50 protein-coding genes, 6 pseudogenes and 1 CRISPR repeat array (1 of these 57 cut by a window edge) are annotated in these 55,900 nt (G+C 69.8%); of the genes and pseudogenes, 18 read left to right on the forward strand and 38 right to left on the reverse strand.

The genetic code is table 11. The annotated features are described in order from the left end of the window. Positions 1–608 (reverse strand): annotated as a pseudogene (locus ABT354_RS30445) (phosphotransferase family protein); the annotation flags it as partial. 135 nt (positions 609–743) lie between these two features. Beyond that, a complete protein-coding gene (locus ABT354_RS30450) occupies positions 744–1,904 on the reverse strand; it encodes a hypothetical protein (RefSeq protein ID WP_351499711.1) in 1,161 nt (386 codons plus the stop codon). Positions 1,905–3,294: 1,390 nt separating this feature from the next. Between ABT354_RS30450 and ABT354_RS30455 the strand changes: the two genes are divergently transcribed. The 3 genes from ABT354_RS30455 (at position 3,295) to ABT354_RS30465 (ending at position 4,230) form a co-directional block, all read left to right on the forward strand. Next, positions 3,295–3,609 (forward strand): hypothetical protein, encoded by a 315-nt coding sequence (locus ABT354_RS30455; RefSeq protein WP_351499713.1) that lies wholly within the window; start codon positions 3,295–3,297, stop codon positions 3,607–3,609. Between the two features lie 8 nt (positions 3,610–3,617). Then, entirely contained in the window at positions 3,618–3,905 is a 288-nt protein-coding gene (locus ABT354_RS30460) for a hypothetical protein (RefSeq protein WP_351499715.1), read from the forward strand. A gap of 157 nt (positions 3,906–4,062) precedes the next feature. Beyond that, positions 4,063–4,230, forward strand: a complete 168-nt coding sequence (locus ABT354_RS30465) for a hypothetical protein (RefSeq protein ID WP_351499717.1) — start codon at positions 4,063–4,065, stop codon at positions 4,228–4,230. 236 nt (positions 4,231–4,466) lie between these two features. Here the strand turns inward: ABT354_RS30465 and ABT354_RS30470 are convergent, their stop codons facing one another. Together ABT354_RS30470 and ABT354_RS30475 are read right to left on the reverse strand one after the other, a co-directional pair. Then, positions 4,467–4,748 (reverse strand): hypothetical protein, encoded by a 282-nt coding sequence (locus ABT354_RS30470; RefSeq protein ID WP_351499719.1) that lies wholly within the window; start codon positions 4,746–4,748, stop codon positions 4,467–4,469. 97 nt (positions 4,749–4,845) lie between these two features. Continuing rightward, complete coding sequence (locus ABT354_RS30475) at positions 4,846–8,061, reverse strand: GDSL-type esterase/lipase family protein (RefSeq protein ID WP_351499721.1); 3,216 nt, start codon at positions 8,059–8,061, stop codon at positions 4,846–4,848. A gap of 575 nt (positions 8,062–8,636) precedes the next feature. On the opposite strand from ABT354_RS30475, the gene ABT354_RS30480 reads away from it, so the two are divergent. Next, positions 8,637–8,873: a hypothetical protein gene (locus ABT354_RS30480; RefSeq protein WP_351499723.1), complete on the forward strand. Its 237-nt coding sequence runs from the start codon at positions 8,637–8,639 to the stop codon at positions 8,871–8,873. 253 nt (positions 8,874–9,126) lie between these two features. Here the strand turns inward: ABT354_RS30480 and ABT354_RS30485 are convergent, their stop codons facing one another. The 7 genes and pseudogenes from ABT354_RS30485 to ABT354_RS30515 all read right to left on the reverse strand — a co-directional run bounded on the left by ABT354_RS30485 (position 9,127) and on the right by ABT354_RS30515 (position 18,227). After that, complete coding sequence (locus ABT354_RS30485; protein ID WP_351499725.1) at positions 9,127–9,381, reverse strand: type II toxin-antitoxin system RelE family toxin; 255 nt, start codon at positions 9,379–9,381, stop codon at positions 9,127–9,129. Then, positions 9,378–9,725 (reverse strand): hypothetical protein, encoded by a 348-nt coding sequence (locus tag ABT354_RS30490; RefSeq protein ID WP_351499727.1) that lies wholly within the window; start codon positions 9,723–9,725, stop codon positions 9,378–9,380. The genes ABT354_RS30485 and ABT354_RS30490 overlap by 4 nt, the downstream gene beginning before the upstream one ends. Before the next feature lie 273 nt (positions 9,726–9,998). After that, entirely contained in the window at positions 9,999–10,283 is a 285-nt protein-coding gene (locus ABT354_RS30495; protein ID WP_351499729.1) for a hypothetical protein, read from the reverse strand. 73 nt (positions 10,284–10,356) lie between these two features. After that, positions 10,357–13,746 carry a S8 family peptidase gene (locus ABT354_RS30500; protein WP_351499731.1) on the reverse strand — a complete coding sequence of 1,130 codons (3,390 nt, stop codon included), beginning with the start codon at positions 13,744–13,746 and terminating at the stop codon, positions 10,357–10,359. A gap of 311 nt (positions 13,747–14,057) precedes the next feature. Next, complete coding sequence (locus ABT354_RS30505) at positions 14,058–17,387, reverse strand: S8 family peptidase (protein ID WP_351499733.1); 3,330 nt, start codon at positions 17,385–17,387, stop codon at positions 14,058–14,060. A gap of 200 nt (positions 17,388–17,587) precedes the next feature. Continuing rightward, positions 17,588–17,773 (reverse strand): annotated as a pseudogene (locus ABT354_RS30510) (ABC transporter permease); the annotation flags it as partial. A gap of 190 nt (positions 17,774–17,963) precedes the next feature. Next, positions 17,964–18,227, reverse strand: a complete 264-nt coding sequence (locus ABT354_RS30515; protein WP_351499735.1) for a hypothetical protein — start codon at positions 18,225–18,227, stop codon at positions 17,964–17,966. On the opposite strand from ABT354_RS30515, the gene ABT354_RS30520 reads away from it, so the two are divergent. Beyond that, the gene (locus ABT354_RS30520) at positions 18,207–18,455 is read left to right on the forward strand and encodes a hypothetical protein (RefSeq protein ID WP_351499738.1); all 249 of its coding nucleotides are present in this window, start codon (positions 18,207–18,209) and stop codon (positions 18,453–18,455) included. The two genes, ABT354_RS30515 and ABT354_RS30520, sit on opposite strands and share 21 nt — an antisense overlap. Continuing rightward, the gene (locus ABT354_RS30525; RefSeq protein ID WP_351499739.1) at positions 18,452–18,748 is read left to right on the forward strand and encodes an HTH domain-containing protein; all 297 of its coding nucleotides are present in this window, start codon (positions 18,452–18,454) and stop codon (positions 18,746–18,748) included. The genes ABT354_RS30520 and ABT354_RS30525 overlap by 4 nt, the downstream gene beginning before the upstream one ends. Positions 18,749–18,924: 176 nt before the next feature. Here ABT354_RS30525 and ABT354_RS30530 read toward each other — a convergent pair whose 3' ends face one another. Then, positions 18,925–19,446 carry a hypothetical protein gene (locus tag ABT354_RS30530; RefSeq protein WP_351499741.1) on the reverse strand — a complete coding sequence of 174 codons (522 nt, stop codon included), beginning with the start codon at positions 19,444–19,446 and terminating at the stop codon, positions 18,925–18,927. Between the two features lie 146 nt (positions 19,447–19,592). On the opposite strand from ABT354_RS30530, the gene ABT354_RS30535 reads away from it, so the two are divergent. Continuing rightward, positions 19,593–19,775 carry a hypothetical protein gene (locus ABT354_RS30535; protein ID WP_351499743.1) on the forward strand — a complete coding sequence of 61 codons (183 nt, stop codon included), beginning with the start codon at positions 19,593–19,595 and terminating at the stop codon, positions 19,773–19,775. Between the two features lie 316 nt (positions 19,776–20,091). Here the strand turns inward: ABT354_RS30535 and ABT354_RS30540 are convergent, their stop codons facing one another. The 3 genes from ABT354_RS30540 to ABT354_RS30550 all read right to left on the reverse strand — a co-directional run bounded on the left by ABT354_RS30540 (position 20,092) and on the right by ABT354_RS30550 (position 23,730). Further along, entirely contained in the window at positions 20,092–22,563 is a 2,472-nt protein-coding gene (locus ABT354_RS30540; RefSeq protein WP_351499745.1) for an NACHT domain-containing protein, read from the reverse strand. A gap of 12 nt (positions 22,564–22,575) precedes the next feature. Next, positions 22,576–22,911: a hypothetical protein gene (locus ABT354_RS30545; RefSeq protein WP_351499747.1), complete on the reverse strand. Its 336-nt coding sequence runs from the start codon at positions 22,909–22,911 to the stop codon at positions 22,576–22,578. 339 nt (positions 22,912–23,250) lie between these two features. Continuing rightward, the gene (locus tag ABT354_RS30550; protein ID WP_351499749.1) at positions 23,251–23,730 is read right to left on the reverse strand and encodes a hypothetical protein; all 480 of its coding nucleotides are present in this window, start codon (positions 23,728–23,730) and stop codon (positions 23,251–23,253) included. A gap of 322 nt (positions 23,731–24,052) precedes the next feature. On the opposite strand from ABT354_RS30550, the gene ABT354_RS30555 reads away from it, so the two are divergent. Beyond that, positions 24,053–24,478, forward strand: coding sequence for a DUF4259 domain-containing protein (locus ABT354_RS30555; RefSeq protein ID WP_351499751.1), 426 nt, complete (start codon positions 24,053–24,055; stop codon positions 24,476–24,478). 40 nt (positions 24,479–24,518) lie between these two features. Beyond that, the gene (locus ABT354_RS30560; RefSeq protein WP_351499753.1) at positions 24,519–24,923 is read left to right on the forward strand and encodes a hypothetical protein; all 405 of its coding nucleotides are present in this window, start codon (positions 24,519–24,521) and stop codon (positions 24,921–24,923) included. A 126-nt stretch (positions 24,924–25,049) separates the two neighbouring features. On the opposite strand, the gene ABT354_RS30565 is transcribed toward ABT354_RS30560, so the two are convergent. Together ABT354_RS30565 and ABT354_RS30570 are read right to left on the reverse strand one after the other, a co-directional pair. Further along, positions 25,050–25,214, reverse strand: coding sequence for a DUF6207 family protein (locus ABT354_RS30565; protein WP_351499755.1), 165 nt, complete (start codon positions 25,212–25,214; stop codon positions 25,050–25,052). Between the two features lie 578 nt (positions 25,215–25,792). After that, positions 25,793–26,653 carry a hypothetical protein gene (locus ABT354_RS30570; RefSeq protein ID WP_351499758.1) on the reverse strand — a complete coding sequence of 287 codons (861 nt, stop codon included), beginning with the start codon at positions 26,651–26,653 and terminating at the stop codon, positions 25,793–25,795. Between the two features lie 554 nt (positions 26,654–27,207). Here ABT354_RS30570 and ABT354_RS30575 point away from each other — a divergent pair. Continuing rightward, on the forward strand, positions 27,208–27,786 hold the full coding sequence (locus ABT354_RS30575; RefSeq protein WP_351499760.1) for a suppressor of fused domain protein: 579 nt from the start codon (positions 27,208–27,210) through the stop codon (positions 27,784–27,786). A 39-nt stretch (positions 27,787–27,825) separates the two neighbouring features. Here ABT354_RS30575 and ABT354_RS38125 read toward each other — a convergent pair. The 3 genes and pseudogenes from ABT354_RS38125 to ABT354_RS30595 all read right to left on the reverse strand — a co-directional run. Next, a protein-coding gene (locus ABT354_RS38125; protein WP_502983530.1) for an IS630 family transposase occupies positions 27,826–28,910 on the reverse strand; the annotation gives its coding sequence in 2 pieces (ribosomal slippage) (positions 27,826–28,385 and positions 28,385–28,910; 1,086 coding nt in all). A 296-nt stretch (positions 28,911–29,206) separates the two neighbouring features. Further along, a complete protein-coding gene (locus ABT354_RS30590) occupies positions 29,207–29,983 on the reverse strand; it encodes an IS30 family transposase (RefSeq protein WP_351499764.1) in 777 nt (258 codons plus the stop codon). Positions 29,984–30,137: 154 nt separating this feature from the next. Beyond that, positions 30,138–30,416: pseudogene (locus ABT354_RS30595) on the reverse strand (helix-turn-helix domain-containing protein); the annotation flags it as partial. 507 nt (positions 30,417–30,923) lie between these two features. Here ABT354_RS30595 and ABT354_RS30600 point away from each other — a divergent pair. Beyond that, entirely contained in the window at positions 30,924–33,062 is a 2,139-nt protein-coding gene (locus tag ABT354_RS30600; RefSeq protein WP_351499766.1) for an NHL domain-containing protein, read from the forward strand. A 185-nt stretch (positions 33,063–33,247) separates the two neighbouring features. Here the strand turns inward: ABT354_RS30600 and ABT354_RS30605 are convergent. Together ABT354_RS30605 and ABT354_RS30610 are read right to left on the reverse strand one after the other, a co-directional pair. Further along, positions 33,248–34,092, reverse strand: a pseudogene (locus tag ABT354_RS30605) (IS5 family transposase). A gap of 550 nt (positions 34,093–34,642) precedes the next feature. Further along, complete coding sequence (locus ABT354_RS30610) at positions 34,643–35,626, reverse strand: helix-turn-helix transcriptional regulator (protein ID WP_351499768.1); 984 nt, start codon at positions 35,624–35,626, stop codon at positions 34,643–34,645. Between the two features lie 63 nt (positions 35,627–35,689). Here ABT354_RS30610 and ABT354_RS30615 point away from each other — a divergent pair, with 63 nt between their 5' ends. Continuing rightward, positions 35,690–36,076 (forward strand): VOC family protein, encoded by a 387-nt coding sequence (locus tag ABT354_RS30615; protein ID WP_351499770.1) that lies wholly within the window; start codon positions 35,690–35,692, stop codon positions 36,074–36,076. A 199-nt stretch (positions 36,077–36,275) separates the two neighbouring features. On the opposite strand, the gene ABT354_RS30620 is transcribed toward ABT354_RS30615, so the two are convergent. The 4 genes from ABT354_RS30620 to ABT354_RS30635 all read right to left on the reverse strand — a co-directional run bounded on the left by ABT354_RS30620 (position 36,276) and on the right by ABT354_RS30635 (position 38,614). After that, a complete protein-coding gene (locus ABT354_RS30620; protein ID WP_351499772.1) occupies positions 36,276–36,596 on the reverse strand; it encodes a DciA family protein in 321 nt (106 codons plus the stop codon). Then, positions 36,593–36,766, reverse strand: a complete 174-nt coding sequence (locus ABT354_RS30625) for a hypothetical protein (protein ID WP_351499774.1) — start codon at positions 36,764–36,766, stop codon at positions 36,593–36,595. The genes ABT354_RS30620 and ABT354_RS30625 overlap by 4 nt, the downstream gene beginning before the upstream one ends. A gap of 238 nt (positions 36,767–37,004) precedes the next feature. Then, positions 37,005–37,526, reverse strand: coding sequence for a hypothetical protein (locus ABT354_RS30630; RefSeq protein ID WP_351499776.1), 522 nt, complete (start codon positions 37,524–37,526; stop codon positions 37,005–37,007). A gap of 92 nt (positions 37,527–37,618) precedes the next feature. Further along, the gene (locus tag ABT354_RS30635; RefSeq protein WP_351499778.1) at positions 37,619–38,614 is read right to left on the reverse strand and encodes a NucA/NucB deoxyribonuclease domain-containing protein; all 996 of its coding nucleotides are present in this window, start codon (positions 38,612–38,614) and stop codon (positions 37,619–37,621) included. A 1,482-nt stretch (positions 38,615–40,096) separates the two neighbouring features. Between ABT354_RS30635 and ABT354_RS30640 the strand changes: the two genes are divergently transcribed. The 3 genes and pseudogenes from ABT354_RS30640 (at position 40,097) to ABT354_RS30650 (ending at position 42,556) form a co-directional block, all read left to right on the forward strand. Then, positions 40,097–41,629 (forward strand): FG-GAP-like repeat-containing protein, encoded by a 1,533-nt coding sequence (locus ABT354_RS30640; RefSeq protein ID WP_351499780.1) that lies wholly within the window; start codon positions 40,097–40,099, stop codon positions 41,627–41,629. Positions 41,630–41,739: 110 nt separating this feature from the next. Then, positions 41,740–41,968 (forward strand): annotated as a pseudogene (locus ABT354_RS30645) (IS5 family transposase); the annotation flags it as partial. Positions 41,969–42,259: 291 nt separating this feature from the next. After that, on the forward strand, positions 42,260–42,556 hold the full coding sequence (locus ABT354_RS30650) for a hypothetical protein (RefSeq protein WP_351499782.1): 297 nt from the start codon (positions 42,260–42,262) through the stop codon (positions 42,554–42,556). 350 nt (positions 42,557–42,906) lie between these two features. Here the strand turns inward: ABT354_RS30650 and ABT354_RS30655 are convergent, their stop codons facing one another. Next, entirely contained in the window at positions 42,907–43,449 is a 543-nt protein-coding gene (locus ABT354_RS30655; protein ID WP_351499784.1) for an RICIN domain-containing protein, read from the reverse strand. 944 nt (positions 43,450–44,393) lie between these two features. On the opposite strand from ABT354_RS30655, the gene ABT354_RS30660 reads away from it, so the two are divergent. Then, positions 44,394–44,591, forward strand: a complete 198-nt coding sequence (locus ABT354_RS30660) for a hypothetical protein (protein WP_351499786.1) — start codon at positions 44,394–44,396, stop codon at positions 44,589–44,591. A 234-nt stretch (positions 44,592–44,825) separates the two neighbouring features. On the opposite strand, the gene ABT354_RS30665 is transcribed toward ABT354_RS30660, so the two are convergent. The 4 genes and pseudogenes from ABT354_RS30665 to ABT354_RS30680 all read right to left on the reverse strand — a co-directional run bounded on the left by ABT354_RS30665 (position 44,826) and on the right by ABT354_RS30680 (position 47,965). Next, on the reverse strand, positions 44,826–45,542 hold the full coding sequence (locus ABT354_RS30665; protein ID WP_351499788.1) for a lipoprotein: 717 nt from the start codon (positions 45,540–45,542) through the stop codon (positions 44,826–44,828). A 113-nt stretch (positions 45,543–45,655) separates the two neighbouring features. Continuing rightward, positions 45,656–45,769 (reverse strand): annotated as a pseudogene (locus tag ABT354_RS30670) (methyltransferase); the annotation flags it as partial. Between the two features lie 55 nt (positions 45,770–45,824). After that, positions 45,825–46,184 carry a hypothetical protein gene (locus ABT354_RS30675; protein ID WP_351499790.1) on the reverse strand — a complete coding sequence of 120 codons (360 nt, stop codon included), beginning with the start codon at positions 46,182–46,184 and terminating at the stop codon, positions 45,825–45,827. A 1,040-nt stretch (positions 46,185–47,224) separates the two neighbouring features. Beyond that, positions 47,225–47,965, reverse strand: a complete 741-nt coding sequence (locus ABT354_RS30680) for a Type 1 glutamine amidotransferase-like domain-containing protein (protein ID WP_351499792.1) — start codon at positions 47,963–47,965, stop codon at positions 47,225–47,227. A 438-nt stretch (positions 47,966–48,403) separates the two neighbouring features. Between ABT354_RS30680 and ABT354_RS30685 the strand changes: the two genes are divergently transcribed. Further along, on the forward strand, positions 48,404–48,907 hold the full coding sequence (locus tag ABT354_RS30685) for a hypothetical protein (protein WP_351499794.1): 504 nt from the start codon (positions 48,404–48,406) through the stop codon (positions 48,905–48,907). Positions 48,908–49,248: 341 nt separating this feature from the next. On the opposite strand, the gene ABT354_RS30690 is transcribed toward ABT354_RS30685, so the two are convergent. Further along, positions 49,249–49,617 carry an iron chaperone gene (locus ABT354_RS30690; RefSeq protein ID WP_351499796.1) on the reverse strand — a complete coding sequence of 123 codons (369 nt, stop codon included), beginning with the start codon at positions 49,615–49,617 and terminating at the stop codon, positions 49,249–49,251. Positions 49,618–50,100: 483 nt separating this feature from the next. Here ABT354_RS30690 and ABT354_RS30695 point away from each other — a divergent pair, with 483 nt between their 5' ends. Further along, positions 50,101–50,862, forward strand: a complete 762-nt coding sequence (locus ABT354_RS30695; protein ID WP_351499798.1) for a hypothetical protein — start codon at positions 50,101–50,103, stop codon at positions 50,860–50,862. Between the two features lie 15 nt (positions 50,863–50,877). Next, a CRISPR array of direct repeats spans positions 50,878–51,270; the repeat unit is 28 nt; unit sequence GAGCTACCCCTGCGCGGGCGGGGCGGAT. A gap of 126 nt (positions 51,271–51,396) precedes the next feature. Here ABT354_RS30695 and cas2e read toward each other — a convergent pair. The 6 genes from cas2e to casB all read right to left on the reverse strand — a co-directional run. Next, positions 51,397–51,714: a type I-E CRISPR-associated endoribonuclease Cas2e gene (cas2e, locus tag ABT354_RS30700; protein WP_351499800.1), complete on the reverse strand. Its 318-nt coding sequence runs from the start codon at positions 51,712–51,714 to the stop codon at positions 51,397–51,399. Next, positions 51,711–52,766 (reverse strand): type I-E CRISPR-associated endonuclease Cas1e, encoded by a 1,056-nt coding sequence (gene cas1e, locus ABT354_RS30705; protein ID WP_351499802.1) that lies wholly within the window; start codon positions 52,764–52,766, stop codon positions 51,711–51,713. Before cas1e ends, cas2e begins: the two co-directional genes overlap by 4 nt. Next, a complete protein-coding gene (cas6e, locus tag ABT354_RS30710; RefSeq protein ID WP_351499804.1) occupies positions 52,759–53,553 on the reverse strand; it encodes a type I-E CRISPR-associated protein Cas6/Cse3/CasE in 795 nt (264 codons plus the stop codon). Before cas6e ends, cas1e begins: the two co-directional genes overlap by 8 nt. A gap of 5 nt (positions 53,554–53,558) precedes the next feature. Next, positions 53,559–54,347, reverse strand: a complete 789-nt coding sequence (gene cas5e, locus ABT354_RS30715; protein WP_351499806.1) for a type I-E CRISPR-associated protein Cas5/CasD — start codon at positions 54,345–54,347, stop codon at positions 53,559–53,561. Beyond that, complete coding sequence (gene cas7e, locus ABT354_RS30720; RefSeq protein ID WP_351499808.1) at positions 54,344–55,576, reverse strand: type I-E CRISPR-associated protein Cas7/Cse4/CasC; 1,233 nt, start codon at positions 55,574–55,576, stop codon at positions 54,344–54,346. Before cas7e ends, cas5e begins: the two co-directional genes overlap by 4 nt. A 221-nt stretch (positions 55,577–55,797) precedes the next feature. After that, positions 55,798–55,900: the 3' portion of a type I-E CRISPR-associated protein Cse2/CasB gene (gene casB / locus ABT354_RS30725; RefSeq protein ID WP_351499810.1), read on the reverse strand. The gene runs 1,025 nt beyond the window's last position; 103 of the gene's 1,128 nt are visible here — the last part of the coding sequence; its start codon lies beyond the right edge, outside the window; the stop codon is at positions 55,798–55,800.

Below are 55,900 nucleotides of genomic sequence, written 5' to 3' on the forward strand. Positions count from 1 at the left end.
GCACGTCTCGAAGTCGATGAACAGCGGGCCGTTCTCGGTGGTGAGCACATTGCCCGGATGCGGCTCACCGTGCAGCAGCTGTTCCGCGGCGCCCCGGTCCTCGACCGCTCGTCGCAGGCTTCCCAGTCTGCCGCCGAGGAACACGCGGTCGGCGTCGGTCAGCTCCGGCGAGCGATCCGGGTCGGCGACGACGTCCTGCGCCTCCGCGACGCGTTCCGTGAACCGGGGGCTCGGTACGTCGACCTCCCGCATACCGGCGTGCAGCCGCTCCAGCGCGTGGGCGTAGTCGGCCGGTGGGATGCGCGGTGTCACGGGTGCGTAGTACGTCCACAGCGTCACGCCGAAGCCGTCGCGCGTTACACACGGGGTTCCGCCCGGGGATCCAGCAGGCCCGTCGTGCAGCCGGCCCGGGCGAGCCGCTGGGCCAGCTCGACTTCGAACCGCGCGGCCCCGTGCCCGGCGGGCGTGACCCGGGCGAGGACATCGCACGGCGTCAGCCGCAGCGCCCCCCTGTTGGATTCGTGGAGGACGGCCGCGCCGTCGGCTGGTAGTCCGAGCGATGCAGCGACCGACGTCGCGGCAGTGATTGCGCGGGTGATGTCGGTCATGTCCACCGTCCGATCCCGGCACGGACGGGTGAGGGCGGCAGCGATCGAACCGGCCAAATCCGCCCCATGCGCCCCTTTCTCATCGCCCGTCCCTCATTCCCCGACGATCGTCCCCAGACTCTGGTTCCCCGGCTCTCACTCCCCGACCCGGATGCCCTTCGGTCCGAACCCGGCGAGGATCCTGGCGACTTCCTCGTCTTCGACGCCTTCGACATGGAGGAGATCCACGTACAGGTCGAGATGGGCGTACCGCGACGCGAGGCCGGCCAGTGCGGCCGACGGGTCGCCCCCGCACTCCTCGCCCTCGATCACCAGCTCGCCGACGCGCACCTCCGTGAGCCGGGCGAGGACCGAGGAGTCCGCGAGGACCGACAGCACCTCGTGCACAGGGGCGTCGAACTCCGCTCCGCTGAGGTCCAGCCGCCTGAGACCGGGGTACTGGTCCGCCGTCAGCTCGTCGAGCTGCTCGATCGAGGGGCAGCAGCCGAAGACGTCGCTGCCGATCTCCACCTCCAGCGACTCCACGCCGGATGTCCATCCCAGACCGAAGAGAGAGCCGTCGGAGATCACCGAACCCCGGATCCGCAGCCGGGCCGGGCCGTCGAGACGGACGAAGTGGAAGAGGAACGCGCCTTCGATCTCCACGCTGCGCAGAGCCGGAAGCGAACCCCATATGTCGGTCTGGACAAGACCCCGGTCGTGGTGGTTCAGTGGCTGGATCCTGCTGCCCGCCGACCCCTCGCTGTGCTCGAACAGATACGTGAAGTCGTAGCCGAAGTACAGGTGCTCCAGACGGGGGCGTTCCCGGGCGGCCAGCGAGAGAGCCGCCCGCTCGGCGGAGTGGTGGTAGTCGGTGAGGTGGAGTTCGAGGGAGCGCAGCCGCCGGGCGGCCGGGTGGGAGAGAAGGGCGTCGATCAGCGCGCCCTCCCACCGCTCGGGGTCCGCAGGATCGGTCGTTGCGGTGTGCGCGTGGTCCGCAGGCAGCCGTCCCACCAGCTCGCCCCTGTCCGACCGGGTGTCGGCGGCCAGCCGGAACCGGGCCTCGTCGATGAAGCCCCGGCTCCAAGTGAACTCCCAGGAACCGTCCGCCCGCAGCCCGTCAAGACCCAGCCGCCGTTCGACCTCCCGGTACGCCTCGGCCGCCCGGGCCGGATCCCCGCCCCGGGTCTCGCCGTGGTGCTCCAGCCGGATTGCCTCACCCCGCAGGTCGCCCGCCTTGGTCAGCTGATCGGCGTAGGCGAGCCACGCTTTCCAGCCGTTCGTCCCTGGTACGGCAGCGGTGTCGTGAAAGTCCATGTCTTCCCCCGGGTGTTGGCGAAAAAGGTCGGGACGGACGCAGGCGATCACCGTCGCCGTCGTCGGCAGCGGCATCGTAGACCGGACCGGTGACAGTGCCTCGTCCCCCGCCTGAACCTCAGCCTTCGCCGACCCGACCCGACCCGACCCGAGCTGGCCCGGCACCGGGCCACATACCGGGTGACAGCGTCGAGCTGCCGGGTGGCAACGGACAGGGTATCCACCGGCCCCTGCCGGACAAGGCCATCGAACTCTGCTGGATCCATACCGCGATCGCAGGCGCACACCATCCAAACCACGCCCCACCGACCCCGGCGCGTAACGGCCCACCAAAGGCACACACAGAACAAGCGCCCCCATGCCCACATCATCGCGCTCTACGCCCAGCCACACCCACCCGCTTGCCCAGTCCCAAGGCCTTTCTGATGACGGACGGTTGACTGTTACATCCGGTCACACTCCATCGCAGCTGGCCTCGAATGAAGAGCCACCCCTGCGTGGGCGGGGCGGATGCGTGGAAGTGGACCGCCCCGCGCTTCTGGAACAGCCACCCCCTGCGTGGGCGGGGCGGATACTTCGTGACCTGGGTTGTTGTCACGTGATCATGCTGTTTTCCTTTACCTGCAGTCGTGTGAGCGCTTCACCGTGAGTGTCAGCTGAGCGGCAGCGTATCTGTCGGCACTGGGCCGGCGCCCCTCGTTCGCCGGAACCAACTGGAGCAGTTGGCTCCGGAGCCTCGTACTCGATCACGCATCGCGACCCTGCCCTCGCGGACGAGGTTCACAGCACCCAGCCTGGATATGCGATCACCGCCTCGGTGGAGTCGCCGTCCAGCGGACGCGCGGCGAGCTTGGACAGCCACTCCGTCCACGACGCGGACCCGGTCCACTCAGTCCGGACGGCGGCCTGCCCGCGAAGCTGCTCCAGCCGTATACCCAGGAGGTGCTGCGCAGTGCGCTCCCGGGCCGCCTCAGCGGCCTTGGTCACCGCCGCAACGGCGACCGCACCGGTCGGACTGTGCCAGTTCTGCTCGGGTCGGTATGCCCGACGCGCCTCGTCTTCGGTATTCCGCGGTGTGGCCCAGCCACCCGAGCGCGCTGTGCGGCACTCCGGGAGTCTGGAACACGGCGAGGTCGACGCCGCTCGGCTCCGACTTGGTGGTCATGTGATCACCGCCCCGGTGGCGTTGCCTTCCAGAGGACGTACGGCGGGGCCGCGGAGCCGGGTCCGCCCACGAAGCGGACTCTGCCTGCTCGGTCGGGGCGGTGGCCTGTTCGCGCAGCTGCTGCAGTCGCGTCGCGAGCAGGTACTCGGGCAGCGCGCCCCGGGCGGTTTCGGCGGCCTTCGTCGCGGCGGCGACGGCGTCCGCGCCGGTCGGGTTGGGTGGGGCATGGGCGGGCGTTCGGCCGTGGTGACGGCGGCGGTGCTGGCGGGGGTGCTGGTGCTCGCGGGGTGTGGTGACGGGTCCAGGACTGACCCGGAGACGAAGAAGATGACCGCGTCCTCCGTGCCTGCCGCGAAGAAGGCGTCCGGAAAGCCGGCAGGGAAGGGCCTGAGGACCAGCGAGGAGGTCGCGGAGGACTTCCGTACCGCCTCGATCGGGGTCGGCGTCGGCTACACCGCCATGGACGCTCCCCCGGCCTGGAGCACTGTCAGGTGGCCGGGATTGTCCCGGACCAGAAGGCCGCAGGGCAGGGCCAGGTGAGGCGCGTCATGGACGGGCTCGGGGAACTGGGCTGGGTACCGGCGGGCAAGGGCGGCGTCAGGGAGGGCGACGGGATCACCTGGGCCGAACTGCGCATGGGTCCCTGGAAGGTCGAGGTGGCAGGGGGCGAGTACTCCGAGGAGGTCGGCAGGGAGTACTCCGCCAACTCCGGGCTGGCGTTCGACGCGGTCGGCGACTGTGATGCGAAGCCGAAGCCCTCGCCCGGCGGCACGGGAGCGGAGAAGCCGGGCGAGAAGCCCCGGGAGCAGATGACACGGGATCCCGCGCGGCGCTGAAGGGCCTCGGCATGGACTTCATGCTCCAGGGCCCTCCGTTCGGATCCGACTGCGAGGTGAGCGTGGTGGTTCCCGTCGTGGCGCTCCCCGGCCGAAGGCGGAACTGCGGGAGATCGTCGTCCGGCTGGGGGAACGCGGCTGGAAGGACGACACCGAAGTGGGGATCGAAGCTGGCGAAGACGGCACGCTGGCGATGGTGCTCGACCACGGGGACTGGGCCGTCGTCATCGGCACCGGACCGCTTCCCGAGGGCACGGACGCCGGTGGCCTGAAGCTCGCCATCCGCGTCGGCGCCCTGGACCATTGCGTCGACGGAGTGCTCTGAGACGGCGGGCGGTCCGGACCCGTTCCGCCACGAGATGACGCCCGGCCGGTGCGAGCGGCGGCCGACGGGGCCCCGGGCCGATCGGCGCCGCTCCCCGGCCCGGGGCCGTGTCCCGGGTGTCCGGTACGACACCACCGGCCGCGGCGGACTCCGGGCCGTGATCTCACCTCCGTACCCGCACATCCGGACTCCCCGGAGGGCTCAGCGGGCGGTCGTGCAGCTGGTGTGGGTGCGGTTCATCCTCTGCCGCCCGGCCGCGATCGGGGCGAGCAGCCGGTCCGGGATCCCGTAGCCATTGCGGATCCGACAGAAGAGCTGCTTGGGATGCAGAGGATGTCCTCGACCTGCCAGGCGGGCAGATCGAGGAAGGCGGATGGCAGCTCGTCGACGGCGACGGTGGCCCTGCTGTGGTCCGCGGGAGGGCCGAGTTTCGGATAGCCCCGCGCGGCGCCGGAGTGCAGCCAGACCTCGGCAGGCTCGATGCCGCGGTGCCGGGCCAGCGTCAGCGCGGCGTCCACGCGCCCCAGGGCGGCGGGCCCCGGTGGCGTTCCGGGGCCCGCCGGGGTAGGGCGCGGGCCGGTCGCCCCAGCGGCGGCGGCAGCGGCCGGTGGACGGTCAGATACGGACGCGGGAGGCGGGGTGGCCGGTGCCGGTGGCGATGACGCCCCGGTTGGTCCACCGCACGGATTCCTCGGGGCCGGTGGTCCTCTCGTAGGCGGTCAGGGCGCCGTCGGGGGCGAGGGTGAGATAGTCGGCCTTGGTGTCGCCGATGACATCCGCGAAGCGGACCTGGGCCCCGGTCCACTGGGTGGAGCCGGTGGCCACGTAGCCCTGGTAGTACCACTTGAGGGTGCCATTGGCCGTGGTGGTGTTGGTGTAGCCCTGGACGGCGCCGTTGTCGGAGACGATGAGGTAGTCGGCCTTGGCGTCGCCGGCGATGTCGGCGAAGCGGACGTCCTCGGCGGTCCACCGCGCGGAGCCGGTGGCCACGGTGCCCTGGTCGTTCCACTTGACCGTGCCGTCGGCCGCGGTCGTGTGGATGAACGCGCGTACCCCGCCGCGTTCGGAGACGATGAGGTAGTCGGCCTTCGCGTCGCCGCCGATGTCGGCGAAACGGACCTGACCGCTGTTCCAGGCGGCGGAGCCGGCCGCGATAGTGCCGATGTCGCGCCAGCCGCCCCGCCCGTCGCCGCCCGTGTTCACGAACGCGCGCACCGAGCCGTTGGCGCCCAGGACGAGGTAGTCGGCCCGGCTGTCGCCGCCGATGTCGGCGAAACGGACCTGGTCACCGCTCCAGGCGGACGAGCCCGCCGCGATGGTGCCGTGGTCGGCCCACTTCACCGTACCGTCGGCGGCCGTGGAGCTGGTCCAGGCGCGGACGGCACCGTTGTCCTGGACGACGAGGTAGTCCGAGCGGCCGTCGCCGTTGATGTCGGTGTGGTGATCACCGGCCACAGTCGGGGAGCCGGTGCCGGGCGGTGCCGGCTTGACGGTGACGTTGTCGTCGATCCACTTCTTGCCCGCTGCATCGGCGATCCCGCCGTGGAAGGCGCCCGCCATCTTCCGGTAACCGTTGTCGTTGGGGTGCAGATGGTCGTCGAGGTCCGCCACGGTCAGCGTGCCCATGCTGACCTGGGTGATGCGGTAGCCGCGCTGGGCGCGGTCGGCGACGATGCCGGGGATGGCCCGGTTGTAGGCGTTCACCCTCGCCTGCACCGTACGGTCGGCCGCCGGTACGAGGGAGGCGACCACGATCGCCGTCCGGGGCGAGGAGGTGTGGATCTGGTCGATCAGCCCCGCCAGCCGCTGCGGGGCCGTGTCCACCTGGTGGTTGCGGTTCATGTCGTTGGTGCCGATGTGCAGCAGGACCAGATTCGGCTTCGAATCGGCCATCCAGCGTTCGACGTTCGCGGAGATCTGGTCGATGCGCCACCCGGAGTGGCCCTCGTGGCGGGTACCGTCCGCGTCCCGCATCGAGCCGACGAACTGCACATCGGGGGCATCCTGGGCCAGCATCCGCGCCAGCGCGGGCCGGTATCCGGTACGAGCGCCGCTGCCCACTCCCAGGGTGATGGAGTCGCCCAGCGGCATCACCGCCAGCCTCCTCAATTCGGTTTTGTCAGGTGCGTTCGCCACATCGAAGCGGGTGGTGTGGCCCCGGGCGACGGTGAAACCGGTCCCCTGGACGGGAGAGGTGTCGGTCGCATGTCCCAGGTGTCTGCCCGAGACGACGTTCCGGATGTGCTCTCCCACGTACTGCCACGACATCAACCGCACCTCCGAGTCGGGAGTGGCGGCGGTCGGACAGGGCTTGGTCAGGGCCGACAGGGGGAAGAGTGAAACCGGCTGCGCGGTCAGGCACGCCTCTGTCGACCGGTTCACCAGATACATGCTGCCCGGGGATCTGGACGGGCGGAGGACCCATTTCTCGTTCTGGTTGGATTCATACTGGTTCGAGCGGCCTTCGGTGGCAGCGAACCGGTCGTCCTGCAGAAAACGATGGGTGTCGTCATTGCTGAGCGCGATCGACTTTTCCGTACCCACCGGGAATCCGGCGGTGCTCCGGTGCTCCGGACTCACCTTGTATATCGACCAGGAGTCGTTCTCGGGCTCCGTGGGCTCGGGCTTGTGCATCCACAGACCGCCGCTCTTCGCCACGGTGAGGCGCTGGCCATGCACATTGCGCAGGGTGTTGCCGTCGACGCGCCACAGAAAGGTCTCCGACTGCGCGCCGGCGGATGAACTCGCGCCGGTCCCCGCTCGGGCCGGTCCTGCACAGGGGGTGACTCCCACCATCTGGTTCCCCGACCCCAGGCACCCCGGGATGCCCATGCTCTCCAGTTCGAAGTAGCGCATTCCCCCGATCCACCTGTGGTTGCGCTGGTTGAAGATCTGGGCCGGCTCATGAGTGAAGTCCGTCAGGATGGGATTGCGGGTCAATCCGTTCTCGGTGAGCGCCGTCCCGTTCTGGTTGTTCTGGATGACAACAGGCTGCTCGACCGGCTCCGCGCCGCCCTGTGCGTTACCGAAGTAGACCGTCGCGTGATCGGCGGAGCTTCCCCAGCTCGTCCGGACACGACTCCAGTTGTCATTGGGGTCGTTCGTGACCATGTAGTCCAGGGTGCGCCCCGAGATCTGCGTGGGCAGCTGGCGGCCATCCGCGTCGACCGGTTCGAAGACAGCGGCCCCGAGGTCACGGATCTGCCGGTTGTTCCGCATGCCGTCCGGCTCCCGGTTGAAGTCGCCGATGACGGCCCACCTCCACCCCGGCCCCTCATTCCCGACCGCCTGCGCTATCGCGTCGACCATCGCCGGAGCGGGGTTGTTGTCGTACGCGGACGCATGGAAGGACGCGTAGGCCATCTCGTGGTCCCGGTCGAGGACGACAAGGGCGTTGCGACTGCTTCCGGCGGACTGCACGTTCAGGGCACCCCAGGCACGGGTACGGGTGATCACCGCGACGGGATGGTTCGTGGTCCGCAGCGCGTAGACATAGACATCGATCCCCCTGAAGGCCGTTCCCGTGCGCCAGTGATACTCACCGACTCCGGCGGGCAGAGCGGGAAGCCCCGAGCCGACGCTGCGGCTGAGCTGTGTGAAGGCTCCGGGAGCGGCAGCCGGCGGGCGTGGGATCCACCCCTGGACGGGATCCACATCGTGCGGCACCTCTTGCAGGGCCACCACATGGTTGTTCTCCGCCAGGGCCCTGATGGTCGAACTCCAGACCTCACCCCGGCCCTGCATGTTCTGCGTGGCCACCCAGGTGTTCTCCGGCTGCGGTAGCGCCGAGGCGGGTGCGGGAAGCGCGATGACGGTGGCCAGACCGCCCAACAGGGCCAGTACACAGCCGAGGGCAGACGACCGGCGGCGCGCCTTCGCTCCAGGCGACGGCGCGGGGCGACGGGACGGCACACCCCGCTCCCGCCGGAGCCGAAAGCGCCCGGGGCCGGTCACCCGGGCAGGAGACGATATACGTCTGAATCTTGGACAGAATCGCAACGAAGCACCTTCACTCGGGCCCACGGCATGGAAGGGCGGCGCCCTTGAGCGACGGGCGGGCCCGCCGGAGGCACACGTTTTCCGCACCGAGTCAACCAGCGATACCCCGCTGGGCCCAGGCAGAACGACCGGCAGAAGTATGCCGCAGGACGCCCATGCATCCCGGCCGCACTCCGGGGCCGTCCCGGGCGGAGACTATCCTCTATACATAGTCGGATTCACGAAATGTTACGACTGGAGGTCCGGCTTTCCGGTCGCCTCGTCTCAGGACCGGTGCTGGACCGGCCGCGCGAAGCCCACTTCCCTGTCGGCCCGCTGCCCCAGCCGGTGCTGTCGAGGCCTCGGGGCTGGTAGACGTGGCCGCGCCGGGTGACACTCGCAGACACCGCAGCGGGGAAGGGGCGGGCATGGGCCCTGGCACCTCCCCGGAACGGGTCCACCCGCCGCGCGTCCTGTCCTGGCTCGACCACCGCCTCAACCGCTGGCCGAACACAGCAAACCCCCACCTGCCGATCACCCAGAAGACCGCCGTCGAACTCGGCCCGGCCAGAAAACTCTGGACCACCCGCGCGACCCGCAACCTCACCGCCACCCTCGAACGACTCCGCGTCGACCGCCAGCTCGAAGAGGCGTTTTACGCTTGACCTGTGGAGTCCCGTGCGGAGGAACCGGGCGACCGCCTGGGCCGGCTGGGCCAGCACGTACCCGGTGATCACCCGCAGTGACCGTCGGGAACGGCTCGGTCAGCGCCTCACACCACCGATGCCCGGAAAGGATCAGTGGGAACGATCTCCGTGTCGTCGAAGAGCTGCTCCATTGCCTCGTGACCCTCGCGCCTGCGGAACTCGACCGAGGTGGTGTGGAGGAGACGACCTCTGGGCGGGGTGGGGTGGGTGTTCAGGCTGGTGTGGAACCGACGGTGAGTACCTTGATCGCGATGCGGGTGCCGTCGATCTCGTAGGTGGCTCGGAAGTCGCCGATACGCAATCGGCGAAGGCTGGTCCCGCCGAGTTTGGTGCTGGTGGGCGGTTCGGGGTCGTCGCCGAGGGCATTCACCGCGCGGATGAACGGCTTCACCGTGTCCCCGTACTTGGCGCGAAGTCGTTTGAGGCCCTCGGAGGCGGCGTGTTCCCAGATGACCGTGTGACTCACGAAGCCGCCCCTGTGATCATCCGTTCGATCTCGGCCGGTGTGTAGGCCGGGCCGCCCTGGCCGCGGACGTGCAGGGCGACAGCGAGGTCCGCGAACTCGAGGGCGAGTTCCTGGCTGTCCTCGTCGAGCGCGCTGTCGGCCAGTGCCTGGGTCCACCAGTGGTCGAGGAACACGTCGAAAGCGGCGCCCCGGTCCAGGGCGCCGAGCTCCCGGTCGAACTCGGCATGCCGGCCGGGGCGCACCGCCGAGCGCACGGCCCCGACGGTACGGGGAATGATCTCACCGCTGTAGCCGGTGGCCTCCCTCGCTTCCTCCAGTGCGCCCGCCCAGTCGAGTTCCGCCATGTCCGTACTCCTCTCACACCAGCACCACGCTATCGCCCCGCCCGGCACCTGGTGGGAAGTACACAGCACGGACAGAACCATCCAGATAGACCACCAGACCAACCGAACGAAAGACCGAAAGCCGCACTGCCCCGCACGGGCAGGGAAGACTACCGCCCGGTCATCGTCGATCCGGACGGGCCCGGACGACCCCTGCGCGGGCGGGGCAGATCGTGACCGTGGCGGCCACGTCGGCCTGGAGCAGGGACGACCCCTGCGCGGGCGGGGCGGATCTCAGTCCCAGTCCTGGGCTGTGCGGGGGTGTGCCCCGACCCGCTCGGAGGCCTCCCGCCTGGAGACGCCTCGGGCCCGCAGCTTCAGGTACTCCTCGCGCCCGGGTTGGCCCAGGTGTCCGTAGGTGACACCGGCCTTGCGGGCCAGCGTGAACGCCGTGTTCAGGTTCAGCCCCAGCTCACGTGCTACGGGGGAGACGCTTCCCACGGCATCAAGCCGTTCGAAGAACGGCCTCTTCAACTCCGGATCGAGCCTCTTGCCGCCCACGGTCCTCGCAACTCCCATGATCATGAGTGTTGCGAGGACCGCTAGAACCTACTCCCGGAGCGGTGGGGCCTCCCTCTTTTTCCTGGGGTGGTTACTTGCCGAGGTAGGCGTCGTAGACGGTCACGCTCGCCTTTCCGCCCTGCCGGTCGGTGACCTCGCCGCGCAGCGCGAGGGACTTCCCCTTGGCCGGGTTCTTGATCGTGATCTTGCCCTTGGTGACGGTGACCTTCTTCCAGGTCTTGCCGCCGTCGTAGGAGACGGAGACCGTGAGGGACTTCAGCCCCTTACCGGATGCCGGGCCCTGGACGGTCACCGGGAAGGTGACCTTCCGGCCCGCCGGGGCGGTGCCGTCGAGGGCGACCTCCGCGCCGAACCGGACGGTGGAGAGCGCCGTACGGGACATCTCGTCCGTCGTCGGCTTCTTGCTGCGGAAGGTCCACGAGCCGTCTATCCGGGTGCCGACGACGGACACCTTCGGGCTCCGCTTCACCGAGGTGGCGAGGGTGTACACGGCCTCTTCCGGGCCCACCGTGAAGACCTCCGTGCCCGCCAGCGGGTCCTTGTTCTCCCCGATGAGGGTGGTGCCCCGGTGGAGGGTGGTCTTCGCCGAGGTGTGGGGGGAGTCCACGTCGTTGCCCCGGCCGTCGGAGAAGAGCGCCATATCGGCCCCGAGGGTGTTCTTCTGGCGGAAGACCCCGGTCGACTGGTGCGGGAAGGCGCCGCTCTCCCCGTACGACAGCGGGGAATGGACGGCGGTGCCGAGGGTCACCCGGTGCTTGCCGCCCTTGCGGAAGTCCCGTACCGGGCTGGTGTGCTGGATCTCCCACTCGCCCTTGGCGCCCCGCTGCCATGCTCCCACCGACCAGGCGTTGACCTTGGTCCTGTCCGTGGTGGCCAGGTAGTGGGTCCGGCTGCCGGGGAGGGCGTAGGTGTGCCGGGAGGCGGCGAGGCTGAGTTCCAGGGGGCTCATCACCGAGGAGCTGCCCCGCTTGTTCTTGGCGGAGGCGCCCATGTCCACGGTGACCTCGGCGAAGTCGCCCTTGGCGAACTTCTTGGCGAAGCCGGTGGCGAGCCGGTCGACCCGGCCGCCGGCGATGGCGTTGTACTGGGCGGCGGCGCCGCGCTCCCACTGGCCGGAGAAGGTCTCCTTGAGGGTGACGCCGGTGGGCCGCTTCGGGCCGAGCTGGGCGACGCGGAAGCCGTCGAGATCGCCGAGGAAGTAGCCGAAGGAGATGGGCCGTTCACCGTTGTCGGCGCTGGTCTCCCCCCCGGCGGCGGTCAGCTTGGCCCGGGTGTCCGGAATGCTCAGGGTGACGGGCTTGGTGGTCCGGGAGTCGACGGTGAGGGTGGTGTTCTTCGTCAGCGCCAGCCGGGGGTTGATCAGCCGGTCGTACCCGTCGTCCCCCGTCTCGGTCGAGCGGCTGGATTCAAGGAAGTAGTCGCCCTTCGGCAGCCGCAGGGTGGCGGTGGACCGGCCCGAGACCTCGTCGAAGAAGCCCCTGCCGCCGGAGGTCTGGAAGAGGAAGGAGCCGAAGTCCTTGCTGGGCTTTCCGTCCCGGCCCAGGTAGTTGAAGGTGAGGTCGTAGGACTCGACCTCGCGGTCCACGGCGGCGGTGGTCCGCACGGTCCCGCCGTCCCCGGACGCGGTGACGGTGGCGGTGTAGAGGCCGTTGACGGAGCCGCCGAGGGTGGTGTCCACGGTGAGCGGGACGGTGGCGGTGCCGCCCGCGGGGACGGTGACCTGGTCGGCGCCGAGGGCGAAGAAGCCCCCGGGGGCGGCCTTGCCCTTCGGGTTGAGGCCCTTGACCGCCAGATCGAGGGTGACGTCCCGGTCGCCGAGGTTGCGGTAGGTGATCTCCTTGGTGATCTTCTGGTCGTCGGCGTGCGGCCACTGCTGGAGACCGAAGGAGAGCGTGTTCTGGTCCGAGACCACCGTCTGCTCCAGGGCGCGGTCGACGGCGATCCGGCCGGTGCCCTGCTGGAAGACGGTGTAGCCGCCGTCCTTCGCGGAGGCGGCCAGGACCGCCTTGATCCGCTCACCGTTCCAGTCCGGGTTGCGCTGCTTCAGCAGGGCGGCGGCCCCGGCCGCGTGCGGGGCGGCCATGGAGGTGCCGGAGACCGTGACATACCCGGCGGGCTTCTCGCCGACCTCCCGGGCGATGGTGCTGCCGGGCGCGGAGGCCGCGGTGATGTCCACGCCGGGGGCGGTGACATCGGGCTTGATCCCGCCGTCGCCGGTCCTCGGGCCGATGCTGGAGAAGTCGGCGATCTTGTCGGCGTCGTCGACGGCGCCGACGGTCAGGGCGGCGTCCGCGCTGCCCGGGGAGCCGACGGTACGGGCGCCGGGACCCTGATTGCCCGCGGAGACGGCGAAGAGGACGCCCTTCTCCTCGGAGACCTTGTTGATCTGGGACTCCAGCGGGTCCAGACCGGGTTCATCACGGCCGCCGAGGCTCATATTGATGACATCGGCGCCCTGGGCGACCGCCCATTCGATGCCCGCGAGCACGCTGGATTCGGTGCCGCCGCCTCTGTCGCTCAGCACCTTGCCGTTGAGGATCTTGGCGCCGGGGGCGACACCGCGGTAGGTGCCGCCGTTCTTGGCGCCGGTGCCCGCGGCGGTGGCGGCCACATGGGTGCCATGGCCCCGCCGGTCGGCGGTGCCGGACGAGGCGGAGAAGTTCTTCGCCCCGATGACCTGGCCCTTGAGATCGGGGTGGTTGGCGTCGACGCCGGTGTCGAGGACGGCGATGGTGACGCCCTTGCCGTCGTAACCGGCCTCCCAGGCCTTGGGGGCGCCGATCTGGCCGGTGCTCTTGTCGAGGTCGGCGGTGCGGACCCCGTCCAGCCAGATCCGTTCGATCCCGGGAACGGCGGTACGGGTGGCCCGTGCGTCGGCGGTACGGGTGAGAGCGGCCCACAGCGCGCCCGGATCCCGCTCCGGAACGGTCACCGCGTCCGCGTTCAGCGACGGCAGGGAACGCTCCACGGCCGTGTCGGCACGGACACCCTTGCGGGCGGCGGGCCCGGCCGAACCCTCGTACGCGACGATGACCTTCAGGCCCTTGCGATAGGCACGGCGGCTCTCCGCCGAGCTCAGCCCGGTGACATCGAAAAGCCGCCGGTCCAGCGTGCCCCGGCCGATCAACTCCTGGGCATCCGCAGGAATGACGTAGGAGCGGCCCCCGTCGGTGAAGGACCGCACGGGTATCTTCTCGCGGCCCTTGGCCCGGTCGACGGAGACGGCCCGGCCCCGGGCGTTCACCCCGACCCGGTCCCCGGTGATCAGGGTGACCCAGCGCAGCCCGGCGGCGGCGGAGGGGACGGAGTCGGAAAGGTGGTCGGTGGCGGACGGGCCCGACGTGGTCGCGCCGGTGTCCGCGAAGGAGGTGGATCCGGTCAGTCCGGCGACGAGCGCCGCCGTCGCGAGGGCCGTGGTGACGGTCACGGCGCCACGGCCCTGCCGTGTGATGGAGAACAAGGTGACTCCCTGCTCGGCGGGGCTCAGGGGGCTCAGCACCGGGAGCGGCCCCGCTTCCCGCTCCCTGAAAAGAGATGGTCCGCCGCGAACCATCGTTACCGGCCGCCCCGTTGAAGTCCGGAAACAAGCGGGAACCCGCACCACCCCGGCGGACGCCGGGCCCCTCGCCCACCCCCGGATCAGCGGCCGGGCCTCCGCGGTGCCGTACGCCCGGCGGCGGAGCGATCACCGCCGACCCGGTCGAGCGGCCGGAAAGAGAGGGAGGCCCCACCGCCCGGAGCGGTGGGGCCTCCCCTGGCCTCAGGCTGGGATCACTTGCCGAGGTAGGCGTCGTACGCGGTCACGCTCGCCTTTCCGCCCCGCTGGTCGGTGACCTCGCCGCGCAGCGCGAGGGACTTCCCCTTCGCCGGGTTCTTGATCGTGATCTTGCCCTTGGTGACGGTGGCCTTCTTCCAGGTCTTGCCGCCGTCATAGGAGACGGAGACCGTGAGGGACTTCAGGTTCTTGCCCGCCGCCGGGCCCTGGACCGTCACCGGGAAGGTGACCTTCCGGCCCGCCGGAGCGGTGCCGTCGAGCGCGACCTCCGCGCCGAACCGGACGGTGGAGAGCGCCGTACGGGAGACCTCGCCCGGCTTCGGCCCCTTGCTGCGGAAGGTCCACGAGCCGTCGATCCGGGTGCCCACGGCGGACACCTTCGGGCTCCGCTTCACCGAGGTGGCCAGGGTGTACACGGCCTCCTCCGGGCCCACCCTGAAGACCTCCGTGGCGTCCGGGGCCACGGCGTTCTCGCCGATCTTCGTGGTGCCCCGGTGGAGGGTGGTCTTCGCGGAGGTGTACAAGGACGTTCCGGCGTTGCCCCGGCTGTCGGAGAAGAGCGGCACCTCGGCGGCGAGGATGTCGTCCGCGCGGATGATGCCGGTTCCCTCGGGCGTCTGCGGCGCGTGGACGGCGGTGCCGAGGGTCAGCCGGTGGGTCCGGCCCGGACGGAAGTCCCGCTCCGTGGCGGTGGACGTCTCCTCCTCGCCCAGGGCGTTGTACTGGCCCATGCCCACGATCCAGCGGTTGGCCTTGCCGGAGGTGGCCAGGTAGTGGGTACGGCTGCCGGGCAGCCGGATGGCGTGGTCGGCCGTGAAGCCGCTGCCGGCCACGACGCTGAGCACATTGCCGATGCCCTGCTTGCCCTTGACGGAGGCGGCCGCGGTCAGGGGCACCTCGGCGAAGTCGCCGGCCTTGAACGTCTTGCTGTAGCCGCTGAAGAGCTTCTTCACCGGGCCTCCGGCGGCGGCGTTGTACTGGGCCGCGGCGCGCTCCCACTGGCCGTGGAAGCCGTGCTTCAGCGTGACGCCGGCGGGCTGCTCGGGGCCGAGCTGCGCGATGCGGATATCGTCGAACGAGCCGAGGAAGTAGCCGGTGAGGGTGTTCCGCTCGCCCTTGCTGATGGAGTAGGACATGGCGGCCTTGGCCAGTGCGGCCCTGCCGTCCGGGATGCTCATCCGGACGGGCTTGGCGCGGCGGGCGTCGACCGTGTAGGTGGTGTTCTTCGTCAGCGCCAGCCGGGGCTGGACCAGCACATCGAGACCCTCGCGGCCGCCGAGGCCCCACATCGAGTCCACGGCGTACTCGCCCTTCGGCAGCCGCAGGGTGGCGGTGGTCTTCTTCTCGATGTCGGGGACGTCGGCGAAGGCGGCACCGGAGAGCTGGAAGAAGGAGGTCTGGAACTTCTTGCTGGGCTTTCCGTCCCGGCCCAGGTGCTTGACGGTCAGCTCGTAGGACTCGACCTCGCGGTCCACGGCGGCGGTGGTCCGCACGGTCCCGCCGTCCCCGGACGCGGTGACGGTGGCGGTGTAGAGGCCGTTGACGGAGCCGCCGAGGGTGGTGTCCACGGTGACCGGGACGGTGGCGGTGCCGCCCGCGGGGACGGTGACCGTGTCGGCGCCGAGGGCGAAGAAGCCGGCCGCGGCGGCCCTGCCCTTGGGGTCGAGGCCCTTGACCGTCAGATCGAGGGTGATGTCCCGGTCGCCGAGGTTGCGGTAGGTGATCTCCTTGGTGAGCTTCTGGTCGTCGGCGTGCGGCCACTGCTGGAGGCCGAAGGAGAGCGTGTTCTGATCGGAGACGACCGTCTGTTCCAGGGCGCGGTCGACGGCGATCCGGCCGGTGCCCTGCTGGAAGACGGTGTGACCGCCGTCCTTCGCGGAGGCGGCCAGGACCGCCTTGATCCGCTCACCGGACCAGCCGGGGTTGCGCTGCTTCAGCAGGGCGGCGGCCCCGGCCGCGTGCGGCGTGGCCATCGAGGTGCCGGAGATCGTGACATACCCGGCGGGCTTCTCGCCGTACTCCCGGGCGATGGCGCTGCCGGGCGCGGAGGCCGCGGTGATACCGACGCCGGGGGCGGTGACATCGGGCTTGATCCCGCCGTCGCCGACCCGCGGGCCGATACCGGAGAACTCGGCCATCTTGTCGGCGTCGTCGACGGCGCCGACGGTGAGGGCCGCGTCCGCGCTGCCCGGGGAGTCGACGGAGCCGGGGAAGGGGCCGGAGTTGCCGGCGGCGATGGCGAAGAGGACGCCCTTCTCCTTCGCCACCTTGTTGACATGGGCCTCCAGCGGGTCCAGGCCCGGGGAGTCGTAGCCGCCGAGGCTCAGGTTGATGACGTCGGCGCCCTGGGCGACGGCCCAGTCGATGCCCGCGATGATGCCGGAGTCCTCGCCGCCGCCCGAGTCGTCCAGGACCTTGCCGTTGAGGATCGTCGCGCCCGGCGCGACGCCCTTGTGCCTGCCGCCGGACTTGGCGCCGGTGCCCGCCGCGATCGAGGCGACATGGGTGCCGTGGCCCTGGCGGTCCTTGGCGTCGCCGGAACGGGTGAAGTTCTTCGCCCCGGCGACCCGCCCCTTCAGATCGGGATGGGTGCCGTCCACGCCGGTGTCGAGGACGGCGATGGTGACGCCCTTGCCGTCGTAACCGGCCTCCCAGGCCTTGGGGGCGCCGATCTGGCCGGTGCTCTTGTCGAGGTCGGCGGTGCGGACCCCGTCCAGCCAGATCCGCTCGATCCCGGGAACGTTTCGGGCGCCGCGCGCGTCGGCGGTACGGGTGAGAGCGGCCCACAGCGCGCCCGGATCCCGCTCCGGAACGGTCACCGCGTCCGCGTTCAGCGACGGCAGCGTGCGCTCCACGGCCGTGTCGGCACGGACACCCTGACGGGCGGCGGGCCCGGAGGAACCCTCGTACGCGACGATGACCTTCAGGCCCTTGCGATAGGCACGGCGGCTCTCCGCCGAGCTCAGCCCGGTGACATCGAAAAGCCGCCGGTCCAGCGTGCCCCGGCCGATCAACTCCTGGGCATCCGCCGGGATCACGAAGGTGCGGCCCTGATCGGTGAAGGACCGCACGGGTATCTTCTCGCGGCCCTTCGCCCGGTCGACGGAGACGACCCGGCCCTCGCCGTCCAGACCGACCCGGTCCCCCGTGATCAGAGTGACCCAGCGCAGCCCGGCGGCGGTGTCCGCGGAGGGCGCGGCGGCCGCCGGGGCCGTGCCGCTGTCCGCGAAGGAGGTGGAACCGGTCAGACCGGCGACGAGCGCCGCCGCCGCGAGGGCCGTGGTGACGGTCACGGCGCCACGGCCCTGCCGTGTGATGGAGAACAAGGCGACTCCCTGCTCGGCGGGGTTGGGAACGGAGCGCCGGGGGCGGCCCCGCGCCCCACCCCCCGGAGGGGGAGATCGATCTTAGGCAACCCGGGTTGCCCATCGGCCCATTGATGGCCGAAAACGATCGATGGCCCTCACCGTCGGCGCGGTTGGGGGCCATCGTGTCGTCCGGTCGGTCGCCGGGCTTGCGGCAGGTGTCAGCGGCTGAGCTTCTGGAACCGCCGTACGGCCAGCGGCAGCGCGATCGCCGTGATCACGATCGGCCAGACCACCGCCATCAGCATCGCGTTCTCCTGGACCCAGCTGCCTTCGCTGGCGGCCGGGTTGCCGAACAGCTCCCGGGTGGCGGCGGCGGCGGAGGAGATCGGGTTCCAGGAGGCGACGACGGCGACGCGGTCGCCGTCGGCGAGCGGGTAGTCGGCGAGGATGTTCGGCCCGTAGTGGGCCCGGTAGCCGGTGGTGTTGTGGAGTTCGGGGGCGGCGCGACGCGGCGGGGTGCGGGCAGGGAGGGGCTGACGGGGAGGTCCCAGGCGCCGTCCGGGTACAGGGCGTCCAGGCCGGTGCGGGCGGGGGTCACCGGACGGCTCCGGCGAGCCGGGCGGCGGTGTGGGTGATGGCGGTGGCGGCGGCGATGCCGGTCATGGCGGCCTGGACGATGCCCTGGGCGATGCCGGCGGCGTCCCCGGTGACGTAGAGCGGCAGGCCGCCGGGGACGCGGAAGTCGGCGTCGAGCGGCGGGGTGGCCCACAGGGACTCCAGCTCGGGCCCGACGACGAGGATGTCGTCGAGACCGGCACCGGGCAGCAGGGTTCCGGTGTGGCGGAGGGTGGAGTCCATGAGCCGCTGCCGGCCGTGGAGGCGCGTGCGATCGGCAACAGCATCCACCGGTGGATCACGACGCGTTCCAGGATGTGGAAGGACGGTGCGGCTGTCTACGAGGCCACGTTCGTCGCCATCCAGTCCGCCCGCGGCAAGAAGGGCGGGAAGGCTTCGGGGGCGGTGCGGGCAGCACGCCGGGACGAGCGCACCGCAGCCATGCTCGAGTACATGAAGGGGAAGCCGTGACGCAGGGGCCCAGGCGTGAACGCCGTACCGCGACGGCCCGTGAGCTCGCGGACCGGTTCGGAGTGTCCGAGCGGACGGTGCTGCGCATGGTCGCCGAGGAACGCGCGGTGTACGAGAGCCGGTCCCGGCAGCGTCGGGACCGCATCGTCGAACTGCACCGGCAGGGGCTGAAGGGGTACGAGATCGCGCGCGAGCTGTCCGTCTCCACCGGCCTGGTGTCCACCCGACTCAAGGAGGCCCGCTCAGCCGGTGTCGATCTCACCCGCATTCCGAGCGGCGGCGGCTCACGCTGACAGCCTCAATCGCGCACCGCCTCCACCTGCACAAACACCGGGTGATGCTGACAGCCGGAGCATCACGCCGTCTGCTCCAGGCGGGTCGGCGCGGCCACGGTGCGGCCCGCCTTCTCGGCTCGGGCCCGGCGCAGCGTGGCGGCCTCGGTCGCCGGCTCGACGAGTGCCCCGAGCTGCTACTCCGATGTCTTCTCCGGGCGGGATTTTCCGTAGCGCTCCCATGCTGCCTGCTTGGAGATGCCAAGCGCGTCGCCGATCTGCGACCAGGAGTGGTCCAGGTAGCTGGCGCGCAGGGCCGCATCGCGGGCCTGGCGGGCGAAGGAGCCGCCCGACAGGCGGATCGCAGCCAGGGCGGCCATCGGCTCGTCGGCCTCGATCATGGCGTCGAGCTGTTCACCAACGGAGCGGATCTGATCGGCGAGGGCCGCCGGGACGACGGCGCCGCTGAAGTCTGCGATGTGTTCGTCCAGCCACTCCTGCTCTGCGGCGTCCTCGGCCTCGGCCTCGCCGTCCTCGGTGAGTGAGATCGGGTGACAGAAGGGGCCGCGATAGCCGCTCTTCCCCTCCATGCCGGGATCGCCATCGGCCCCGCGCCAGCCGCAGCTGCACTTAGCCGCCAAGCCCACAATCTCGGGGCCGTCTTCTCCGTGGGCCAGCACGCGCCAGGTGTCAAACAGGTGTCCGTCATACTGATGCATCGTCATAACCGTAAGGATTTCATTACGCCCAATCGGTAGTCAAGCCCGATCGTCAGGGTTCCATTACGGACGAGCGGGAGGCGCCGGAGCGGGGAGCCTGCGCCCAGAGGCCGACCGGCCCACCATCCGAGTGACCGACACGCCTTATGCGGCCATGTGCTGGGCGGATCTCCCCCCTCCGCCCCACCGGCGAACACGACGGTGATCCCCGCGACCGCATCACGGGCGTCCCGGGCCTCAGCTACCGCCGCGACCACGGCAGCATCGACCTCCACCGCCCGGACATGCCGGTCGAGATCGTCCTCACCGGGTTCCCCGCCCACTGGTGAAACCGCATCACCGACCGGATGCACCGCGACTACGACCATCTCCTCCAGCCGCACCCCGGCTGGACCCCGGACGAACGGGCCGCGTACGACACGGACACCCGATGGCCCCACCCGCACGGCCCGGTCCTCTCACCCCTGCTGCGCCGGATCCGGGCCCAGGCGGTATTCCGTTCCGCTGCCGGGCGCGCTCGGCCTGGTTCACCGGACCGCAGTTGCGTGGGTAACGGCGTCCTGGAGGTGGCACTGTGCGTGGCCCACTCGATTGGGGCGGGAGCATGTTTGGGGGCAATGCCGTGCTTGGGACGGTGACATCTCGTCACCCGAGTGCGCTGGACTCCTGGTCGTCCGCCTTGAGGGGGTTCGCTGGAGCTTCGGCGGGGGTGGCAGCTGCCGTTCTTTGACCGGGGTCGCGGTAGGAGTGGGCGAGGTGCTGCTGGAGGCGGTTGTGCCGGAACTGGTAGACGGCGCCGGTGTGGCGCAGCACGCCCAGTTGGTAGGCGTCCTTCAGGAAGGCGACGGTGTCCCAGGGCAGTCTGCGTGTCAGTGGCATCCAGACCCGGGCCAGTGTCAGCCACTGTCCCCATGCGGTGAACGCGAGCACGTAGGACATGGAGCCTCCCAGCCCGCCGATCGCTCCATAGAAGAAGGCCACGCTCAGCGGCCAGGTCATGGTCCAGGGAAACACCATCGGGATCAGGCGGACCGCGATGTGCCCGCCCAGGGCGCATCCGAGCGTGATGACCGGAACGAGTACCAGGAGCTGCCGGATCGCCGCAGCACGGTTGGCGGACAGCAGATGAACCGGTGTTGCTGCGGCGGTGATGTCCATGGGTGCCTCGAGGACCGCGAGAAGGCCGAAAGCCAGCCCGGCCGTCAGGCTGAAGACCAGCCCGAGGAGCAGCATGTTCCCGGTCACGATTCTGATGAACCCGGAGTCCGGGAAGCTGCCGTCCGCTGCGCGTATGAGCATGTCCGTCCAGGAGGTCCCGATCCCCAGCACCGCGCCTGCCACCAGCGCGGCCCTCACACGGACGAGGACGTCACGGGTCCAGCCGCGTCCGGCCCGGCGTTCTGCGGTGGACAGCTTGAGCCGTACCCGGGACGGCAGGGCCGCTGACCGGCCGGACAGAGCCAGGACACCGTGCGCGAGGCCGAAGGTGATCCCGAAGAGGAGCCCGGCCAGCGCCCCCTGCATCAGCACTCTGGTCGGCCTGAGCTCGAAGGGGTGCACGAAGGCGTAACCGCAGAACCCCACGAGACAGGTGGCGAGAGCCATGCACAGCGCGGAGCCCAGGGCGGTGTGCAGAATGCGCGTCGACAGCCGCACGGACTCACCGAGCCGCCACCAGGCGATGTCCTGCCGGTCGTGTCCGTCGTGGGTCAGGCTGGACGCGAGGTAGCCGAGCCAGCGCTGGGCCTGTTTTACGTCGCGGTTGCGCCGGCTGCGGTCGGTGTCGGCCTGGTCGTGGGCGCGGTGCTGGTAGAGCGTGGGTACGAAGCCCGCCAGCAGATGTTCCTCGATGTGGCCCTTGGTGGGAAAGCGTGTGGTGTCGAACAGTTCCAGCGGCTGCTTCCCGGGCGCCGTGCCGTAAATCGTCCGCGCCAGAGCGACCATCAAGGGGGTGCCCAGAATCTGCCTGAGCCGGATGCTCGCCGGTGTGTGCTGGACCCGCAGGCGTTCCAGGAACGAGTCCCAGACGCGCAGGTCACCGCACCCGCCCCAAGAGGCGGCGAACCGGTCGGTCCTGGGAAGGTATGCCGCGAGGTCCTCCACGTTCAGGTCGAGGAGTTCGATACAGGCGGCCCACACCAACGGCGCGTGTCCTTCTCGGATCGCCCGCGCGTACGCTTCCCGCCGACTCGTCAGGATCAGCGGGAGGGACGTGGTGTTCAGAGCTTCCAGTGCCGGGCCGCGCAGGGCTTCGGCCAGTTCGTCGAAGCCGTCCAGGACCGGCAGGATCAGCTCGGCGTCGACGAGTGCGGCGGCCAGCGTCGCCCCGTCAGGGGTTCGGCGGGCCAGGTGAGGGTGGTCCCGCAGGAGACGGTCGATCAGAAAGTCCCGCGGAGTGGTGGTGATCGGATCCCAGGACCCGATGCTGAAGATCACGGGCACGCGGGCTGCGGATTCCGGGGCCGCGAGGTGGTCGAGGGCGAACTTGATGGCCAGGACCGACTTTCCCGAGCCGACACGGCCGATGATAACCAGCCTCCGCGAATCAACCTTCCGGTAGGTGTCGACGACACTTCGCAGATCGCCGCTCAGGTCCAGATCACGGGGCGCGGCTCCTGGCTGCAGGCGCTGGATGTTCTCCAGCCGGTCCATCAGGCCGGCAGGGGCCGACCGGTAGCGCACCGGCAGCGGAAACGGATCGTGGACGCGACGGTGACTCTCCTCGCGTTGCCAGCGGCACCTGACCTCACGGGCCAGCGATGCCGCGGCATCGGCGACCCCACCACTCGCCGTCCCGGCCGTCGGCCTGGGAAACAACGGGTTCGGTGATGCTTCGGCCTGCCGGCCGTGCTCCCGCAGCCCGGATGGCCGCACGGTTAGCTCCCTGACATGCAGGTGGTTGATGAAGCCACTGATGGCGGTTCCACCGTCGGTGGCGATCGCGTTCCCGGTGCCGGACACGGACACAGAACTGGGGGATTCGTCACCTCTCGGGGCCGGGCCGCGATACCCGGTCACGGCCGTCCCGCCGTCGGCCTCGGCGTCGCCGGTGTCGGACACCGTCACCGGCGGCTCGGGCTCCTCGCCTCCGGCCGTGCGCTTCAACGCCTTCGCCATGGGTGCGGCCGCCTAGTCCGTGTAGTCGATGCCGGAGACGGAGTCCGGACCACGTGCATCTCCGGTCCGCTCGGCGGTGGCCGAGCCACTCCCCCGGCCGCCCGGCCGTCTGATGCCGGTGACGCCGCCGCCCGTGGCCGTCCCAGTGCGGTCGGCACTGTCCGTGGGGCCGGACGGTGCCGGGCGCTGGAACAGGGCCCAGAGCAGAGCGGCGACAGCGACGGCGGCCTGGACGGACGCTCCGACCAGCTGCCCGGTGCCAGAGCCGTCCAGTAACCAGAGCAGCGGCGTGGAGACGACACCCGCCCCCGCCAGCGCGATGACCGTGATCTTCCATCCCCGTGACATAGAGCACCGCCCCTTGGCCTCAACGTATCCTCGTGCTCGCCGTCAGCTGGCTGACGGGCCGCCACGTCGTATTGTCTCGCGCCTGCTTTCTCCCGGACCAGGAAACGCGGAATCTGAAAGTCGACTCATGCCCCCTCAACGGCGGTCTGAGGGTCGGGCATCGAAAAGGTGCTCCCCCAACTGGAACGGCTACCTCAGCGCTCCCAAGCCCATCTGAACCGGGCCTCTATCACCCTCATGGCCCGCCGTCTCACCCGTAAAGGGCTCACAGCGGGATGGACAGGGAAGCCCCGGCCCGTCTGATCCGATCCGCTCGTCACCCTTCGGGCCGCGTGCCATTCAGGCTGCTCGGCCCTTGCCGATGACTTGGAGCGCCTCGTCCCAGACGTCGCCTCCGTCTGCCCAGGTCCAGAGCCAGTGGCGCAGTGAGGATGCGGCGTAGCGCAGGCCGTCGTGGGGGTCTTGTCCCCGGTCCGGCTCCCAGCCGTCGGTGTCGTAGAGCAGTACGGGGTGGTCGACCGCTGTCAGCGAGACGTACCACTCCATGGTGCAGCCGCCGCCCGTGAGGTAGAGCCACGACCTCGGCGGTGCCCAGCCGGGGCGCCGGTCGTAGACGGTCAGCGCACAGGGCCAGTCCGCCAGGTATCCGGGCGGCCGGCGTCCCTCGGTCAGCGACGCGAGGCCGCCTTGCGGTCCGAATCCACCGTCACCGATCTCGGTGTAGATGCGACGGAGCAGGTCGGGCAGGCGATACCCGATCTTCCGTTCCGCGTGCTCGACGGCGGCCGCAGCAAGTGGAGGGAAGGGCCTCCTCGGCATGACGGCTGGGTACGGGACCCCGCCTTCGGCACCCCATGCGAGAGCGTGAAGCCTCTCCAGCAGCGCGTCGTCATCCGCGGCAGTGCGGTGGGCGGGTTGGGTCACGCAGCGGGAGTCTAGTGCGAGGCACTGCAGCCAAAGCGGCGGTAGGCATGATCCACGACAGCGGCTCCATCCGTGGCGGACGCGCGTCTGGTAGAGGCGGTGCCGGCCAGGCTCCGTCGGCGGCGTCCGGACCTGCCGGTGCCCGTCACGCGGGCGGGATTCGTGTCAGTGGCTGCTGTCAGGATGCCCAGAACTGGCCGCGATGCAGGAGAACACTATGGGCACTTGGGATGGCGGGCCTTTCGGCAACGACACGGCAGCCGACTTCAGCGGCAGCCTCGACGGGGCCGCCGCGCACGCACGCGCGGGCATCGTCCACGACACCCTCACGCGCGTGATCGACACCGCCGGCTACCTCGAAGCACCCGAGTCCGAGGAGGTCGTCGCCGCAGCCGCCCTCGTCGCCGCGCAGTGCCCCGGGGGTGATCCGGTCGATCCCTTCTCCGGCCCTGAGGAGCCGCTTCCCGACCTCACCGGTCTCCGCGACCTCGCCCTCCAGGCCCTCGACCGCGTCATGACCGAACCATCCGAGCTGATGGACCTCTGGGACAAATCGGATAGCGGTACCTGGCGAGCGTACATGCGGAGCCTGCGGAACGTGCTGGCGTCGCAGTCTCCCGGAGAACAGCTCACCCTGAGCTGAACCACCCGCACCCTCCGCGAGCCATCCCTGAAAGGTCAGCATGAGCTGGGACGTACTCCTCCTCCGCCTGCCCGACGAGGCAACTTCGGTGGAACAGATCACCGATGCTCACACCCCCGCCCCGGTCGGGAGCCTGCACGATGTCCACGCGGCCATCAACCGGGCCACCCCCGACGTCGACCTCTCCGACCCCACCCGGGGTGAGCTCCTCGGACCCACCTGGTCCATGGAACTCAGCATCGGCTCACAAGACCCGGTCGGCTCGATCATGCTCCACATCCGCGGATCCGGCGACGACGCCCTCACACCCGTCTTCCGCCTCGCCAGCAGCCTGTGCTGCAAGATCCTGGACTGCTCCGCAGGAGACCTGATCACTCCACTGGAAGCATCCGGATGGCACGGCTTCCAGAAATACCGCGACCACGCGGTCCCGCCCCAGCACTGACGGGCGCAGACCGACGTCAGCGCGATCGAACGCGGCGTCCGGACGGTGGACCGCACCAGCGTCCTCAACCGCATCACCGAAGGGGCTGCGGGGCCGGGCGGCGGACATCGACGTAGAGGCGGGCGGTCACCCCGGCCCCGCCGGGGTCCGCCGGACACCGGCGGGGCCGGAGGTCGCCCACGTCCGGTCCAGCGCGGTTACGAGGGCGGTGGCCGTCTCCTCGTCGGCCGCCGTGATGTCGATGACGGTGAGCCCGGGTTCGGCGATGTGCTGTTCGTCGGCGTGTCGCATATCCCCCTGGACGGTCCGGGGGCGGGTGGCAGTTCGCCGGACACCCAGGCGGGTCACCCGGACGAGCAACCGGCACCGTGGAGACGGTGCGGACCGGCGCTTGCGCTCTCCGTGACGATCGCCAAAGGGCAGCCCACCGATAGCATGCCGGGCACGCCAGCCACGAGGAATCGCCCATGCCCCGCGCCAATACGACCCCGACTGAGATCCACCTCCCCCCAGGGACAGCCACGAATCTGGTGATTGCCGTCGTCGTCTTCGGTATGGCCACCACGGCGGTCGTCCTGGGGACGGCACTGTACGGGCCAGAGGAGAACAGCGAGCGTGCGTTCCGGGTGATGAACCGGCTGAGGAGGACGCCCGAGCCCGAGAAGCCCCAGTCCTCACCTCAAGCCCGGAGCCGAACCCGTCCGACAGGTCGTGGAGAGAGCATCCGGGCTACGCTGCGGCCGTGACGGCCCGGGGATCCCCGGGCCCCTGGAGTCGTTCCCACAGGTCGGTTTTCGCTCGGATGTTCCTCAACCCCCGAATCGCAGCCGTCCGAGGCCGGAATCACCGTAGGCGGACGGCGCGCGGGGTCACTCGCAGTTCTGCGGCGGATTGCCTGCTTCGATCACGCACAGGTCGCTTCCCAGGCCGCCGTCAACGACCCCATCGTTCCTGAAGGTCACCTCCAGCCGATCGTCGCCCGTACTGCCGCGGACCTCACCGCCGTTGGTCTGTACGCTGATGTTGTCCTCGCCTGCGTCGCCGTTGACGGTGCCGGACACGATGTCGCTGTCGAGGGTGATGGTGTCGTCTCCGTCGAGCAGGACGCCCAAGGGGCCTCCGCCGCGGACTTCGCCGCTGCCCACCGCAGGACCCCGGTAGCTGCCGAAGGTGTCCCTGTATCCGCCGTTGACGGTGATCTCGTCGGCACCGCCGCCGCCCTGGACACTGCCGGATCCATCGACGCCCTGTCCGGGAACGCCCGCCTGCCCCGCCGCGGCGTTGCCTCCTGTCACAGTGATCTTGTCGGCGCCGGCGTCGCCGGCAACGGTCCCTGTGACAGCGTCACCGCCATTCTTCGTACCGTAAGCGCCACTGATGTCGATGACATCCTTCCCGTCGGCGAGGGTGCCCAGGACCGGTGCCCCGCCCCGGATGGTCCCGGTGACCGTTGTCGGGCCCGTCAGTTCCTGCTCGAAAGTGTTGCCGTCCACCCTGATGGCGTCCTCTCCGGCGCCGCCGTACAGGAACCCGGCGACGTGGCTGACAACGGTGATTTGATCGTTGCCCCCGCCACCGTTGACCGTGGTGTCGGCTTCAACCGACCCGCACAGGATTACGTCATCGCCGCCTGTTCCGGAGATCATGGTGCCGGTGACTACAGTGTTGTTGACCCTGCACGCGGAAACCGCGTGCGCGGCCGGGGCGATGGCCGCCAGACCGGCGGTCATCACCCCCAGGGCCGCTCCTACGGCGGCGACACGGACAGAGGTACGGGATCGGGGCATGGGAGGCTCCTTGGGCTCCTGGGGTGCCGACATGCGGCCGGGTCGCGGTAGGTGTGCGCGGGTTCCCGGCGATTGACCGCGAGTCCGGGGAACGCCTGTCCAGGGACCCTGGATGTGGATGCGCGGCGTACCGGAAGCCCACCCTCCTGTCATGCCCGCGCCACTGGGGCCGACGCGTCCCGAAAGAGTGAACCGCTCAGCGCACCGGCCAGGCAGCCGCCCAAAGGGTCACGTCGTCCCGAACGCCCCGCCGTGACCGGCACCCCAGGTACGCAAGATCGGGGGCTGGTCAGAGGGAGTGGAATCCGTCGACGCCCGCGGCGGCGGGGTTGGGGGCGGGGGTGACGTACTCTGCCACGGCTCGCCGGATTCACGAGCGCCGGCCGGACCGCCGGATGCCGGGGCGGTCCCGATGCCGCGAGCGGTGCTGACCTCACGCGTCCTGAACACCGGGTGAGGCGCCGGGCCGGTTGATTGAGGTCTGGCATGATCGCGCGGTGAGTGATGCGAAGGTACCGGCCGCAGAGGCCGTCGAGTCACATGTCCGTGAGTTCTTCGAGGGGCATTCCGTCGAGGCCGTTGTCCTCAGCCCCCGGCCGGACCGACCCGGGGCCGTGCCCGACCTGCGGGTTCTCGTCGTCGGCCCCGGTCCGCGCAGCAACAGCTGGGCCTACGTGACAGCAGGGTGCTGGGCCGCGACGGAGAAGGACGGCCACGGGCTTGAGTTCGTCCTCACCGCCCACGTCCGGGACCAGCGGTTCATCGACCTCATGGCCATGACCGCCTCTTGCCACCGCGGAGGGCACCGGCTCGATCTGGAGCACAGCATGCCGATCGGTGAACCATGGGTGCCGGGCTCGGCCTGCGACCATCTGCTGATCAGCCTGCCCTATCTCCACGGTCCTGATCTTGAGCACTGTCCGCTGCCCGGGGGGCACGCCCGCATCCTGTGGGCCCTGCCGGTGACGGCCGCCGAAATCGACTTCCGCAGACGCTCGGGTCATGAGGCGCTGGAGCAGCTCTTCGACGACACGGAGATCCACCCCACTGATCCTTTCCGGGCATCGGCGGTGTGAGGCGTTGGCCAGGCCGCTCTTGACGGTCACCGCGTGTGGTTACTGAGTTTGTAGGCGTGGTGTCGTCATGGTCAGTCTGGTTTCGGTGAGGCATCCGTCGATGGTGTCGCTGCGGTACTGGAGTCGGCGGAGGCCGTGGCGGAGTGTGGTGATGAGGTGGTCGGGGTCGGTGAAGGCGGTGTTGGCCTGGCTGCTTCGCCGGAGCAGGGACCAGATGCCCTCGACGGGGTTGAGGTCGGGCGCGTAGGGCGGCAGGTGGTAGGCGGTGAGCCAGTCCTGTGCATCGATGAAGGCGCGCAGGCGGCGGTCCTTGTGCACGTTCAGGTTGTCCCAGATGAGGATGACCGGTCCGCCGAGCTGGCGGTGGGCGGCTTTGAGGAGGTCGCGGTAGTCGGTCCAGGCGAAGCTGCGGCGCCCGCCCCGCTTGTGGTCGGTGTGCCGTCTGGGCCGGTAGATCAGGCGGGAGCGTTCGCCGGGTTTGTAGCAGGCCAGGGCGGCGATCGAGTACCGGCGCTGGGACCGGCCGCGGACCCGGATCACGGGGGTGTCACCGCGCTTGGCCCAGGTGTGTGAGGTCGGCGGCGTCATCGAGAAGCCGGCTTCGTCCTCGAAGACGAGCCAGGCCCCGAGCGCCGCCGCGGTGCTTCCACGCGGGGCCACACGTCCTTCACCCAGCCGGCCACCGCCGCCTCGTCGCGCTCCAGTGCCCGCCGGGCGGGCACCTGATGGCTCCAACCGTGCCGCCGCAACATCTGGGCGATGCCCGACAGGGTCATGGCCTTGCGGAACCGGCGCCCGATCAGTGTCCGGATCCGGGCCAGGGTCCAGGTCTGGTCCGGCCAGCCGTGCGCGACAGGCCCCTTGGCCAGTTCTTCCTCCAGCACCGTGAACAGGGCTTCCCGCAGTTTGGGCCGGGACACCGGACCACGTGACCGCAACCCCGTCTCGCCCTGTTCCGTCCATGACCGCCGCCAACGCTGGACCGACCGGACACTGACCCGTAACTCCTTCGCGACCACGGCATTGTCCTGACCCGCCGCTGACATCCCGGCCGCCTCCAGCCGGATGCGTTCTCGAAAAACCTGCCGTTCAGGAGACAAGCCCCCACCCTGCGGATACCTCATCTTCCAGGCATACCGCGACGATCAGACCCTGTCAGCCCCACACGACACCACGCCTACAAACTCAGTAACCGCCTCATACCCTGGGCATATCGCTGAACGCCTCGAAGGGGCGCTTCCCGCTTGCCGGACGAAGCAGGGTGAGCCGGACAAGCCCTCGCGCAGAGCGCGTACGCCAGCGCAAACAACGGCCGAGGGCCGAGGGACCTCGGCAATACCGCCGAGCCATCCCGCCAGCCCCCACAACCCAGATCATCCAGCCCGCACGCAGTCCGGGGGCAGAGTAGAGAGACAGCTACTCAAGCGGTCAACGCATCACCGCTGGTCAGGAGCTGAGCATAGACCTCGGACGGGCTCTGGTAGTTGTGGGTCTTGCGGGGGCGGTTGTTCAGTTCCTCGGCGATGACGTCCAGGTCGGCCTGGCTGAGCTTGCGGAGGTCCGAGCCCTTGGGGAGGTACTGGCGGAGGAGCCGGTTCGTGTTCTCGTTGGTGCCGCGCTGCCAGGGGCTGCGGGGCTTGCAGAGGTAGACCGGCATACCGGTCGCGGCCGTGATCGCCCGGTGCTCCGCCATCTCCCGCCCGCGGTCCCAGGTCAGAGTGCGTCGCATCAGAGGAGGAATGCCGAGCAGGCTGCTGGTCAGGTACGGGGTGACCTGCTCGGCCTTGATGCCCTCCGGCAGCGCCACCAGGGCCGTGTACCGGCTCGTGCGCTCGACGAGCGTGGCAATCGCCGACGGGCGTGTTCCCATCACGAGATCCCCCTCCCAGTGTCCCGGAACGGCGCGGTTCTCCACCTCGGCCGGCCGCTCGCTGATGGACACCATGTCCCGGATGATCCCTCGGCCGGAGGGTCGCCGGGCCTTCTTTGGCTGGCGCATCGGGCGCGCGGTCCGCAGCCGCTGGGTGAGCTTGCGGTTGATGGTCTGGCGGCGGCGCGGATCGTAGAGCGAGAGGTAGATCGCTTCGTACGAGATCCGCATGGCGGGCACGTCGGGGAAGCATCGTCGCAGCCAGCTGGAGATCTGCTCCGGCGACCGGCTCAGCGCGAACTTCTCCTCGACGAGGGCCCGCAGCACGGGCAGATGGGCCAGCTTGGCGGCCTTCGGCCGGCGGGCACGCCGGTACGCGTCCCTGGTCCGCAGCGGTGGCCCGGTACAGCTGCCGGCCCGCGTTGCGCGCGATCTCCTGGGAGACGGTCGACGGCGGCCTCCCCAGGCGGGCAGCGATGTGTCGGGCGGACTCGCCCGCCGCTATGCCGCGTGAGATCTCCTCGCGGTCGCCCGGGGTCAGGTGCCGGGCCGAGCGCCTCGGCGGCGCCTGGCGCACGCCGCCCGTCTGGGCGAGGAAGCTGCGGACGTGGTGCATCGGGACACCGAGGACTCGCCCCATGGAGTTGAACGACTCGCCCTCCCGCCACCGCCGCCATACCTCGTCCTGCTGGATCGCCGAAAGCCCGTAGTCACGCACCTGTACCTCCACGATCACATGATCATCTAGGGGGTGGTGCATTGATCATTTGAGGTCGCCATCGTTTGACGACAGGCAGGTATCAGGCGTGACTTGATCCACCCGCACCGCGGTCAGCCCGGGTGTGCGCTGAGGCGAGCCCTCAGGAGGGGCCGCTGGATGATCTTGAAGATTTGTGATCACCGTTGGTTTTGCGCCGAGATCCGAGGAACGAGAACCTGTCGTCGCCCGGGTGTACCAGGGGTTTTCTGTTCAGCCGATATGAACACTACGGCGATTCGGACAGTCGTACGACACATGCGCCATTGCCCCGCTTTGCACCCCGGTGCTTAGCTTCGTCGCCGAGTCGAGAGTCAACCCAGAACCGCACACCGTTCGTTCCACGCGCGTCAACCACCCGTACCCGCAGACCAGTTTGCCCAGCACAGGCCGATGGACGGCGAATCCGCGCGTCCCGGCGTCCACCGGCCGCGCCCTGTACCGGTACCGCCAAGTGGCCTGGTCAGTTCTGTGTTCTCGGGTCTCCCGCCACGACAAGGAGCAGCAGTCATGCCGAACGTGAGCACTTCCGGAACCGGCCCGCAGCCTGCGGGTCTCCCGCAGGGCACCATCACCACGGTGGCGGGTGCCCAGCAGGGCGCTCCCCTTCCGGACGGCAGGCCCAACCCGCAGACGCTTCTCGGTTATCCGCAGCGTCTGACGGTGGACAGGAGCGGGAACCTGTACTTCGCCGACTGGATCGGGAACCTGGTCCGCAAGGTGACCCCTCAGGGCGTCGTCACGACGGTCGCCGGCACCGGCCAGGAGGGGTACACCCCCGACGGCGGCCCGGCCGCCGCCGCCATGCTCAGGAGGCCCTCAGGCGTGGCGGTCGACGCCAACGGCAACCTCTACATCGCCGAGTCGTACAACCATCTGGTGCGCAAGGTGGATGCCAAGGGCGTCCTCACCACCGTCGCCGGCAACGGGCAGCGCACGAATGGGTGGAACGGCGGGCCCGTCACCGCCGTCGCCACCGCCACCCCGGTCGAGGTGCCGACCGATGTGGCGGTGGACGCCGACGGCAGTCTCTACATCGCCGAGCACGGTGGCCACCGTATCCGGAAGGTGGACACCAAGGGCATGATCACCATCCTCGCCGGCGGCGGAGCCGGAGCCGTGGCCGACGGCCGACCCGCCAGCGTGCTCAACGCTCCCTATGCCGTGGCGGTGGACCACAACGGGAACGTGTACTTCGTGGAGTACGGCATACACCGGGTCCGCAAGATCGATCCCAGCGGTGTCATCACCACCGTCGCCGGCAACGGCGTGGCCGGGTACGGGGGCGACGGCGGGCCCGCGGCGTTGGCCCGGCTCTACTCCCCGAGCGGGGTGGCCCTGGACGCGGCGGGCAACCTCTACATCGGGGACCGCGACAACCGCCGCGTGCGCGGCGTGTCGTCCGTCGCCACCATGGCCCCGCCGCCCCTGCCGTCGGCCGACCTCTACGGTGAGGTCGTCAGCGTCCCGTCCGTGCACCGAGGCCAGGAGTTCGACCTCGGCGCCCGCATCAAGAACCGCGGCCCGAAGACCGCCGACGGCAAGGACGTCACCGTCGTCCTCACCCTCGCCGAAGCGCTGCGCGGCCCGGCCGGCACCACCGGTCGGCAACTGTCACGCACCTTCACCGGCCAGCGCCTGAAGCCCCATCATGGCTCCCTGGACGGTGTGTTCCGCGTCCACGCTCCTGACGGCACACCCCCCGGCCTCTACACCTCCACCCTGGAGATCCGGTACGGCGGCGACCCCAACCTCACGGACAACACCTACACCCTGCCCGTCACCGTCGTCGTCGCGGCACCGGCCGCCGACGAGACCGCACTGACCATCACCCAGGCCAGCCTCCTGGAGGCGGAGCCGGGCCAGCGCACCGCAGTCACCGTGAGAATCGACTCGGCCAGCGGGCAGCCGATCAACCCGGGCGATGTCTTCCACCGCTTCACCGCCCCCACCGGCTTCGTCTTCACCGGTCAGCCCTTCTACGGGTACTACAACACCATCCACGGCGTGATCGCCGGGAACCTCGACTACCGCATCGAGGACGACGGCCGCACCTTGATCGTCATGGCCAACCCACACGTCAACACCACCACCAGCGACACCGGCCCGCTCTACTACACCATCCCGCTCCAAGCCAGGCCGGACGCCGTGCCGGGAACCTACGACGGCGGCTCGGTGAACATAGGCCGGCACCCGCGCGTACCGCTCATCGGCACGGTCACCGGCACCGCGCAGAGCGAGGCCGCGTTGCGCGTCAGGCAGAAGAACGTGCCCCGGGCCGCCCCCGGCGAGTCCACCGTCTTCAATGTGGAGATCGGCTCCCCGCGCGACGAGCCGACCGACCCCGGCACCATCGAGCACCGCTTCATCGCCCCCACCGGCTTCGCCTTCACCAGCAGCGTCTCCTACGGCTATTCCGCCACCCAGCCCGCCGTCACCGGAAGCCTCGACAGCCGCCTCGAAGACGACGGCACGGCCCTCGTCTTCTCCTTCGACCCGCACGTCAACACCGGGCTCACGGACCGGTCCGCGCTGATCTACACCATCGGCATCCGCGCCCTGCCCGGCGCAGACCGCGGCACCCACGACGACGGAGCCATCGCCATCGGCAGTCTCCTGCCCATACCGCTCACCGCCACTGTCGACTGAGCCGACACCCCGCGCCCGAGACCGGGAGACGGGTCCGACCGGAGTCCGCCAAGGTGATCAAGGGCAGCGCCATCGTCCCGCGCTCCCCGGCAGCGGTGCACGGCGGCCGCGAAGCGGCTGGCCAGGCCGGGGCCCGCAAGCTCATCACGGCGCTGGCCGCCCACGACTAGGGCGTTTCGTTTGGATCACCGGGCAAACCAGCGGAAGATGCCCGCGACGTGGAGTCCGGCCGGGTAGATGGTCGCGGTCTTCTCGTAGCGGGTGGCGATGCCTCGCCAGTGCTTCAAGCGGTTGATGCAGCGTTCGACGGTGTTGCGCTGCTTGTATGCCTCGCGGTCGAAGGCGGGTGGCCTGCCGCCGCGGCTTCCGCGCCGCAGGCGGTGGCCGCGTTGATCGGCCGGAACTGGGATCACGGCGCGGATCCCGCGCTTGCGCAGGTGCTCGCGGATCGCGCGGGAGGAGTACGCCTTGTCGGCCAGGACCACGTCCGGCCTGGTGCGGGGCCGTCCTCGCCGTCGGGGAACGCGAAGTCGGGCCATGACGTGTGCAAAGGCGGGTGCGTCACCGGCCTGGCCGGCGGTGAGCACGAAGGCCAGTGGCCGGCAGTGGGCATCGGAGGCCAGGTGGATCTTTGTGGTCAGCCCGCCGCGGGACCGGCCGATGGCGTGGTCTGCCGGTTCGCCTGCTGGGGCCCCCTTTTGCGGGCCCCAGCCGCGTGCTGGTGCGCGCGCACGATGGTGGAGTCCACCGAGACAGCCCAGCTGAGGTCTTCGTCGGCGTCGGCCTGCGCGAGCACCGCGGTGAACACCCGCTCCCATGTGCCGTCGATGGCCCACATCCGCAGCCGGTTGTAGACGCCTCGCCAGTTGCCGTACTTCTCGGGGAGGTGGACCCACTGCGATCCCGTCTGGAACTTCCAGGCGATCGCGTCGATCACCTCTCGATGATCCCTCCACCGGCCACCCCGCCGTGGTGTCCGATCTGGGAGTAGCGGCTCGATCCGCGCCCACTGCGCTTCAGTCAACGGCACACAGGAACAACGATCGGCGGGGCTGGTTGGAACGGCGCTGCTCGTCAGGCAGTCGGCCCAGTGCGAAGCCGCCGTACGTCCCGCACGAGCGTGGACAAGGCGCTGAGGAAGATCACGGCTCCAGCGACGAGCCAGAGGACCGACGCCCCAGAGCGGTACTCACGAACGCCAAGAACGAGCAGCATCACGCTGGCAAGGACGCCGAAGGCCGAGATCAGAGCGCTGATGCGGTGAGTCACACGGACATCATCAACGACAACCTCGGCCAGCGGAAGTGATCCAAACGAACCGGCCTAGCAGTCCGGCTCGCCCCCGTCGTCGTCCTCGTCTGTGCGACAACCTGCGGATTCGTCGTGATGCCCGCTGTCTCGGTAGGGGGTCTGATCAGGCGGTTCGCAGGAAGCAGCCCGCGTACCCGCATGTGGATCATGATGGGGCTTCAGGATTCCCGATGTTCCGTCATGATCCACACGGCTCCCCGATCCCGGCTGATCGGCTGACCTGGCGCAACGGCGAAGACGTCACAATCGAACCCACGGGATGTTGCACACTACTGGTCACTGAGGTCGCCATTCATTGACGGCACTTCGTTGGCTGCGACCAGGTCCCGGGTACGGCGTAGCAGTGCTTCCCGTACATCGTCTGGGGACAGGACCTGTAGTGGGGTAGCGAGGCTGAGCAGGTATTTGGCGAGTCCGTCCGCGTCGGGGCCGCCGATGTCGACGATGGTGGCGTCTGGGCCGTCCTGGCGGTGAGTACCGACCGTCGGCGGGACCAGCCGCAGTGCTCGGCCCATGGGCAACGAGAGACGGACGGTCACATAGAGCGGGTAGGTGCCGGTTGCAATGGACCGAGAGACGAGCAGTACCGGGTCGGGCGGGTCGAGGAGTTCCACAGCATGCCCGGTTGGCCGTATGTGCACCACTCGGTCCGCCCGGAACGTCCGCCACTCGCCCCGCGTCACATCCCGGGCCACGAAGTACCAACGGCGTCCTGTGTGCACGAGACGGTGGGGATCGATCTCCCGGGCGGTGGCCTTCCCTTCCCTGTCGCGGTACGACAGGTGGGTGCGCTCGCCCCGGCGGCACGCGGTGGCCAGTTCCAGCAGCATGCCCGGCGCGATCTGCGGCTCGTCGGGCCTGGGGGTGTGCACCAAGGCGGCGTCCATCTCGCCAAGTCGGTCCGCGATCCGTGGTGGAAGGACCTGGCGCAGCTTCAGCAGCGCTGACAGCGCGGCCTGGTCACCGCCGAGAACGCCGCTGAGTGCTGCCTCACGCAGCCCGACGGCCACGGCGAGTGCCTCTTCGTCATCGAGGATCAGTGGCGGGACCCGGTTTCCGGCCCGGAGGCGGTAACCGCCCCAGGGCCCGGGGTCGGACTCGACTCCGTAGCCGAGTTCCCGGAGCCTGGCGATGTCCCGGCGCACCGTGCGCTCGGTGACCGTCATCTGGTCGGCCAGCTCACCGCAGGTCCACGAAGGCCGCGCGGAGAGCAGTGAGACAAGTCGCAGCAGGCGGGCCGAAGTACTGATCACATCGTGAAGTGTCCCGCATGACCAGGACTGAAGCTGTCCTGGTCCCGTCATAGCGTCTGTCTCATGAGCACTGGAAAGACATCCGCACCCGCGATCCGCTACTCGGCCATCACTTTCGACTGCCCGGACCCCGCCGAACTGGCCCGCTTCTATGGCAACGCCCTTGGACTGCCCATCGCCTACTCCACTGACGACTTCATCCTGCTCGGCCAGGAGGGCTCGGCCGGACTGGGGTTCAACCGCCTGGTCGGCTACCGACGTCCCACCTGGCCTGACCCCTCCCAGGAGAAGCAAGCCCACATCGAACTGGGCGTGGATGACTTGGATACCGCCCAGGCCTGGCTGCTCGCCCAGGGTGCCGTCGAGCCGGCGGTCCAGCCGGAACCCGACCGGTGGCGGGTCTTGCTGGATCCCGCAGGCCACCCGTTCTGCATCACCACCCTGGTCTGAACATGATCGGCAGGCTGATGACCATGACAGCGCACGCAGGCAGAGGCGGCGAACTCGCCGCTGTCCTGCTGAGGGTGGTGGAGAGGCTGCACGGCTTCTCAGGCTGTGAGATCTACCTGATTAGCCAGGACACAGCCGATCCGGACACGGGAACGACCCCTGCGCGGGCGGGGCGGATACTTTGTGAGCTGCGGTGTTGTCACGTGATCATGGTGTTTTCGTTTACCTGCATCTGAGCGAACCTCTGGGCGGTGGAAGGCTGCTGAGCGGCAGAGTAGATGGCGTCGAAGTCGGCGAGGACGGTGCCGCCGGCGGCCGGGGCGACCATGCCGCGCTCGGTCATCATTCTGCCGATCGCCGCACCGAGTCCGAGCGGCTCGCGGCCGTCGCGCCATACGACGGTGGTCGTAAGCCGCTTCGGCTTCCGGGTGGTGGCACGGTTCTTCTTCGCCTCTTCCCGGGCCGCGGTCAGGGTCTGGCGGGCGAGGTCGACGCCGCTCAGCTCCGACTCGGTGGTCATGCGATCACCGGACCGGTGGTGGTGTCGCCGTCCAGCGGGCGGGCGGCGAGCTTGGACAGCCGCTCCGTCCACGGCACGGACCCGGGCTGATCGGTCTGGGCAGGGGACTGCCCGCGCAGCTGCTCCAGCCGTACGCCCAGGAGGTGGTGCGCGGTGCGTTCGCGGGTCAATTCGGCGGCCTTGGTCGGCCGCCGCGACGGCGTCCGCGCCGTTCGGGCTGTGCCGGTTCTGCTCGGGCCGGTATGCCTGGCGGGCCTCGGCTTCGGTATTCCGCGGTGTGGCCCAGCGACCCCAGCGCGCTGCTGCGCGGCACGCCGAGGGTCTCCTCGGCGGCCTGGAGCACGGCGAAGGCGAGCGCCGTGGCGGTGGCCGGGTACGCGGCCAGCTCGGTCGGCGGGGATGGGGAGGTCAGGTGGCGCGGGATCTGGCTCCGGTGCGGTCGGTGAGTTTCAGGCGGTTCTCGGGTGTCTGGGGTGCGGGCCAGAGCTGGATGAGGTGGTGTTCGGGGAGGGTTCCGTCCGGGAGGACGGGCCGGTCTCCCAGGGTGGTGGCTGTGTCGCGGCCCCGGGCGTGGAGGCGCAGTCGCCACGGGCGGTCGTCGCCTTCGCCGCTGGGGATGGGCAGGTCGGTGAGGTCTTCGGTGATAAGGCTGCCGATCATGGGGCCGTCCCTGGTGAAGCGCATGCTGAACTCAACGGCTTCGTCCCAGGGGATGAGCTCGGGTTCGGGCTCGGTGTCGTGGATCTCGACGGTGACGTTGATGTCGCCCCAGGAGGTGCCGGTCATGATGTTCGCCTGGTCGCCCTCCTCATTGAGCCAGACGAGCCCGTTGCCGGTGGTGCGGTCGTCGTCCGGTTCCTCGGCGTCCGTATGGGTGATCACGTAGAGGTGGTGGGTGACACCGATCCTCATGGTTTCGCCGGCCCTCATGAGGCTCCTTTCGTTTGTCGGTGCCTACGGTCCCCGTACGTTGGTACGGGGACCGCATCATGCCAGCTGTGCTACCGGTCCGGCGGGGTGGTTCAGACCTTCACCCAGAAGCCGTCGGCGTGGACGACGCGGAACTTCTTGTAGAAGCTCCCGATACGGCCACCCTGCTTGTTCTGTTCGTCCACCGGCACCCAGGCGATGCCCCTGCTGTTCGCCGGGACGTTGGTGCCGCCCTCCAGCGTCGAGGCGAACGGGTATCCGTCACAGGAGAGGCCGGGGCCGGGAGAGGCCAGGCCCCCGCAGACGGCCCGGCGGTTCGCGTTCCTTCGCGTCTCGTCCGCCTCGCGGCGGAGCACGCTTCCGTTGGGAACACCCAGCTTGAGCCCCCGGGACTGGACGTTCTTGATGTTCTGGGAGATGCCCGGCAGGTTCGCCATCGTTGTGATCGTCGGGATGTAGCTCGGGTAGGCGCAGCCGGGGCTGAGGGTGCGCCGGTCGTTGCGGGTGTTCCAGAAGGTGTCGTCGCAGCGGTACTTGAGCGACTTGTACTTGAGGACGGCGGGGGTGAAGCCGGCCTTGGTGAAGGTGAAGGTGTAGGAGGACTCGGTGGTGTGTTTCTTGTTCTTCTTGACCCCGCTGGTGTAGTTGACCTTCCCGGAGATGGCGGGCCCGAGGCTGCGGTCCTTGGGGAACTTGTTGTCGGCCGCGCAGGGTTTTCCGCACTTGGCCTTGTAGGTGACCTTGACGCCGTTCGCGTTGACCAGGGTCGCCTTGCTGATTCCGGTGGTCTCGGACCACTTCAGGGACTTCTGCTTCAGCGTCATTGTGTGCGTGATCTTGAATGTGGCCGAGCCGACAGGTTGGCCGTTGCGCAGCAGCGTCAGCTCGACGTCGGCGGTGGTACAGCTCTCGTACCGGTTGTAGACGATGTGGTTGACCTTGCACTTCACGGCAGCAGGCGCGGCCAATCCTTGCCTGGCCTGCCTGACCTCGACCTTGATCGACGATGCCGGCGCGGAGGGAGCGGCGGGGGCCGCGTGAGCGGGCGCCATCGCCGTGCCGGTGAGAGCCAGGGCGGTGATGGACACCCCGGCGAGTCGCGTGACCGTTGAACGCACTTGTCCCCCAACTTTCCGCAGCGCACGCCGGGGGCGAGGTGCCCCCGGGGTCTGCGAGCCGCCCAGACGCTACGGCCGGAAGCCCTCGTGGTGCGATGTGAATCCCGGCGGGCTGACCGGTTCCGAAACAGAAACTGTCCAGAAACGGATTATCACCGCGCAATGAGGGCTAAAGTGCACACTCTCTTCCACTTCCTGGAACACCCCAAAACCTGAGAAAAGGGCCACCACCATGGTGCGGAGCGCCCTCCACCCGCGCTACTGCGCAGGAATCGCCGCCCCACCGAGAAGCCCGCCGCTGCCTGTCGCCCGCCCCAGCTGTCGACATGATGAAAGGGAGAAGCGGCCTTCAAGAGCGCGGGCGCCAGGACGCGCACGGCACGGACGTTCGCCTCCGGCACCACCTGGATAACCGCAGCGATCAGCTTCGGCACGCTCCAGCGGAGCTTGGTACCAACGGCCGGGGCATCGGGGACCAGGTTCAGGCGGCCGGTGTCCGCGTCGAACGCCCTCGCCTCCACTCGCCCGGCGTGCCCAGTCCCGGCGGCTCGCGGCCATCGCGCCGGACGACGGTGGTGGTTCGCCGCTCTGGCCTCCTGGCGGTCGCGCCGTTCTTCTCGCCGACTCCCGGGCCGCGATCAGGGCCTGGCGGGCGAGGTCGACGCCACTCAGCCTGGTGGCCATGCAATCACCGCCCCGGGGGTATCGCGGACAGATCCCACCCGGCCCGGTCGGAGGGCTGTTCCGTACGCGCGCGGGACAGGTTTTCGGTCGACACCACCTCGCTCGGCTCCACCGGCGGCAGCCGGCTCCGGGCCGTCGGCGCCGGATCCATCCGCTCCGCGACCGCCACCGGTTTCCGTGTCCGCCTCCGCTGGGTCGACGACGCCGGACGCGGCGGCAAGCAACTCACCCCGAGGAGGCCAAACACCTTGGCTCCTTCATCAACTGGATCGGTGTCGGCGAACCGTGGAACCCACCACGGACCAGGCGGGGCCCGGTACGCCACCATGCCCGGTACGCCACCGTGCCGTACCGGGCCCCGCTCCCGCCCCGGCCCATGGTGGCGCCCGGGTTCCCGGCTGGGGTGATGCCGGGTGCCGGGCCGGCCGGGGAGGAGAGACCGGGTGCCCATGCGCCGAGGTGGCTCCGGCACCATCGCCCCGGCACCGGCCTCGTCGGCGAGGACCCGGCGCCACTGCCGCCCGCGGATGCGGTGGGGCGCCGAGTTGTCGGTATTGACCGGCAGGCCGGTGGCCGTCGTCACCCCGCGCCGCACGGTTCGTCGGCGCCTCCGCCTCGGTCCTTTCGGTGCTCCGGGCTGCATCCCGCGGCCGGGCCGGGATGGCCGCTCGTCCTGTTCGTTCTGTCTGTTCCGCTGGGCTTGTACAACCATTCCCGGGCGGTGCGGGTCCGTTGATCGGAAGAAACCCCCACTTCCGAGGAGTGTCCATGAGAACACCCAGGCCCGCCCGACTGCCGGTGCTGGTCTCCGCCATCGTGGTGACCGTCTCCCTGGCGTCCCCGGTCGCCTTCGCGGCCCCCGCCGGAGCCGAGCGGTCCGCCCTGGCGGGTCCCGCGCCCCGGGAGCGGCCGGAGGACTTCAACGGTGACGGCTACCGCGATCTCGCCGTCTCGGCGCCGGGGACCCCCATCGCCGGACGCCAGGATTCTGGATCCGTCGCCGTGCTGTACGGCTCCCGCTCCGGGGCGCTCCAGGGCCGGCGGCAGATCCTCCACCAGGATGTCGCCGGCATCCGCGGCACCGTGGAGGCCAACGATATGTTCGGCGGCGCCCTGACCACAGCGGACCTCGACCGCGACGGTTATACCGACCTGGTGATCGGGACCCCGTACGAGAACATCGGCACCGCCGGGAAGGCGGGCTTCCTCAAGGACGCGGGCTCCCTCACGGTCGTCTGGGGCGGCCCCCGGGGCCTCAACGGCTCGACGGTCCTGGACGGAGTGGTGGCCTACGGCGAGCTGGGCCGACATCTGACGGCCGGTGACGTCGACGGTGACGGCGACCAGGACATCGTCACGTCCTCTGCGGCCGGCAGGGACATCGCCGTGTTCGAGGGACCGATCCGCCACAACGGCGCCACGGCGGGCATCACCGCCTTCCCCCACCCGGAGCACACCCGTAACCTCGACCTCGCCTCCGGCGATGTGAACGGGGACGGGATGACCGACATCGTCGTGGCCCGGAAACATTACGACCTCGGGGACCGGCGGGACCACCGGTACGTCATGTTCTGGCCCGGCGGACCCGCCGGGCTCGCGACCCCCACCGAACTCACCGACGCCGAGGGACTGCCCCTGGAAGCGGACCATGTGGCTGTGGGGCGGATCGACGGTGACCGCTACGCCGATGTCGTCGCCGGGCGGAGTACCCATCACGTCAACCGCCCCGACGAGCCGGCCGCCGCCCGGGGCGGCATGATCACCTACCTCCCGGGCTCCGCCGCCGGACCCGTACCGGCGCGTTCCCGCGTCCTCAACCAGGACAGCCCCGGGATCCCCGGTACCGCCGGGGAGTCCGACCTGTTCGGCTCGGGCCTGTCCATCGGCGACACCGACCGGGACGGCTACGGGGACATCTCTGTCGGAGTTCCCAACAAGCGCTCCAAGGGGGCCGAGTCCGAAGGCGGCCGGGTCGTGGTGGTGCGCGGCGGCGCGTACGGCCCGAGCGGAACTGGGGCGAAGGCCTTCTCCCAGAACACCCCCGGGGTCCCCGGGACCGGTGAGAAGAGCGACCTGTTCGGTCGGACCACCCGGCTCGCCGACACCGACGGCGACGGCAGGGCCGAGCTGTTCATCGGCAACGATCAGGAGCACGTGGGCAAGGACCGGTATGCCGGCGCGCTCTGGCGGCTGCCGTCGACCGCATCCGGGACGACCGCCCGGGGCGCACACATGATCACCCCCCGTGACCTCGGCATGCCCACCCCGTGGAGCATGTTCGCCATGGCCTTCCAGGACTGAGGAACCGGCCGCCGGGCCCGCGTCGGACGGTCCGACGCGGGCCCGGTCCTCCTCCGCCGTGAGAGCGGTTCGCAGACCGGATTCGTAGAGGTCCAGGCCGTCCGAGCCCGACCGGGGTGCAGCGGCGCTGTCTGACGCGCGACTTCCCCCACGGGGACAGCGTCTACGGCTACTTCGCCAAGTGGCAGCGCGACGGGCGTCTTCGCCCGGCTCAACGGCCTGCTGCGGGAACTGGTGCGCGAGCAGGAGGGCCGGAAGGCCGAACACTCGGCGGGTGTGATCGACGCACAGAGCGTGAGAACTTCCACCGGCGTGCCCGTCACGATTCAGGGCTTGGACGAGACAGCGGGAGGAGGCGGCCTCTCAGGCCTTCCACCCCTACCTGAAGGAGGTCGGGGTGGTCTGCACGCACGCCGGGGCGTTTCGTCGAGTCCGGCAGGATCATCACGGCGGTATGGTCTCCTCCGGGATCGCCGTGGGCCCGCACCTCGCCGCACGGCTCTCCGGCGAACAGGTGGGGCGGGCCCCGGCGCCGACGCTGGAGTACGACCCCGAGTCACCGTCCGGCACCGGGAGCCCGGACAAGACGGACACCACGAGAAGCCGGCCGCCCGCCCCGACCTGCCGACCGTGCTCGGCGAACAGCTCGCCGACGGTCCCATTCCGGGGGTACGGTTCGCTCTCGCCGACGACCCCGACGCGAAGGTCGCCGCAGCCGTCGCGTCCCACCCCGGGCCCTCCGACGAGCGGCTGCGCTCCCTGCTGCACCGGTACGGAGCCCGGGTCGCCGCCGGGGTGGCCGGGGTGACGGCCACCCCGCCCGCGCCGCTGGAGGAGCTGACCTGGTGGGAACCCCCGACCGGCCGGGCACTCCGGGAAGTGGCCCGACACCCCGGGCGCCCCCTCAGGCCTTCCTCGGCTGTCTAGCCGACGAACGCGCCCGTCACGTCGCCGCCCGGCATCCCGCACTTCCCCCGTCCGCCGTGACCGGGCTCCTCCCCGACGACCACGAGGCCGCCTCCCGCCGTCATGGCCCGACTTGTCGCCGAACTCGGCGCGGAACACGTCCCGGAGCGGACTGCCGTACGCACCGTGGACCCGCTCACCACCTAGACACGGCGACGGCGATGCCCGGTCAGGGGTGGTCCTCCGTCGACGGGGACCGTGATGACCGGAGGGCGCCTGCCGGAATGACGTGCCGTCGATCCTGCTGGGGAAGGGCTCAGCGCACGGAGTCCCCGCCGACCTGCGTGGGGTTTTTCTTCTTCATGCGATCACTACCCGCTGACAGTGCGATACCACGCGCGTGACGGATGGGTGTCGCAGTTGTAGATGACCGTGGGTGTGTTGTTCGCAATGTTTCCTCCGGCGGGGCTGAGACACTTGCCGCTGTTGTGGTTCACCAAGTGGGAGCCGGAGAAGTACCAGAGTCTCGACGGATGATTGTCACAGATGTAGATGACCGTCTCGGTGTTGTTCAGCACTCCGCCACCGGCGGGGCTGAGACACTTGCCGCTGTTGAGGTTCAGGAGCTGATATAGGCCGCTCCCCTTGAACACCAAGTACCACATGCGCGAGGGATGGGTGTCGCAGTCATAGATGACGGTCGTGGTGTTGTCCACCACGTTTCCTCCGGCAGGGCTGAGACACTTGCCGCTGTTGGCGTTGAGGAGATACGAGCCGAACGCGAGCTGCGCTGTTTCCCTTGGGGCCACCGGTGCCTGATTTGAGGCCGCTGCGGTGGGTGCCGAGAGGACCGTGCCACCGATCATGATGACAGCCGCGGCGATGAGCGCCGAAGCCTTGGAATTCTCTCCCATGGTCTGCTTTCCTCCAAACAAAGTCGATTGAAGAGCAGGGGCGTTCGCCACCATTATGCCGACCGGGCGAGCAACGGGGTACCCGTTGCACTGGCCGTGCCGTCCAGGCCTGGCGGGGGGCGCCCCGGCCCGTACACCGCTCGCCGCCGCGCCCATTCCTTCGCCCACTTGCTCGCCGTCCCGTCCGGAGTCGGCTGCCATGGTTGATTCGGACCGGCGCTGCGACGACGGGATCCGCTGGACACCGGGACCGGGTGCGCGAACTGTCAGAACGTGCTCCACCTCCGCAGGTCCCGCCATGCCGAGGCCGCTGCGGAGTTCGACCGGGATCCACCCGGTCCCGGCGAGGACGAGCGCAGGCGTGTCCTTCGAGGGAGCGGGGGCGCGGCGCAGTGAGCAGACCGCCGTCGAGGCGGAGGACTTCGTGTGCTGCCGGGAGCAGGCCCGCCGAGACGCGGACCGCGCGGCCGTTCAGGAACGGGCGGAGCGCGAGCGGGGCGTCGGCCGCCGCCGACGCGGTGCGCCAAGAGCCGGCGTGCTCGGACTGTGGCCGCGCGGTCGGCCGGGCTGTGCGAGGTGCGCGGTTAGAGGCCGATCTCGCCAAAACTCGACCGGCCCGGTCACAGCAAAGGCGTGCATGAAGAAGGAGATTTCCATTCTTTTGGATCCGGCCGAGGGAAGAATCGATTCAGTCCGGGAGGAGATCTGTGATGATCGTAGTCACGCGGGACCTCGCGGACGGACGTTGTCCGAGCGAGCGGGCCGCTGCCCGGACTGGCGCATGCGGCCTGCACTGACATAAGGCCCTCCATGCCGGACCGTTTGCGCCACGTTGCGGTTCGGGGACTTCTCCGGTTACACCCGGGAAGGTCAAGAGTGAGGCGCGGCGGCGGCCCTCACGTGGCTCCTGTGCTGGATCACCTCACCGATACGAAGGATTCTCAGTGGACACGCCAAGTCAGCCCCAGCAGTTCACCGGCCCGCAGGTGGCCGTCATCGGCACCATTCTGGCGATCACCGCCGCAGCGTCGTCGGCCGCTCTGTTCGGGAACGCCGAACAGAGCGAGCGCGGCTTCCGGCTGCTGAACTGGCTGCGCAGCCGCGGCGAGACCGAGCTCCCAGCTGCCGAGTCGGAGCTGTAGCGCTCGTTCGCCGGTCTGCGGTGGCGGCGCCGGTTCGCGAGCCAGGCCATGTCCTGTGTCGACCAGGGCGGCCAGCCGGTCCGGCTGCTCCGCGTGCAGCCGGAGGCGACCCCTGTGGTCTTCAGCGTGCAATCAGGACAGGCTCGACCTCCGGCGGCGGATCCTGGGCGTCGGTGGCCCGGTTTCGGGCGCTCCCCCGGCAGGGTGGCGTGCACCTCCGGGCCGGGCCCGGGGTCAGTGTGTCCGGGGGCCGGCGGACTTCTTCGCCCGTTCGTACGCCGGGAGCGCGGCTGGGTCCTCGGAGCCGCCGAGGCCGCCGAGCTGGACGACGGTGATGCCGTCCGGGGCGCGGATGGCGAAGGCGCGGGCGGTGGTGTCCTGGTCGCCGCCCGGGGACGGGGTTTCCGTGAAGACGACCTCGGCGACCGGAAGGTCACCTGTGCGGACCGAGGAGTAGCGGGCGTGCTTCAGGCGTGGGGCGACATCGCCGACCAGGCTCTTCAGCGCCTGCTCGGCGCTCCGGCCCGCGGTCGCGGCCGTCCATACGCGCAGTGTGCCGCGCACGTGGGCCTCCTTGCTGTTCACCTCGCAGACGAGCGAGAACTCCTTCCGCAGCGGCTTGCCCGCCGCGCCCTCGACGGCCTTCGCGTGCCAGTACCGGCCCGGATCGAAGGCGACCGGCAGGATGCAGGCGGAGTCCCCGGGGCCGACGTCCCGCTTCCGACCCGATTCCTCGGCCTCCTCGGACGCGGCCTCCTGCTCGTCCTTCAGCTTCTTGACGGCCCTGTCCCAGTCGTCGTCAGCCCCCGAGCCCGCACCCGTATCGGAGCCGTACCCCGACCCCGACCCGGAGCCGGAACGCGAGCCCGTCCTCGTCGTCTCACTGCTGCACCCCGTGACCACCACCGCCAGCACGATCAGCGGCACCGCGCCCCGGGCGACGCCATTCATGGACCGAACCATGACAACTCCCCCTACCCATATGCGACTTGAGGTGATCCTAAGTCGTACGCCGCGCCCTCCCCCGGAGAGCCGACCGCAGGACGACGAACTTCGGATCGCTAGCCCCCGGGCCGCAGTGCCCGGCGCGCGCCGGTGAACATGCGGCGGGCGGTGGCGTCGGTGGTCGCGCGGTGGGAGTGGAAGAGGGGATCGCTGAGGACGAGGTCGACGGAGGCGAGGCCCCCACCGCGCACGGCGAGGTGTGCGGAGTGCTTTCGTTCCCGGCTGGTTTCAGCGGGTCAGGGGGAGGACGGCGAACAGGCGCCGTCCGTCGGTCCCGGTCTCGGTTCCGCAGCTGAGGACGCCGAGGCGGTGCAGTGTGGGGAGGAGGGAGTCGTCCAGGGTGAGGGGATCAGGTTGGTGGCTGAGGGCCAGGACGAGGAGTGTGCGGTTCTGTTCCGCCAGGTGGAGGCTGATGGTCCGGCCGCCGTCCGCCACCGCGGCCCGTACGAGGAGCTGGACGACCTCGTCGGTGCTGTCGGGGGTGCGCCGGCCCCGATGGGCGAGGTGCTCTCTGACCAGGCGGATTGCTTTCGGGGCGCTCCAGGGCTGGGACTCGAGTGTCCATGCGGCGCCGGGGCGGTTGGCCATGAGGGGACGGCCGGTCGATCCTGGGCCGGCGGCGGGCGGGAGAGATGGTGGGTTGGGGGGAGGCGCGGGGTTCTTCGGTGGCGGGGGCGTTCTGGGCGGCCAGTCCGGGGGGCGGGGCCTCGTCGCGGACGGACCGGTGGGCAGCTCCACAGCGGGACCTCCTCCTGAAGGCGGACCGGTTGGTTCAGTCTAGGCGCGCGACCCGCACTGGAAACGCGGTATGCGCGCATTGCGTGCCCGGCAGCGCGGTTCGCGGCGCGAGAGGCGAGCTGTCAGCGGCGGCCGGTTCACGACCGCGTATCCGGCGCCGGGCCCGGTGTCTCCGCGCCGGAGAACGACCGGAGAGCCGCCACAGCGCCGGAGCCCACTGATGGGAAAGGCTCAGGTCAGGGCTCACAGCCCGGAGGCGACGGCCCAAGAGGGCGTACGGCCCGTGCCGAGAGTCCGGGCAGGCGCCGGTTGACGGTCCGCCAGGACCGGCGTCGTCGTGGCGTTCGGCGCTGAGGACCGGGCCCGACACGACAGACGAACAGGTCCGCGCCCACCGGCTGCCCGCGCGCTCGGGCGACAAGCCGGACCTCGCCCTGGGCGAGCTCCCCGCGCAGGCGGGGAAGACTCCTCGGCGACCTGGGCCTCGACGAGCTGTGCCGAGCGACCCCTGCGTAGGCGGGGAAGACACTCGGCGACCTTGTCGCGGATCGCCGTGAGATCGCCGGTCGCCGAGCGACCCCTGCGCGGGCGGGGCGGATCTGGCGATCGGGAAGGCGGCCGCGGTGCCGGACGAGCGACCCCTGCGCGGGCGGGGCGGGTCACCTCTGACAACAACCCGAAGATAAAAGGGACGAGCGACCCCTGCGCGGGCGGGGCGGGTACTTCGTGACCTGGGGAGTTGTCACGTGATCATGGTGTTTTCCTTTACCTGCATTCGTGCGAATTCCATCGCCGTGGGGCTTCTGCTGAAGCGAACCGTATCTGCCGGGGCCGGGTCTGTGTCGGGTGATTCCCGGCTGGACGGCCAGGACCGCGGGTGAGGATGCGGGTCATACTCGGTGCGCGGGCAGCCTGCGGGGCTCGATGCGTTCCTCCACGGCTCTGTTTCCGTCACGTGTGACCTGATAGGCGCCGCGTCCCGGTATTTCTGTCACGGCCTCCACCAGTTCGGTTCCGCAGTAGACCAGACCGACTCCGTCGTCCGTGCAGTGGGCCGTCGGCAGGGTGCCTTCAGCCACAAGCCGGTGTGTCAGGGGCCGTCGGCCCTCGTCGGAGTCGTAGTGGACGCCGTTGCTGTACGGCAGGAACCCGAGCGCGTTCGTGACCGGGCGCAGCTCTGGTCCGAAGGAGTCGGTGGCGCCACCCTGGAACCAGCAGAGGGATCCGGCGCTGACGCCGCTGAGTACGACGCCGGCCTGCCATGCCTTGTGCATGATGTGGTCCAGGCCGTGTGCTCTCCAGACGGCAAGCAGGTTGACCACGGAGCCTCCCATGACCCAGACCACGTCGTGGTCGAGGACGGTGCCCTCGACGTCCTCCACGTTGGGCATGGGGAACAGGTGGAGAGGCGTCAGATCGAATCCCGGTACCCGGGCGGCCTCGGTCATACGGGCGGTGAAGTGCTCGGCGTCTCCGATGGCGGTGCCGACGTACAGGATGCGCGGGCGTCGGCCGTGGACTCCAGAGAGGTCGATCGCATGATGCACCAGGGCGTCGAACACCACCCTGGTGCGGTCCCCGATCCGGTGTCCTCCGGAGGTCGCGACGATGGTCGGTTCCGCTGCCGTCATGATCGTAATCATATCGATGGCCCGCTGGCGCACCCGGGTCACACACCCCAGTTGAAGGACGCCTACTGATGCGGGTCTGTTCCAGGCGGACCCACGTGACCCAGGCCGGGGACGCTGGGCACACAGTCGGCTGGCGAGTCCGGTTCGAAGGCAATCGCGGCGACTTACCCGACCGGTTTCGCGGCACGATGGCCGCCCACCGCTTGGGTGGCTCGCACGCCGATCGCGGCCCGGCGGCTCGCGTCCGTCTCGGTGCCCCGTACAGACCGGGCGCGGCTTCGGCTTCCCTGCCGATGCCGCTTGGCCGACCCGTTCCCGCAGCCCGGAGACGACGGCTCCGTGGGCCCTGGCCTGAGGCCACCGTGCTCGAAGGGCCCCATGTCTTTCCTTGAGGGAAATGATGGTGTGTCGGGTCGGAGGGCCGGGCAGCATGGCGAGGTGGCTGATCTGCTGTGGGATGACATGAGCTGTTTCCTCGACCCGGATTCGATGGGGTCGCTGCCGGACGTTCGTGTGCCGGATGTCTCGGTGGAGGGCTGGCAGACTGTTCTCGATCTTGTGGCCGAGAAAGGCTGGAAGTGCCGGTACTCGGAGGGAGCGACAGTGCTCCCGGTGCCCCGGGCCGAGGTCGTGCTGTCCCGCCCGGTCGATGCCGAGTGCCCGAACCTGCGGGTCTGGCCGGCTGCCGATGTGCTGGTGATCTTCCGTTTCCTCGACGACGAGGTGGTCGACTTCGACGTCGACCTGCGCGAGCTCCAGGGGCAGGAACGACTCGATGTGCTGTGCGGCTTCCTCCGTGAGATCGGGCGACGGCTGAACAGACCGGTGCTGATGGAAGCGGAGGGTACCGATGGCCATCCGATCCTCGGCTTCGATGTCAAGAGCGACCGGGTCGTCCTCCTCATGAAGCCGTACGCCATGCGGACCGAGCCCGACAACTGAGCCATCCCTGCGCGGGCGGGGCGGATCGGGCCCAGGTCACCCGCACCTACCGCGACGCGGGACTACCCCTGCGCGGGCGGGGCGGGTACTTCGTGACCTGGGGCGTTGTCACGTGACCATGGTGATTTCGTTTGCCTGCATCTGGTCGGCTCTTTCCCGTGGAGGTCTGCTGTGAGCACGGTATCTGCCGGGGCTGCCTCTGTGTCGCTGGTTCACCCGAAGCCGGACCGGCTGATGCCGGAGCGTCGTACCGGCTGTGGCCGGCGCCGAAGCGGGAGTTCGGCTGCGCCTGAGGTCGCGCCCGGCCGCCGGGCCCACCGCGACCCGACGGCCGGGCGGGATCAGCAGGCCACGCCGGGCCGTCGGGCCGCGGTGGCCCTGAGCAGATCCCGTACCAGGTCGAAGTCGATGCTCTCCGGCCCCCGGAACCGCAGACAGCCCTTGCCCATGTCCTGTCCGGCCAACCGCCCCTCGAACGCCTCGCGGACATCACCACGCAGGAGGTAGAAGGAGATGTACCGCTTCTGGGCGGCGAACGCGATCTCCGCGGTACCGTCCCGCCGGTAGGCCGGCATCCCGTACGCCATGACCTCCTCGAAGCCCACCAGCTCCGTACGGCACAGCTCCCGCAACCCGGTCAGCGCGGCCCGGCGCTCCTCGGGAACCTCGGCCAGGTAGCCATCGACATCACTCGCCGCACTATGCACCATTTGGTCAGATTATTGGGCTTTGGCAGTCGGATCAACCACCGAGGTCACCGGTTCAGGGGGTGTGATCGGGCCAGGGGACGCTGGTGGCGACGACGGCAGCGTCGACGCCGGGCACTGAGACTCGGCTCTCCATACCTCACCATCCCCATCAACACACGGGGCACCCAGACCGAACCCCAGACCTTCTACGTCTGCTGACCCCGATCCGCTGTGGAGGCACCCCGACCACACCAACAGGTTCGCCCGGCATGAAAGGGATCTCGCCCTCGATCACACTCACATCCGGGGTGTTCACGAGCCCCCATGACCAGGCACTCCAGAGGCGGATGAAGATCGCTTCCCAGACTGCCGGAGATCGTTTCCCACTCCGGTGACAGGGGCACCCCCCTGTGCGCGGGCGGCTGATGGCGGGCCGGGGCCGCCCCGGTAAGTTGGCAATCTTCGGGCGCTGCCGACGCCCGGAGTCCTCGAAGGCGAACGTCCATGAAGAACCTCGACCGGTCCCGCGCCCGACTTCGCCTCGACGCCGCATTGGATGACCTGGCAGCCACCTTTCGGGGGATGACCGCACACCCCGACGAGCACAACTGCGAATGCCACTGGGGCAGTGCGGAAGACCTCGCCCAGCTCAAGGTGGCGGACACGGAGCTCGACCCCGACCTCCTGCAGCGCACATGGGAGGCCATCGACTGGAGCGATCACGCATCCGTCCTCCGCAGGATTCTGCCCCGGTTCGCGACGACCCTCGTCAGCGGCCTCATCGAGCCTCCCTTCGGCATGGAAAGGGCCGGGCGCTCGTTCGCACTCGGCCACTGGCAGCAGTGGCCTGCCGAGCAGGCCGCGGCGGTCGGGGAATTCCTGCACGCCTGGTGGGCGCACACGCTCACCGATTCGGATCCCGCCGTACCCGCGTACGAGGTCCTCGTACTGAACGCCGAGGCATCGGGCGCCCTGAGTCCGTGGCTCCACACCTGGGAAGCACTGATCGGACCCGCGGCCGACCAGCACCTGGCCGAAGCAGCGGCACAGTGGGAGTACGACCTGCTCGATGACCGACTTCCCTGGGACGCCTGGGAGAACGGGGAAGAGATGCGCGCCGAGCTGACTGTCTGGCTGGTCCGCCATGCTCCGACCCGGCTACGCGCCATCGGCGCATCCGAAGAACTACTTCACCGGATAAGGCTGCTCGGGGTCACCGGTCCCGACCGCTGGGAAGACCCGCACTGGCCCGGTCACCACCGATAGAGACCCGCCCGCTGAGAGCTACCCCTGCGCGGGCGGGGAAGACGCCGAGTTCCCCGTAGGGCCCGGCTCGCCCCCGAGCGACCCCTGCGCGGGCGGGGCGGGTTTCTCGTAGATGTCCCGCAGGTCTTCAAGCTGCGAACTGCCCCTGCGCGGGCGGGGCGGATGCATGAACCGCCCGCCCTGGGGTGCACGAGGACGAGCTACCCCTGCGCGGGCGGGGCGGATGCGTGGTGGCCGCAGGGTGACGACTGGCCGGGGGAGCTACCCCTGCGCGGGCGGGGCGGATCTGACAGGTCTCGCGGCCCTCGCCACGCTCCTGGAGCTACCCCTGCGCGGGCGGGGCGGATCTCCGGCGCCCGCCGTTGACCCGCAGCCCGAGAGAGCTACCCCTGCGCGGGCGGGGCGGATACTTCGTGACCTGCGCCGTTGTCACGTGATCATGCTGTTTTCGTTTACCTGCATCAGAGTCCTGCGTGGATCGGGTGGACGAGATCCCGCTCCGGCAAGCAGTTGAGACCATCCATCTGTGAGCCTTCAATCCATTCTGGTTCCGGCTGATTGCCAGGGTTGGTTGCTTTGCCGGGGGCGGGCCATGAGGGTGATGCCGTCGAAGTCGGTGGGGGTCCAGCGGTTGCGGCCGGCGGTTCGTACGGACCAGCGTTGTTCTGTTGCGGCGGGTTCGATCATGACGGCTTGGCCGTCGTGGATCCGGTCTGAGAGGAGTCGCCAGATTCGGTCCCTGATGCGGCTGCCGGGGGTGCCGACGAAGATGCCTGGTGCGGTTTCGATGAACCACCGGGTGAGGTGGCCGCGGAGTCCGGGTGGGGCGGCGATCAGCACGATGACGGTCATTGTTCCGGCTCCCCGGGCATGTCGTCCGGCTTGTGGGGCGGGCTGGCCGGGTCTGGTTCGGCCGGTTCAGCAGCCGCTGTGGGCGGGGGCGGAATGACGTCGAGGTGAGTGGTGGGTGAGAAGGGCTGGTCTCCCCAGTTGACGCCGCTGGCGACCACGGTGCCGTCTTCGTCCCACAGGCCGCTGAGTTCTCGGTCGAGGAGGTCCTCTTCGCCTTCGGCGGTGAGGAGGTTCTTGAGGTCGGTGACGATGCGGGGGAGCAGTTTTTCGCTGACGATGGCGTCGCGGAGGGCGATTCGGGCGTCGCGTTCGCTGGTGAGGCCTTGGGCTGCGAGGTCGAAGGCGAGGGGGATGGTGAGGTCGGCTTTGTAGAGGTCGGCGATGTCGAGGACGAAGGAGAGCGCTGATCCGGTGTGGACGAAGCCGAGGGCGGGGCTGGCTCCGACGCCGGTGATGACTGCGTGGCAGATGCCGTAGAGGGCGGAGTTCGCTGCCGAGAGGAGGCGGTTGACGTCGTCGCCTGCGGCGAAGGCGTCGCCGGGTTTGTATTCGCGCTTGGTCCAGGAAACGCCGGTTCTCTGCGAGTGGTGGGCATAGAGCTTGCGGATCCGTGTGCCTTCTCGGCCGCGGAGTTGCTGGAGGGTCAGCCCTTTGGTGTCCTCGCCGGGGAAGCGGAGATCGTACATGTGACGGGCGACGGCGACGCGCTGCTTGGGGCGGGTGATGAGCCAGGCCTGCCGTAACTGGAGGTGGGAGTTGCGGGCCAGGCCGAGGCCGGAGGCGTAGAGGCGTACTCCCTGCTCGCCGACCCAGCACAGGGTGGTGCCGGAGTCGGCGAGGAGGGTGACGGCGGCGTGGGTGATGCGGGTTCCGGGTCCGATGAGGAGGACTGCGAGGTAGGCGGCGGGGACGTGGACGACGCGTGCCTTGTTGACCAGGACGATGGCGTTGTCGTCGCGGTCGATGTGGCAGCGTTCGGCGTAGAGGCTGGAGATGCGGTCCTCCAGACGGTGGATTTCCTGGGGGCGGGTTCTCCACCACGGGTCAGGCATGGTCGTTCCCTGGGGTGAGCGGTGCGAGGGTGAGGAGACCCTGGCCGTAGCCCTTGCCCGGGCCGAGGCCCTGGAGCAGGGTCGTGCGGAGCAGGTCGGGATCGGTGACACGCAGGAGGCCCTGGAAGGTGGCGGTGGAGAGGGTGACCCGAGGGCCGTTGGGACGCTTGCTGAAGCGCAGGACTTCGCGGGCGGTGAGGATCACGGCGGGGGGCGGGGAGTCGGGCTGTCCGAGGCCGAGCTCAGGCTCCAGTGCGGGCTCAGGTGTGGAGGGGATGGTGAAGCCGTGGCGTTCGGTGCGGTCAAGGAGCCAGTGGAGCTGCTGGTGGGGGGTGCGGTGGGGGATGCGGAAGCCGCGGATGCCGCGCTCGGCTGCGGTGCCCGGCTGGGCGTGCTGCTTGGCCCGCAGGGTGGCCTGTCCGGGGGTGGGTTTTTCAGGGTTTCGTACGGACTGGACGGGGTTGGCGGTCAGGCGGAACACGAAGTCGCGGCCGTGGGTGACGCGGGCGAGCAGGGGGGTGTAGTCGGCGATGAGGGGGGTGCTGTTGTCGGCGCCGGGCCAGCCGGCCTGTTCGACGAGGTGGGTCCAGGAGGGGCGGCTGTCGGTGAGGACGAGGACTTCCGCGCGGTGGGGGTTGTCGTTCTCCAGGCGCCACAGGACGCGTTCGGTGACGGGCTGGGTGGCGATGCCCGCGAGGAGGGTGGCGTGCATCCGGTGGGGGTTGGACAGCAGGGCGGTGGCGCTGCGGCGGTGCGGGTTGAGGGCGATTTTCGACAGGTATGGCATGGGGGTCACCAGCCCAGGAGGGTGAAGGGGTCGTGGCCGGAGGCCAGGTGGGGTGGGAGAGAGGTGGTTGAGGAAGGGGTTTCTAGGGTGGGGATGGTGATGGATGTGCGGTGCACGGTGCGGGTGCTGTAGAGGGTGCCGGTGCGCAGGTTGTAGGTGTCGGGTGTGTCGTCGATGGTGTGCTCGCCCTCCGGGTCCTCGATGGTGGCTGCCAGGGTGACGTGAGTGCCGTCGATCTCTTTGCGGTGGTGGGCCGCGGCCTGCCAGGGAACACCGCTCAGGGCGGGGAGGAGTGCGGCGCCGGGGTGAAGGCCCAGCGTGAGGGGGCCAGTGGGCGGGCAGGAGCGCCGGCCCAGGGCCAGCGGGAAGACGGGGTTGCGTACGGCGTGCTCGAGTTCCTCCAGGAGGGTCGCGGGTCCGTGGAGGGCTGCGGTGAAGACGGCGTCCTGGAGGTAGTAGCGCTGGGTGACGCCGGTGTACTTGGCGGGGCTGGTCTTCTTTTGGATGCCTTTGGCGTTGACCTGGCTGGAGGGCATCGGCTGTCCGCGGTGGTCGCTGACGGTGTGGTAGTCGCGCAGCAGGCTGCCGGGCTGGTCGGCGCGGACACCGAGCCGCAGGTCGAGGAGGTCGGTGATGGGGGCCTCGCGGGGGCGTCCCTGGGCTGCGGCGAGGAGGCCGAGGACGCCGGACTTGGTGGGCTCGTGGTGGGTCTCGCGCCGGTTGTAGCGGGACGGCCGGCCCCAGGACTGCAATGGTCCGGCGAAGCGCAGCACGAGAACGGCTGCCTGGGTCACGAGGCGTCCCGCGTCGTGGCCGTGGCGGGGGCCGAGCCGTCCCGAGCGGACGGCACGTCCGCGCTGTGCCGACCCGGCCCGGTGGGGATCTGCCCGTTCGCCAGCCATCCGTCGAGGAGCTCCCTCAGGGTGTCGAGGAGCTTGGGGAAGGGAAGCGACGTGCCGAAGCTGTCGGCGAGCTTGTCGCCCTGGAGGACGTAGGTCGACAGGGTACGCACCGGCGTGGAGCCCCAGGAGGTGCCGACGGCGTCCAGCTCGCCGGCCAGCCGGACCGCGGACTCCGCGACGAGTCCGCTCGCACCGGTGACGGGTTCCTCGAAGGCGGAAACCAGGTTGACCGGCTGGTCGGTGCGCAGGGTCACGGCGATCAGCCGGGGCACGGTGCGGTGGGCGAAGGAGTTCTGGTGGCCTGCGGGCATGGACCGGGTGAAGGAGTCGACGAATCGCACCGCGGCGTCGAGGACGGCGTCGGAAGCGGTGAGGTTCTCCCGCAGCTGGTGCATGCCGAGGACGGCGTACCGGTAGAGCGTGGACGAGTTGAACTCCACGGTGCCGATCATTCCCGCGCCGGAGTCCACGGTGTTCTCGTCGTCGACCGCCGTGAAGTAGTCGAACTCGGTACGCACCGTGTGGGTGGAGAGCGCGTGCGCGACCTGGACCGCGGCGTCGACGTTCAGGGCAGGCAGGTCTGCGACCATCCGGCCGAACAGCGCGACCTCCGCAGGGTGCCCGCTGGAGAGCGTGCCGACGACGCCCAGCGAGGCGATCTCGTCCTTGAGGTCCTTGTCCGGCAGAGTGGCGAGTTCCGCTCCGCGCCCGTTCAGCAGCGCGATGAGGCCGTCGAGCTGCCGCTTGCCGAAGAACAGCAGGTAGGCGGACTGTTCGGCCTTGGTGGCGGACGGGGTGATGCCGAGCGGGACCAGCAGGGCGGCGGCCAAGCGCTCGGCGTGCTCCTTTGCCAGGCCTGCGCCGCCCTCGGATGCGGGCTGGGCAAGCCGCGCGGTCAGCAGGCCGCCGATCCGCTTGGTGCGGGTGGCGCGGTCCGCCTCGGGCGATCCCGCCGCGAAGTGCATCCGGGTGGCCCGCTTCCAGGCCTGGGAGGAGACCCTGGCCCGGCGCGCGCCTCCGTACAGGGCCTGCTTCGGTGTGCCCGAATCGTCCCTGTTGACGTTGGACGGCGGAAGGCTCTGCAGAATGTGGACCTCGACGAAGAGGGTGGGATCGGTCATGGCTGAACTCCTTCGGTGAGAACGATGCGGCTGCCGAGTCGCTGGTGAAGTGGGTGGTCCGCGACGGCCCCGGGCACGGGCGGCGCTGGCGGCCTGCCCGGAATGCCCCGCGCTCCTGCCGGGACCGACAGGCCCGGGAGAGCGGAACATCCGGGAAACACCTGCGGGGAGCACTGGCTCCGCCGCCGGGAACAGGGGGTGCGGCGCGGTTGCCTGGTGGGTCAGGCCGGGGAGGCGGAGGGCGAGTGGAACGCCCGGTCCCACCGGCCCCGCACCCGCGGCTGCTCGTCGGCCTGGTCCCACCGGGTCAGATCGCGCTGGAGG

Origin of the sequence: Streptomyces sp. NPDC000594, assembly GCF_040299965.1 — a bacterium.
In the GTDB taxonomy this organism is placed as follows: Bacteria; Actinomycetota; Actinomycetes; order Streptomycetales; family Streptomycetaceae; genus Streptomyces.

What these genes read in the sequence shown, in the direction of transcription:
- ABT354_RS30450 (WP_351499711.1), bottom strand. Translation starts at nt 1,904, where the DNA reads ATGGACTTTCACGACACCGCTGCCGTACCAGGGACGAACGGCTGGAAA.
- ABT354_RS30455 (WP_351499713.1), top strand. Translation starts at nt 3,295, where the DNA reads ATGGGCGGGCGTTCGGCCGTGGTGACGGCGGCGGTGCTGGCGGGGGTG.
- ABT354_RS30460 (WP_351499715.1), top strand. Translation starts at nt 3,618, where the DNA reads ATGGACGGGCTCGGGGAACTGGGCTGGGTACCGGCGGGCAAGGGCGGC.
- ABT354_RS30480 (WP_351499723.1), top strand. Translation starts at nt 8,637, where the DNA reads ATGGGCCCTGGCACCTCCCCGGAACGGGTCCACCCGCCGCGCGTCCTG.
- ABT354_RS30490 (WP_351499727.1), bottom strand. Translation starts at nt 9,725, where the DNA reads ATGGCGGAACTCGACTGGGCGGGCGCACTGGAGGAAGCGAGGGAGGCC.
- ABT354_RS30495 (WP_351499729.1), bottom strand. Translation starts at nt 10,283, where the DNA reads ATGGGAGTTGCGAGGACCGTGGGCGGCAAGAGGCTCGATCCGGAGTTG.
- ABT354_RS30515 (WP_351499735.1), bottom strand. Translation starts at nt 18,227, where the DNA reads ATGGACTCCACCCTCCGCCACACCGGAACCCTGCTGCCCGGTGCCGGT.
- ABT354_RS30530 (WP_351499741.1), bottom strand. Translation starts at nt 19,446, where the DNA reads ATGCATCAGTATGACGGACACCTGTTTGACACCTGGCGCGTGCTGGCC.
- ABT354_RS30535 (WP_351499743.1), top strand. Translation starts at nt 19,593, where the DNA reads ATGCGGCCATGTGCTGGGCGGATCTCCCCCCTCCGCCCCACCGGCGAA.
- ABT354_RS30540 (WP_351499745.1), bottom strand. Translation starts at nt 22,563, where the DNA reads ATGGCGAAGGCGTTGAAGCGCACGGCCGGAGGCGAGGAGCCCGAGCCG.
- ABT354_RS30545 (WP_351499747.1), bottom strand. Translation starts at nt 22,911, where the DNA reads ATGTCACGGGGATGGAAGATCACGGTCATCGCGCTGGCGGGGGCGGGT.
- ABT354_RS30550 (WP_351499749.1), bottom strand. Translation starts at nt 23,730, where the DNA reads ATGCCGAGGAGGCCCTTCCCTCCACTTGCTGCGGCCGCCGTCGAGCAC.
- ABT354_RS30555 (WP_351499751.1), top strand. Translation starts at nt 24,053, where the DNA reads ATGGGCACTTGGGATGGCGGGCCTTTCGGCAACGACACGGCAGCCGAC.
- ABT354_RS30560 (WP_351499753.1), top strand. Translation starts at nt 24,519, where the DNA reads ATGAGCTGGGACGTACTCCTCCTCCGCCTGCCCGACGAGGCAACTTCG.
- ABT354_RS30565 (WP_351499755.1), bottom strand. Translation starts at nt 25,214, where the DNA reads ATGCGACACGCCGACGAACAGCACATCGCCGAACCCGGGCTCACCGTC.
- ABT354_RS30570 (WP_351499758.1), bottom strand. Translation starts at nt 26,653, where the DNA reads ATGACCGCCGGTCTGGCGGCCATCGCCCCGGCCGCGCACGCGGTTTCC.
- ABT354_RS30600 (WP_351499766.1), top strand. Translation starts at nt 30,924, where the DNA reads ATGCCGAACGTGAGCACTTCCGGAACCGGCCCGCAGCCTGCGGGTCTC.
- ABT354_RS30615 (WP_351499770.1), top strand. Translation starts at nt 35,690, where the DNA reads ATGAGCACTGGAAAGACATCCGCACCCGCGATCCGCTACTCGGCCATC.
- ABT354_RS30620 (WP_351499772.1), bottom strand. Translation starts at nt 36,596, where the DNA reads ATGACCACCGAGTCGGAGCTGAGCGGCGTCGACCTCGCCCGCCAGACC.
- ABT354_RS30630 (WP_351499776.1), bottom strand. Translation starts at nt 37,526, where the DNA reads ATGAGGGCCGGCGAAACCATGAGGATCGGTGTCACCCACCACCTCTAC.
- ABT354_RS30640 (WP_351499780.1), top strand. Translation starts at nt 40,097, where the DNA reads ATGAGAACACCCAGGCCCGCCCGACTGCCGGTGCTGGTCTCCGCCATC.
- ABT354_RS30655 (WP_351499784.1), bottom strand. Translation starts at nt 43,449, where the DNA reads ATGGGAGAGAATTCCAAGGCTTCGGCGCTCATCGCCGCGGCTGTCATC.
- ABT354_RS30665 (WP_351499788.1), bottom strand. Translation starts at nt 45,542, where the DNA reads ATGAATGGCGTCGCCCGGGGCGCGGTGCCGCTGATCGTGCTGGCGGTG.
- ABT354_RS30675 (WP_351499790.1), bottom strand. Translation starts at nt 46,184, where the DNA reads ATGGCCAACCGCCCCGGCGCCGCATGGACACTCGAGTCCCAGCCCTGG.
- ABT354_RS30680 (WP_351499792.1), bottom strand. Translation starts at nt 47,965, where the DNA reads ATGACGGCAGCGGAACCGACCATCGTCGCGACCTCCGGAGGACACCGG.
- ABT354_RS30690 (WP_351499796.1), bottom strand. Translation starts at nt 49,617, where the DNA reads ATGGTGCATAGTGCGGCGAGTGATGTCGATGGCTACCTGGCCGAGGTT.
- ABT354_RS30695 (WP_351499798.1), top strand. Translation starts at nt 50,101, where the DNA reads ATGAAGAACCTCGACCGGTCCCGCGCCCGACTTCGCCTCGACGCCGCA.
- cas2e (WP_351499800.1), bottom strand. Translation starts at nt 51,714, where the DNA reads ATGACCGTCATCGTGCTGATCGCCGCCCCACCCGGACTCCGCGGCCAC.
- cas1e (WP_351499802.1), bottom strand. Translation starts at nt 52,766, where the DNA reads ATGCCTGACCCGTGGTGGAGAACCCGCCCCCAGGAAATCCACCGTCTG.
- cas6e (WP_351499804.1), bottom strand. Translation starts at nt 53,553, where the DNA reads ATGCCATACCTGTCGAAAATCGCCCTCAACCCGCACCGCCGCAGCGCC.
- cas7e (WP_351499808.1), bottom strand. Translation starts at nt 55,576, where the DNA reads ATGACCGATCCCACCCTCTTCGTCGAGGTCCACATTCTGCAGAGCCTT.